The organism is Stutzerimonas stutzeri (assembly GCF_000935215.1).
In the GTDB taxonomy this organism is placed as follows: domain Bacteria; phylum Pseudomonadota; class Gammaproteobacteria; order Pseudomonadales; family Pseudomonadaceae; genus Stutzerimonas.
The window spans coordinates 1-41,417 of the sequence record NZ_JXXD01000023.1 but is presented as its reverse complement, the minus strand read 5'-3'; the positions used below and the strand labels follow the sequence as shown (position 1 = coordinate 41,417).

Here is a 41,417-nt window from a genome sequence, read left to right as displayed (position 1 = left end):
GACGGTGCTGTAGGTCGCCGGGGTCGGCGGCTGCTGGCGGGTCAGCTGCGCCAGCAACTGCGGGCCGGTCAGCGGGTTGCCGAGCAGCAGTACAACGCCCTTGCCGGCCTTGGCCACTTCGCTCATCGCAGCACGCAGGCTCCAGCGACCCGGCACGGTGACCAGCAGCAGATCACGCAGCGGCTCCATGTTGTGCACGCGCACCAGCGTGGGTTCTTCCGGGGAGATTTCACCGCGGGTCAGTGCCATGTGCACGGTGTCCTCGACGCCGTCGCGGTAGGTGACCAGGTTGAACTGACCCAGCTCGGTTTCCAGCGGCTGCTCGGAAACCCGCTCGACGGTGCGCTCGTGGATCATGCGGTAGTGGATCAGGTCGGCGATGGTGCCGATCTTCAGCCCGTGCTGCTCGGCGAACAGCTCAAGCTCCGGGCGGCGCGCCATGGTGCCGTCGTCGTTCATGATCTCGCAGATCACGCCGGATGGTTCGAAGCCCGCCATGCGCGCCAGATCACATGCCGCCTCGGTGTGACCGGCACGCGCCAGTACGCCGCCCGGTTGCGCCATCAACGGGAAGATGTGACCCGGGCTGACGATGTCCTCGGCTTTCGCTGCTCGCGCTACAGCTGCCTGCACGGTCCGCGCGCGGTCGGCCGCGGAAATGCCGGTGGTCACGCCTTCAGCCGCCTCGATGGAAACGGTGAATTTGGTGCCGAAACCGGAACCATTGCGCGGCGCCATCAGCGGCAGTTTGAGCAGCTCACAGCGCTCGCGGGTCATCGGCATGCAGATCAGGCCGCGGGCGAAGCGTGCCATGAAGTTGATGTGCTCGGCGGTGACGCATTCGGAGGCGACGATAATGTCGCCCTCGTTCTCGCGATCCTCGTCATCCATGAGGATGACCATCTTGCCGGCGCGGATGTCTTCGATCAGTTCTTCAGCGGTATTGAGCGCCATGGGGCGTCTCCTCAATTCTTCAGGTAGCCGTGCTCGGCGAGAAAACCTTCGGTGAGCCCCGAGGCCTTGGGTTCGGCGGCCTTGTCGCCCATCATCAGGCGCTCTAGGTAACGCGCCAGCAGGTCGACTTCCAGGTTCACCTGCCGCCCGGGGCGGTAGTCGGCCATGATGGTTTCGCCGAGGGTGTGCGGCACGATGGTCAGCTCGAATTCGGCGCCATTGACCGCATTGACCGTGAGGCTGGTGCCATCGACGGTGATCGAGCCCTTGAGCGCGATGTACTTGGCCAGCTCGCGTGGCGCGCGGATGCGGAACTGTACGGCGCGGGCGTTATCTTCACGCGCCACGACCTCGCCGACGCCGTCGACGTGACCGCTGACCAGGTGCCCGCCGAGGCGGCTGGTAGGCGTCAGGGCCTTCTCCAGATTGACCCGACTGCCGGCCTTGAGGTCGATAAAGGCGGTGCGCGCCAGGGTTTCGCGGCTGACGTCGGCCCAGAAGCCGTTGCCCGGCAGCTCCACCGCAGTCAGGCAGACGCCGTTGACGGCGATGCTGTCGCCCAGTTTGACGTCGCCCAGATCCAGCTTGCCGGTTTCGACCAGCACGCGTACGTCGCCGCCCTTGGGCGTGAGCGCACGGATGGTGCCGATGGCTTCGATTATTCCGGTGAACATGTGGCCTCCCGAGGAAGGCGGGTAAAACGCTGCATACGACGAACTCCTGTTTTTGAAAAACAGGGCGCTACGGATCGATAGGGATGCATGACGGGCGCACGGACGGCGTCCATCGGGATATCCCGCTCTCTCTCATCCGGACTATACCGTCGGCCCCGGAATCACACCGGGTCTGCTGACCTTGCCGAAGCAAGCGCTCGCGGGCTAGACGCGATTGAAAGCTACTGCGCGCAGAGCATGCTGCGTTGTGCTCCTCCTCGAAATGCTCATTTACCGCAGTAAACTCCGCTTTCTCGTCGAATCACGCCTTGCCTGCCCAGCGCTCGCTACGCTTTCATCCTTGTAACTGCGCCATTACCGCCGGTGGGGAATCGCACCCCGCCCTGAGAACGTTGGGCCGCTTGCGGCCCGGCAGCGTTTTTAACACAAATAGCGGCGCGGGGCAGCCCGTTATCGCCCGGTAGCAGCTATCTGAATGCAAGACGCAGGCTATCGGCGGCCACAGCCGGCACGGGTTGTCGATCAGCTGGCCGGACGTGCCACGATCTTCCAGTCGTCACCCACCGCACGGATGTCGACGATCTTCAGCTCGCGCGCCTCGCTCATGCGATCGAGCGGAAGCTCCAGCAGCGGCCGCGCCGAGGAGCCGAGAAACTTGGCGGCCATGAATATCTGGTATTCGTCGATCAAACCAAGACCGGCGAAGGCGCCGACCAGCCGCGGGCCGGCTTCGACCAGCACCTCGTTGGCACCACGCGCGCCCAGCTCACGCAACAATGCAGTTAGATCGACCCGCTCCTGGCCCAACACCAGCAACTCATGCCCCGCAGCAGCGAACGCACCCTCATGGCCAGCGACAGTGGTGGCGACCAGCGCCGGACCTGCCTGAAAGAACGGCGCATCCAGCGGCACGCGCAGCTGCCCATCGACCAGCACCCGCAGAGGCGGACGCTGCAGCGCCAGTGCCGTGGTTTCCGCATCCAGCCCCAGCTCATCGCCACGCACGGTCAGCCGTGCGGCGTCCATCAGCACGGTATCGGCGCCGGTCAGCACCACGCTGGAGCGGGCGCGCAAGCGCTGCACCTCGGCACGTGCGGCCGGGCCGGTGATCCACTGGCTTTCGCCGCTGGCCATCGCGGTGCGCCCGTCCAGGCTCATCGCGAGTTTGGCGCGAACGAACGGCAGGCCGCTTTCCATACGCTTGATAAAGCCGCAGTTGATCTCGCGCGCCTCGGCTTCCAGCACACCGCTGGCGACTTCGATGCCGGCGCTGCGCAGTAATTGCAGGCCACGCCCAGCGACCTGCGGGTTGGGGTCCTGCATGGCCGCTACTACGCGCCCGACGCCTGCCTTGACCAGCGCTTCGGCACAGGGCGGTGTACGCCCGTAGTGGCTGCAAGGTTCGAGGGTGACGTAAGCGGTGGCACCGCGGGCGCGCTCACCCGCCTGGCGCAGCGCATGGACTTCGGCATGTGGCTCGCCGGCGCGTACGTGCCAGCCTTCGCCAACCAGCTCGCCAGCGGCGACGATCACGCAACCGACCCGCGGGTTCGGATGGGTCGAATACAGGCCTTTTCGCGCCAGCTGCAGTGCGCGGGCCATCCAGGCGTGCCCGGTAGTCATTCGGGCTTCGCGGGTTCGCGGGACAGCCGCTCGATTTCCTCACGGAATTCGTTGAGGTCCTGGAAGCGGCGGTAGACCGAGGCGAAGCGGATATAGGCGACCTCGTCGAGCTTCTGCAGCTCGGCCATCACCAGTTCGCCGAGCACCCGCGACTTGATTTCGCGCTCGCCGGTGGCGCGCAGCTGATGCTTGATATGGGCGATGGCCGCTTCGAGACGCTCGACGCTGACCGGACGCTTTTCCAGCGCACGCTGCATGCCGGCGCGCAGTTTCTGCTCGTCGAACGGCTGTCGGCTGCCATCGGACTTGATCAGGCGCGGCATCACCAGCTCGGCGGTTTCGAAGGTGGTGAAACGCTCGCCACAGGCCAGACACTCGCGGCGGCGGCGCACCTGATCGCCTTCGGCAACCAGGCGGGAATCGATGACCTTGGTATCGTTGGCGGCACAGAAGGGACAATGCATGGGGCTGAAATCGGTCGTACGTCGGGACGGCCATGGTAGCGCATCCGACCCGCAAGACAAGGCGACGGCTTTGCTGCTATACAACCCGCAATCATCGTTCAGGAGGCTGTCCGTGCCGCCACGTTTTTTCGTTCTCCCTGCCTTCCTGACCTTGCTCGCCGGCTGCAGCAGCCAACCCAGCGAGCCGCCGACCGCGCCGGTCGAGCTGAGCACTGCCCCGCACTCCAAATTGCTCAACGAACTGAGCGGCAGCCTGATCGGCGCGCCGGCTGGCAGCGACGTCGAACTCGCCTTACTGGAAGTCGATCGCCGCGACCAGCCAGACCGCCTGCTGAGCAACGTGCAGCTCAAGGGCCGCGGCAGCGAATTGCCATTCATCCTGCAGTTCAACCCGGACACTTTCCGTCCAGGCCAGCGCGTGGAGCTGCGCGGCCGTGTCACGCGAGCGGGACAGCTGATCATGCGCCTGCCATCGCGCAGCATTGCCAGCCCCGCCAGCCAAGCGCTCGGCCCGCTACAGCTGGTCCCGGCGCCGTGACGGCACCGGCACCCTTACAAGCGGCATTGAACGATCTGCTGGGCGACGCACGCCTGGTTGCCGAGCCGCTGCCGGGCACCGATCTGCGACTCTGGCTGATCGACGCCGCCAACATGGATCGCGCCTTCAGCCCCGAGGAAACCCGGCGGATACTCGAAGCGCCGCCGTACTGGAGCTTTTGCTGGGCCAGCGGCCTGGTGCTGGCGCGCTGGCTGGCCGAACGGCCGGAATGGGTGCGCGGCAAGCGCGTGCTGGATTTCGGCGCGGGCTCGGGCGTCGCCGCCATCGCCGCCGCCAAGGCCGGCGCGGTCGAAGTGGTGGCCTGTGATCTCGATCCGCTGGCGCTCGCCGCCTGCCAGGCCAACGCCGCGCTGAACGAGGTCGAGCTACGCTATTCGCAGGACTTCTTCGGCGAGGCGGATCGCTTTGATCTGATCATCGTCGCCGATGTGCTCTACGACCGCGCCAATCTGCCGCTGCTGGATCACTTCCTCAGCCGAGGCCGGGAAGCGCTGGTGGCTGACTCACGGGTGCGCGACTTCGCTCATCCGCTGTATCGGCGCCTGGACGTGCTGGATGCCTGCACCTGGCCGGATCTGGCAGAGCCTGCGGAGTTCAGGCACGTGAGCCTCTATCACGCAGCAAGGAGCTGAAGAGTCTGAGCCAGGGTGAAAAACCGCGAAGCGTTTTCCACCAATCTGTGCCGCTGCGACTAGGGACCCGCCATGATCGACGACACCCTGCGCCTGTTCTTCGCCCTGCCCTGCCCGCCCGAGCAGGCGGCAGCCATCTGCGCTTGGCGTGAAGACCAGGCCCTCGACGGCAGAATAGTGCCGCAGGACAACCTGCATCTGACCCTGGCCTTTCTTGGCGCACAACCGAGAGAACACCTCGACGCCCTGCTGCAGATGGCTGCAACCGTGCACGCCGAAGCTTTCAGCCTGACCCTCGACCGCCTGACCACCATCGGCAAAGGTTTCATCTGCCTGCAGCCCGCCAGCACACCACCCGCACTGCTGCAGCTGGTCGAAGCACTGAGCGAACGACTGGCAGCGCTTGGCGTCGTGCTCGACTGCCGGCCATTCCTGCCGCACCTGACGCTGAGCCGCCAGGCCCGGAGCCGAGCGCAGCAACCGGCGCCGGACCTCACCTGGCATGTCGATCGCTTCGTGCTCTACCGTTCAGTCAATACGGCGGACGGCGTGCGCTACGACGAGCTGGGCAGCTGGCCACTTCTGCCATAACACCCCTTCAAAGCCGCCATGGCGCAGTCTCTCAACGCGGCACTTCGATCAGAAAACGAAACAGCGGGCCGTGCTGTTCCACTGCCAGGCAGTTGTAGCCCTTGGCCTTGGCGTCCTCGGGGATGCCATGCACCGACTGCGAACAATCGGTTACCACCTCGAGCAGCTGCCCCGGCTGCATGGTTTCCAGGGTTTCCAGCGTAGCGATGGCGTTGTACGGGCAATGCTCGCCACGCAGATCAAGCGAGAGATTCGGTTTGGCCTGGCTCACGGGCAGGGCTCCTTTTCGATTGGAAACGACGTGCATTGAGGTGCACCAGTAACATGGCGACGGCCAGGCCGGCGAAGGTCAGCAGCAAGCCACTGGCCGGGCCAAAGCTCTCCAGCAGATTGATCTTCGGATAGGGCAGTGCCAGCGAGGTGCCGAGTTCGTCCCAGTAGACCGCCACCAGAGTACCGCCGATAACGTTACCGACGCCGACCACCCAGAAATGCACCTGCCCTTCCATGGCGCGATACATCCAGCCGGTTTCGCAGCCGCCGGCAACGACGATACCGATACCAAACAGCACGCCACCGATGATTGCGTTCGGCCCCATCCAGAAAATCTTCGGGCTTGCCCCTAGCGCGATGGCACCGAAAGTACCGACGCAGGCCACAGCCATGCCCAGCAGGATGCCGTAGGCAGCGCGGGTTCGGCCGGTGGTCCAGAGATCGCGCGCGGCACTGGTAAAGCAGATCTGTGCGCGCTCGATCAGCCCGCCGAACAGGAGTCCGAACAGCACCGCCATGCCCAGCACCAGCGAGGCATCGAAACGCCAGGCAGCGAAGGCGACCGCAAGCACCGCGACCGCCGTGCCGATCCGGGCCTGCACCGTGGCCCGCCGCCGCGTGCCTTCCGCATCGCCGAACAGCGTACTGGCCTGGCTGCCGACCTTCAGCGGCGTGCGCAACCAGGGCAACAGGCAGATCTTCACGCCGATCCAGGCACCACCCACGGTAGCCAACATGAAAGCCCAGGCGTGCAGCGAGAACATCGGAATGCCGGTGAAGAAAGCCGCCAGGTTGCAACCCATCGCCAGGCGCGCGCCGAAGCCGGCGACCACCCCGCCGATCAGCCCCTGCAACAGGCGGCGCTTGCTGGTCGGCCAGCGCAGGCTGACGTTGTTTGCCCACAGCGCCGCACACAGTGCGCCAAGCAACATGCCGATGATCATCACGCCATCCACGCGATCGAGCGGCGTGCCGGACAAGCCGATCAGCTTGAAGTAACTCCACTCCTCGGGTGCGTAGCCGAACCAGGAAATGACGTGCCCACCCCAGCGAGTGAACTCGCCGGTGACGGCCCAGAAGGTGCCAGTTATGGCGAAGTAGTAAGCGGAAGCGACGCCCAGCGCGACAAGCGCGGGCAGCGGCGACCAGAAGCGCACGAGGTAGCGCTCCCGGAAGTCGGAGAGAACGGACATGTGAAGCTCCTTATGACGCGCGACTGCAAACGCCGCACCGGTCTAGGAAAAGGGTTGCGCCACGATGAGCCGGCAAAGAGCCGTGCCATCCGGCGGGCGCAACCATAGACCAATGGCCGCGGGCATGCGAGCCCTTGCTTCCCGTGGCGGGCGCCCCCACATACCATGCACGCCTTTCCTGTCATTCGTGCCCACGAGAATCCCGATGAGCCAGACGCCCTATATCTTCGATGTCACCACCGCCAGCTTCGAACAGCTGGTGCTCGAGAACTCGTTTCACAAGCCGGTACTGGTGGATTTCTGGGCCGAATGGTGCGCGCCGTGCAAGGCCCTGATGCCGTTACTGGCGAAGATCGCCGAGGAGTATCAGGGTGAGCTGCTGCTGGCCAAGGTCAACTGCGACATCGAACAGGAGGTCGTCGCCCGTTTCGGCATCCGCAGCCTGCCAACCGTGGTGTTGTTCAAGGATGGTCAACCAGTGGACGGTTTCGCCGGTGCGCAGCCCGAATCGGCGATTCGCGCCATGCTCGAGCCCCACGTGCAGGCTCCGGCGACGCCGCAGGGCAACCTGCTGGAAAGCGCGCAGGCCGCCTTCGCCGAAGGCCGTTTCGCCGAGGCCGAGGCGCAGCTGCAGCAGCTGCTGAGTGAAGACAACGAGAACGCTGCCGGGCTGATTCTTTATGCCCGCTGCCTGGCCGAGCGCGGAGAACTGGGCGAAGCGGAAACGGTGCTCAACGCGGTAAAAGGCGATGAGCACAAGCAGGTTCTGGCCGGCGCCCGTGCTCAGCTGACGTTTCTGCGCCAGGCCAACGACCTGCCGGAAGTCGCCACCTTGAAGAGTCGCCTGGCGCAGAATGGCGAGGACGATGAAGCGGCGTATCAGCTGGCCATCCAGCAACTGGCTCGCCAGCAATACGAGGCGGCGCTCGACGGCCTGCTCAAGCTGTTCGTGCGCAACCGCGGGTACGCCGATGGGCAGCCGCACAAGACGCTGCTACAGGTTTTCGATCTGCTGGGTAATGACCACCCGCTGGTGACGCTGTACCGCCGCAAGCTTTACCAGGCGATCTACTGATCGCGGGCAAACCTCCGGCGCGCCCATCAGGAAGGCGCGCCGACCCAGTGATAGCAAGCCGAGTCGGCGCCGTGCTCGACCTTCACCTCGTCACAGTGACGCAAGCGCACCAGCAGCCGCTTGGCCAGCAACGCATTGCCGGCGAGCGCTTCCAGTTCGGCGAGCAATTCCGGGCCGTCCAGTTTGCCGGCGCAGCGCAGTCGCTCCCGCGCACTGTGCCACAGGGCATCGCCAGGTGGCGTCGCAGGCGCCTGGACGCCACCCACCGCAGCCTCATCGGTGCCGACGCTACGGGTCAGGTTCATCCAGTCCTGGGCGTCCAGCTCGATTTCAAGATCGACCGGCCAATCTCCTATGCGTCCGCGGATTCGAATCATGCTGTCCCTCCAGAGCTATGCGTTCATCCTCACATGAAGGCAGCGGACTGGCCAGCCGCACGGCAAAGTTGTTATAACGTAACGAACCCCTTTCGATGGAGCCGACCATGCGCCACCTACTTTTTGCCGTGCCTATGCTTCTGCTGCCCCTGAGCTACAGCCAAGCACATGAAGACGATCATCACCATGAACACGAAGGCGCCACCAGCCTGGGTGCGCATGAGCATGGCGCGGCGCGCCTGAATGCGGCACTGGATGGCAATCAGCTGGAGCTGGAGCTGATCAGCCCGGCGATGAACCTGCTCGGTTTCGAGCACGCTGCTGCCAGCGCAGCAGATGAGGCGAAGATCGCCAGCGTACGCTCGCAACTGGAACAACCTCTGGCCCTGTTCGGCCTCCCGGCGGCGGCAGGTTGCAGCGTCAGTGAGCAGCAGTTTGCCGGCGAACTGCTCGGCTCGGCCCATGCGGGCTATCAGCGCGGCGATGATCACGAACACAAGCAGGAGGATAAGCACGACCACGACGACCACGAAGCCGGTGGCCACAGCGACATCGAAGCGCACTACCAACTCGACTGCAGCAACCCAGAGGCGCTGCGCGCACTGGATCTCACACGGCTGTTCGAAAGCTTTCCCGGCACGGAAAAGATTCAGGTACAACTGATCGGCCCGAGCGGCCAGCAGGGCACGGAACTGACGCCGGCCCGCGCGCAATTGCCCTTCTGAACCAGCACGGGACCCCGATGAGCGCTCCACTCCTCGCAATCGACAACCTCGGCTTCGCCTGGCCCCGCCAGGCCGAGCTGCTGGACATTCCCACGTTTCGCCTCGAACGCGGCGAAAGCCTGTTCCTCAAGGGCCCGTCGGGCAGCGGCAAGACCACCCTGCTCGGCCTGATCGGCGGTGTGCAAAAGGCCGGCCGCGGCAGTATCCGCCTGCTCGACCGCGACCTCGGCAGCCTGTCGGCCGGTGCCCGTGACCGCTTCCGCGTCGATCACACCGGCTACATCTTCCAGCAGTTCAACCTGCTGCCTTTTCTTTCGGTACGCGAGAACGTCGGCCTGCCCTGCCATTTTTCGCCGCTGCGTGCCGAACGTGCGCGCAAGCGCCACGGCAGTACGGATGCCGCGGCGGCGAGCCTGCTGGAGCATCTGGGACTGCCCCCGGGGATGTTCGAGCGTCGTGCCGATGCGCTCTCCATCGGCCAGCAGCAACGCGTCGCCGCTGCCCGCGCACTGATCGGCCAGCCGGAGCTGGTCATCGCCGACGAGCCGACCTCGGCGCTGGATGCGGATAGCCGCGAAGTCTTTCTGCAGCTGCTGTTCTCCGAGTGCCGCGCAGCCGGCGCGAGCCTGCTGTTCGTCAGCCATGACCAGAGCCTGGCGCCACTGTTCGACCGCAGCTTGTCGCTGGCCGAGCTCAATCGCGCGACGCGCGCAGTGGAGTGCTGAGCGATGTATCTCCTGCGCCTGGCCCTGGCGAGCCTGAACAATCGGCGCTTCACCGCCCTGCTGACCGTGTTCTCCATCGCCCTCTCGGTGTGCCTGCTGCTCGCCGTCGAACGGGTGCGCAACGAAACCCGCGCCAGCTTCGCCAGCACCATTAGCGGCACCGATCTGGTGGTCGGTGCGCGCTCCGGCTCGGTCAATCTGTTGCTGTACTCGGTCTTCCGCATCGGCAATGCGACCAACAACATCCGTTGGGACAGCTACCAGCGCTTCGCCGAACACCCGCGGGTCGCTTGGGCGATTCCGATTTCCCTGGGCGACTCCCATCGTGGCTATCGCGTAATGGGCACCAACACGGCCTATTTCGAGCATTACCGCTACGGCCGCAAACAGCCGCTGCAACTGGCCGAAGGCCGCGCCTTCGAAAGCGATCCTTTCGAGGTCGTGCTTGGCGCGGAAGTGGCCAGTGCACTGGGCTACAAACTCGACGACAGCATCGTCCTCGCCCATGGCGTAGCGCGTGTCAGCCTTGTACAGCACGATGACAAACCGTTCCGCGTGGTCGGCGTGCTGCAGCGCACCGGCACGCCGGTCGACCGTACCCTGCACATCAGCCTGGCCGGCATGGAAGCGCTGCATGTCGACTGGCAGAACGGCATGCCAGCCCGCGGCGCCGCGCGTATCGACGCCGAGCAAGCGCGGGCACTCGATCTCCAGCCGCAGCAGATCACTGCGGTCCTGCTCGGTCTGAACAGCAAGGTCGCCACCTTCACCCTGCAACGGGAAATCAACCAGTACCGCGGCGAGCCGCTGCTGGCGATCCTGCCCGGCGTCGCCCTTCAGGAGCTCTGGAGCCTGATGGGCACGGCCGAGAAGGCGCTGTTCGTGGTCTCGCTGTTCGTCGTGCTGACCGGCCTGATCGGCATGCTCACGGCGATCCTCACCAGCCTCAACGAGCGACGCCGGGAGATGGCGATCCTGCGCTCGGTGGGTGCTCGCCCCTGGCATATCGCCGCGCTATTGATCATCGAGGCGTTCGGCCTCGCCCTCGCGGGCACGCTGCTGGGGCTGGCCCTGCTGTATATCGGCATCGCGATCGCGCAGTCGCCGCTGCAGAGCCTCTACGGCCTTTATCTGCCGCTGGCCTGGCCGAGCGCCTATGAGTGGGGACTGCTCGGCGCTATTCTGCTGGCGGCACTGCTGATGGGCAGCGTGCCGGCCTGGCGGGCCTATCGCCAATCGCTGGCCGATGGCCTGTCGATTCGACTGTGAGGAACCCGATGTCGCGCCTGCTGCTTGCTCTGCTACTGGCCTGTGCAGTCTCTGCCCATGCCGATGACGTCCGCGATCTACAGTGGTCGGAGCTGATTCCCGAGGGCGCGCCGCCACCACCGCCGCCAATGGCCATGCATGACATGTCGCAGCTGGCCGATGCACTCGCTGCCGAGGCTGGGCCGGCTGCCGCACAACAGTCGCCGGCCGCGCCAGTGGTCGAAGCGCTCGATGGGCAGATGGTGAAGCTGCCGGGGTATATCGTGCCGCTGGACATGACCGAGGAAGGGCGCGTCATCGAATTCCTGCTGGTGCCCTACTTCGGCGCCTGCATTCATGTGCCCCCGCCGCCATCCAACCAGATCGTGCATGCCACCAGCGAGCTGGGCGTGCGGGTGGAAGCGCTATATGAACCCTTCTGGATCGAGGGGCCGCTGAGGGTGGAACACGCCAGCAGCGAGCTGGCGGAGGCTGGTTATCGCATGCAGGCACAGAAGATCTATCCCTACGAATTGCAGTAATCACCAGCCGGCAGGTTACGTTCTGCCAGCTCGATCAGTGCGCGCTGGCGATCTGCTTCTCACGCTCGAAACTGAGCTCACCTTCCGCCCACTCGCGCCATTCGCGCACGCGACGACGCTCGGCGCCGGCCCGCTCGGCCTGCTTCAACGCGTCAAGCCCGGCCTGCCAACGAGCCTGTTCCAGCTCGAGCTGCGCCACATTCATCCAGAACTTCGCGCTGCCGGTCTGAGTCGCCAGCTGGCGATAGATCTTCGCGGCCTCGGTGCGCTCGCGGGCCTGCCACCAGAGCATGCCCATGCGCTCCTGGCGACTGGCATTGCTCGGCAGCAAGCGTGACGCCAGCATACCTTCGAGCAGTTTGGCGCCTTGCCATGGCTGCCCAGCGGCACTAGCGAGAGCGACCAGGTTGTCCAGCTCCGCCTCACTGAAGCGCAAGCCCTTCGCGTGCGCAGTGCGCAGCGTCGCCAGCGCGCGATCTTCAGCGCCGGCCATCTGCTGCAGGCCGGCCAGCTGCCGCCAGGCCTTGACCTGATCGGGGTGGCGCAACAGCAGCTTTTGTTGCCAGCGTTCGGCAGCCTGATAGCGCTTGAGCTCGGCGTTGCCGGCAACCAGGAACTGCAGCCAGGTATCGCCCGCCTTCGGGTTCGCCTGCACATAACGCTCGGCCAGCGGCAGCGCCTTGGCATGCTGACCGAGGCCCTGGTAAGCCTGCACCAGCATCTGCAGCACTTCTTCGTTGCCCTGATTAGCCGATCCCAGCAGGCTGACCACCTTGGCGTAGCGACCCTCGACCAGGTTCAGCCGCGCAAGGTTCATCCGCTCGCCGGCCAGCAGCTCTTCGTCCAGCTTGCCGCTGGCCACTGCCTTGTCCAGCCATTCCAGCGCCTGGCGATTATTGCCTTCGGCCCAGGCCAGATAGCCGCGACTGCGCCAGAGCAACGCCTCTTCACCGCTACCGGCCTTGGCGCTGACGCCCTCCAGCGCCTTGCGCGCAGTGGCATAGTCGCCCTTGCTCTGCGCGGTCTGCGCTCGCTCGAGCGCCATGAACACCGCGGGGTCGATGGCCTGGGCGGCCTGGGCCGAAGCGGAGAGAAAAAGCGACAGCACGAGCAGCAAACGAAGCATCTCAGCGTTCTCCTTGCAGGCGGAAGTGCAGGGTTTTCACGGCTTCACGGGATACCGGTGCACCGTTTTCGGTACGCGGCGCGAAACGCCAGCGGGCCGCCGCGCGCCGGGCCTCGCGATCGAACACGTTACGAGGCGAGGCTTCCAGCACGCGGATGTTCTCCACCCGCCCCTGCGGGTTGATGGTGAACGCCAGTTTGATATGCCCTTCGATGCCCTGTTGCCGCGCACGGTAGGGATACTCCGGACGTACATCATTGAGCGGCATCACTTCCTGCTCCGGGCCGCCGGGCTTGCCCGCCGCTTCGACTGCCGCACTGGCCGGCGCTGGCGCCGCGGCCGGGGCACTCTGTGCCGCCGTCAGGCCGGACAGACTGGGCGCCGGAGCGGTGGCGACCGATACGCCTGCGTCGATGTTCGGCAGGTCGAGGTCGAGCTTGGGCAGATTGGCGTCTGGCGTCGCCATATTCGGCGTCGGTGGCGTCGGCGGTTGCGGCGTCTTCGGCTGCGGCGGCTGTGGCGCCTGCTGACGTGAGCGCGTGGCGGTGTCCTCGTTGCGCCCATCCATGCGCACGAAATTGGCAATCGCCAATGGATCTTCCTCAATCTTGCTGCGCGGGGGATTGACCATGCTCAGCATCAGGGCGAACAGCAGCAACGCCACCACACAGGCGGCGATGAAGGCCAGACTGAAACGGACCAGCCGCGGTTGCATCAGCGCGACCCCGTGCTGGCGGCCAGTGCAACGTCTTGCACGCCGGCCTGACGCGCCTGGTCCATGACCTGCACCACCAGGCCGGTGCGCGCATCCTGGTCAGCCTGGACGACCACCGCGCCCTCCGGCTGATCCACGCGCAGACGCTCGACATGCGCCCGCACACTGCGTACGTCAACCACCTGCTTGTCGATCCAGACCTGGCCATCGGCCGTGACGGCGATGAGGATATTGCCCTTGTCCTGGGTGCTGGCGGTGTCCGCCTGCGGGCGCTGGACTTCGACACCGGATTCCTTGATGAAGGAGCTGGTGACGATGAAGAAGATCAGCATGATGAAGACCACATCGAGCATCGGCGTGAGATCGATGCCGGTATCTTCTTCCTGCTGGTAATGATGACGGCGCATACGCATCCCGCTAATCCTCAGTCGTGACGCAGCTGGTCAGCCAGCCGGTCGAGAGACTGGCGCGCGATTCGCTCTAGGCGCGCCAGACTGAACAATCCTGTAATGGCCAGCACCATGCCGGCCATGGTCGGCAGGGTCGCCTGCCAGACACCCGCGGCCATGCCGCGTGGGTTGCCGGAGCCACTGAGCGCCAGCACGTCGAAAACCGCGATCATGCCGCTGACCGTACCGAGCAAGCCAAGCAGCGGATACATCGCCACCAGAGTCTTGCTCAGCCGTAGCGGTCCGGACAACTGCTGCTGAGCCTGCGCCAGCCAGGCCGAACGCACCGCACGCTGCCAGCTACCAGGCTCATCGGCCATCTGCGCCCAGGCCTGCCGACGCGATTCGACCCAGTGCGGGAAGACCCGCCGCATGAACCAGAGGCGCTCGAAGACCAGTGTCCAATACAGTACGCACAGGCCGGCCAGCGCCCACATCACCACGCCGCCGGCAGCCATGAAATCGAGCAGCGCGTGACCGCTGTCGATCAGACCCAGCCAGTGAGCGCGCAGATCAGTCACGGCGTGGCGCCCCCGACAGGTGCAGCGCGATGAGGCCGGCGCTCTGCTGCTCCAGCAACTGGATCAGCGCCTTGCTACGGCTGGCCAGCAGGCTGTGCAGGAACAGCAGCGGAATCGCCACCACCAGGCCCAGCACCGTGGTTACCAGCGCCTGGGAGATGCCGTCGGCCATCAGCCGCGAGTCGCCGCCACCGCTCTGGGTGATGGCCTGAAAAGTGATGATCATGCCGGTCACGGTCCCCAGCAGGCCGAGCAGCGGAGCAACGGCCGCCAGCAGCTTGAGCAGCGGCTGACCGCGCTCCAGCGGCGGGGTCTCCTGGAGGATCGCCTCGTCCAGCTTGAGCTCGAGGGTCTCCAGATCCGACAACTGTGGCTTCGGCCCCAGCACGCCGATGATGCGGCCGAGCGGATTGTCGTCGCGCGGCTGGTTCAGCTCGCGCATCTGGCTGCCCACCTTGCGACCGACGCCACCCAGATACACCATGCGCCAGATCGCCAGCAGCAGGCCGACGGCACCGAGCACCAGAATGACGCCACCCACCAGACCACCCTGCTTGACGCGATCCCACAGGTCCGGCTGGCGTTGCAGCTGGGCGATCAGCGTGCCGCGGCTCGGATCCACCGGCAATGTAGCCAGCGCATCGGAGCTGCTCAGATAGTCTTCGATCAAACCCTGACCGGACGGCTGGCGTGTCGGTACCAGCAGCTCGCCGGCATCGGCGTCGTAGCGCAGGAAGGCCTCGTCGGTGAATGCGGAAAAGCTGCCGACCCGCAGTACCGGCTGCTCGCTGCGCGCGCCATCGGTGCCCACCACCGGCAGCGGTACGCGCTCGACGCGGCCGCTGGCCGCCAGGTCTTCCAGCAGGGTCATCCAGAACGCATCGAGGTCATCGGCCGACGGCAGCGCGCGGCTTTCCGCCAGGCTACGCAGCTGGGTCAGGCGCTCGGGATACTGGGCGTTGAGCAGACTGTCCTGCCACTGGCCAGCGATGTCACCTGCACTCTGGCGCACGACGCCGAACAGCTCACCCAGATGGCCAACACGCTGCGCCAGGAGTTTTTCCTGCTCGGCCAGCTCGGCCTCCTGGCGATCGAAGTCGGCCTTCAGGCGCTCGGCCTCGACCTTCTGCTCGGCCAGTGCGGCACGGGCACGGGAAAGCAGTTGCTGCTGCTCGCCACGATCACGAACGAAGGCCTGCTCGCGGGCCTGCATGGCGCTGACCTCGGCGGCACGGTCGCTGCGAATGCGCTCGAGCAGCTGGTCGGGACTGAGCGTTTCTGCCGAATGAGCCGTGAGGGGCAACAGCACGACAAGAAGGAGGGAAAACAGACGGCTCATTGCGCGGCCTCCTCGGCCAGGGTCTTCACGGGCAATTGCAGGTAGGCCGGAGCCTGTTGCTGACGGGCGATGGCGATGGCCTGCGTAAGCGGTCGGCGGGCGCTGCCGTCGAGCACTTCCCAGGCGCGCGTCCGCGGATTCCACCAGCCGCTCTCGTGAGCATCGAGAGTCTGGTAATAGAGCATCACTCGACCGAGCCGCAGGAATTCGACGCTGCGTGACTCCGCGTCGCCCGGCAGCTCGCCACGCCAGGCTTCCAGCGTGCGACCGTAATCGCTTTCGATCTGATAGGCCTCGAGGATGCGCCGGTACTTTTCCGCCAGGCTGACGTCGGCGCGTGGCAGTAGGTCCTGCAGGCCGGCCAGACGGTCGGCACGCTCATCGGGGAGGAACGGCAGATCGGCCGCGATGAATTCCCCCAGCACCTCGACCATACGGCTCATCTGCGGCGTAACGGCTTCCTGGGTGCGCTCGATGCTGTCCAGCTGGCGCTGAAAGCCCACCAGCTCCTTGTTCTGCGCCGCGGTCAGCTCCTGCAACTGCTTGTTGTAGGCCTTCAGCGCTTCGGTCTGCTGCAAAGCACTGCGGTACTCGTTGAGCATCTCGCGAGTGGCGTCGTCGAGCTGGTCGATCCGCGCCTGCGAGGCCTTCGCCTCCGCAGACAAACGCTCGCTCTCATCCAGCGCAGCATCCAGCGGTGCCGCGGACAGCGACCCGGCATAAAGCTGAAGACAGCACGGCAGCACGGCAACCGCCAGCAGGCGGGGAAAGAAGGAAGGCATTGAAGGGTCCTTGCAGACGGTCGTTAACTCAAAAGAGAAACATTATCATCTGTGAGTTGACGCAAAGCAACCCGGGCGTTTCGTCGCAGTCGAGGCGGCGTTTTTCATTGAGCTGGATCAAAAAGCCCCAGCGCTCAGCACCTACCATGGCGCCCAATCGCATTCCAACAAACGGAGCATCATCATGCGCAAGACCCTGTTCACCGCTTCCGCGCTGGCCCTGGCGCTGGCCGCACCCTTCGCCCAGGCTTTCGAAGCCGGGGACATCATCGTTCGCGCTGGTGCTATTACCGTTGATCCGCACGAAGATAGCAGTGACATCAACCATGCCGTTCTCGGCGACGTCGCTGGCTCCAAAGCTACGCTGGACAGCAATACTCAGCTGGGCCTGAACTTCGCCTACATGGTCACCGACAAGGTGGGTATTGAACTGTTGGCCGCAACTCCTTTCAGTCACGACGTTGGCGTGAAGGGAATGCCAGGACCATATGCAGGCCTGAACGGCAAGCTGGGCAGCCTCAAGCACCTGCCGCCGACCCTCAGCGTTATCTACTACCCGCTGGACAAGACCTCAGCGTTCCAGCCTTATGTCGGTGCCGGCATCAACTACACTTGGTTCTTCGACACCGAACTGAGCAGCAGCGCCGAAGACAAAGGTTTTAGCGGACTGGACATGAAGGACTCTTGGGGCCTGGCCGCTCAAGTTGGCATGGACTATATGCTGACCGACAACATCATGCTGAACGCTCAGCTTCGCTATATCGACATCGACACGACCGGCACCACTTACTTGGCTGGCGACAAAGTCAAAGTCGACGTAGACGTCGACCCCTTCGTCTACATGGTCGGTCTCGGCTACAAGTTCTGACGTAACCGGCCCAGCCGGATCGCAGACAGACAAAAGGCGCCTAGGGCGCCTTTTGTGCTTTCAGAGTTTGCAACCTACAAACCCAACAGCTTCGCCAACCCTTCCCGCATGCCGGTCGGCGGTTCCGGCAGACGATAGCGCTGCACTAGCCGGGCATTATTCGCCCGCGAATGTCGAATATCCCCCGGCCGCGCGGCCTGATAGCTCACCTCGGGAAGCCCGCCCAACACGTCACCGATGGCCGCTAGCAGCTGATTCAGAGAAGTGGCCTGATTCAGCCCAACATTCACCGCGCCCTCCACTGCCTCGGGCGACTCCAGCGCCTGCACCAACACCTCGACCAGATCGGCAACGTAGAGAAAATCGCGCGTCTGCTCGCCATCGCCGAACACCGCAATCGGCAAACCCTTCTGCGCCCGCTCGGTGAAGATGCTGATCACACCGGAATACGGTGACGATGGATCCTGCCGCGGCCCGAAGATATTGAAGAAACGGAACACCACCGGCTCCAGACCATGCTGGCGCCGATAGAAATCCAGGTAGTGCTCGCTGGCTAGCTTGTCCGCGGCATAGGGTGTCAGGGGCGCCATCGGCGTCTCTTCGTCGATGGCTTGGCCTTCGCCATTGTTGCCATAGACCGCCGCACTCGAGGCGAACAGCACACGTTTCACACCCGCCTCGCGCATCGCCTCGCACAGATTCAGCGTGCCAATCAGGTTGCTCTGGTGCGTACGGAATGGATCATCCACCGACGCCTGCACCGACGCCACCGCGGCCAGATGCACCACCGCCCGACATCCCTGCACCGCACGACGCACGCAATCGGCATCGGCGACATCGCCGACTATCAGCTCGACGCGTGTATCTTGCGGCAGGTTTTCGCGCTTGCCGGTCGAGAGATTGTCCAGCACACGAACGGCATAGCCGCGCGCCAGCAACGCATCGACCAGGTTCGATCCAATGAACCCGGCACCGCCGGTGACCAGAATCGGGGCATCAGCCATGACGGTAGTAACGCTCCAACAGGTTCGGCAACCCGGTGCGCCAGGCGCGAGGCTTGATGCCGAAAGTGGTAAAAATCTTCTTGCAGGCGAGTACGCCGTGCTGCGGCTCGGCTGCGGCATCCGAACAGGCGGCATGCGCCACGGCCGTCAGATTCGCCGTTGTGACGTCGCGATACTTGCCGGCCTCGCCGAGCAACGCCTGGGCGACCAGCAACGGGGTGGAAGCCTCATGTCCGCCGTAGTGATAGGTACCCCACAGCGGAGCCTGGCAGTCGAGCTGCTTCAATACCGCAAGGATCACACGCGCGGCATCGTCGACAGGTGTCGGATTGCCGCGCCGGTCATCCGCCAGCAGTATCGCCTCGCTCTGCTCGAGTCGTTGCAGCACGCGCCCTAGAACACCGTCCCGACTGTCATCGAGCAACCAGCCAAAACGCAGCAGGACATGTCGCGGGCATAGCGAACGCACACTCTGCTCGATGCGCCAAAGCGCCCTGCCTCGTGCATCCAGCGGCGCCACTTCGTCCTTTTCGCTATAGGCCGTGGTTCGGGCACCGTCGAATACCCGGTAGCTCGATGGCTGCAACAGGACGAAATCATGGTGCTGACAGAGTTCGGCGAGCCGCTCGACCGCACGCTCCTGTGCGGCGAGCGCCGGCTCGTTGGGCTGTCCGCTCTGAAACCAGTCGTAATAGTAGGCAAGGTTGACCACGACATCCGGACGGTTGTCGTCGAGCAACTGGGTAAGACTGGCGGCGTCCCAGCCCTGAGCGGGCGGTCGCGGCGCGAGGAAGCCTATGTCTTCCTCGGCGCCGAGGCGGATGAGCGCCTGGCCCAGGGCATTGCCGCCGCCCAACAGCATCAGGCGCATTCGCATTCAGATAACTCTAAAAGGGGATGTCGTCGTCGAAGCTGTCGTAGTCCGGTGCCGGCTGCTGCCGCGCAGCGGGCTGCTGCGGCTGGGCCTGCTGACGCGGCGCCTGCTGCGGCTCACGCTGCTGCGGGCGAGCCTGACGCGGCGCATCGTCGGAACTGCCGCCACGGCCACCGAGCAGCTGCATGGTGCCGTTCATGTCGACGACTATTTCGGTGGTGTAGCGCTTGACGCCGTCCTTCTCCCACTCGCGGGTCTGCAGGCGTCCCTCGATGTAGCATTGCGAACCCTTGCGCAGGTATTCGCCGGCGATCTCGGCAACCTTGCCGAACAACACCACGCGATGCCACTCGGTACGCTCCTGAAGCTGGCCGGTCTGCTTGTCCTTCCAGCTATCGGTGGTTGCCAGCGTGATGTTGGTCACCGCATTGCCATTGGGCATGTAGCGGGTTTCCGGGTCGCCGCCGACATTGCCGATCAAGATGACTTTATTCACCCCTCTGGCCATGGGTAACTCCTCATTGGAACGTTGAATTGGATGGATTCACCGATGGCGGTTGTACCGCCAGCAAAGCCGATGACCGCGAATCTTACCTCAGCCACCCCTGACGGCCAACCGACGCACTTTCATGTTGCGCGGCACTATGCAGCCGCGAACAGGCGCCTCAGGCAACCAGGCGATCAAGAGCTTCACGATCCAGCTGCTGCGTATCGACCTTGATATAGGCCGCCGCCTCGTCGGCAACGATGAGCACGTCGCTAACACCGGCGACTTGTAGCAAGTCACGCCCAAGTCCTGCGTTGGCCAGCGCTCCGGCCGACAGTGGCAAGCGCAGGCTCGTTACATAAGGAGGTTCGCGCATGCTGAAGGCCACCACGAACCACAACGCGCAAAGTGCAGCGCAACCGGCGAACACCAGCGCCAGGCCACCCTGCTGATAGAGCATGCCGCCCAGCACGCCACCGAGACCGGCACCGAGAAACTGACTGGTGGAGTAGACGCCCATCGCGGTGCCCTTGCCGCCGGCCGGCGCGACCTTGCTGATCAACGAAGGCAGCGACGCTTCCAGCAGATTGAACGCGATGAAGAACCCCACCATGCCGACGACCAGCATCCACAAGCCATTTCCGAACCACCAGAAGAACAGCTCGCAGAGCAGCAACGCGGAGACCGCGCCCAACAGCACGCGGCGCATCTGGCGCTTCTTCTCGCCATAAATAATGAAGGGAATCATGCCGAAGAATCCGACCAGCAGTGCCGTGAGGTAGACCCACCAATGCTCTTCCTTGGGCAATGCGCCCTGCTCGACCAATGCCAGCGGCAGCGCGACGAAGCTGGCCATCAGGATCGCGTGCAGCGCCAGAATACTGAAATCCAGACGCAGCAGATCAGGATGGCGCAGCGTCAGGCCGAGTGCCTGCTTGGCGACGCCCGATTCGCGATGGCGCACATGCGCATGGGCCTTGGGCAGCGCCGCGACGATGACTCCGCCAAGCAACGCCATGCCGGCGGTTACCCAGAACAGCCCGGAGAGACCGAAGGCACGGGTCAGCAACGGCCCGACGATCATCGCGACAGCGAAGGAAAAACCGATGCTCACGCCGATCAGCGCCATTGCCTTGGTCCGATGCTGTTCGCGGGTCAGGTCCGAGAGCAGCGCCATCACTGCAGCGGAAATCGCCCCCGCCCCTTGCAGGATGCGCCCGGCGATGACGCCCCAGATGCTGTCGGACATCGCCGCGAGCGCCGCTCCAGCGGCGAAGATCAGCAGGCCGAAATAGATGATAGGCAAGCGACCAATACGATCGGAAAGAATACCGAAGGGAATTTGCAGCAGCGCCTGGGTCAAACCATAGGCACCTATCGCAAGACCGATCAGGGTCGGCGTAGCGCCTTCCAGGTCCATGCCGTAGGTTGCCAGCACGGGCAAAACCATGAACATGCCGAGCATGCGAAAAGCGAAAACCAGGGCCAGCCCGGAAGCTGCGCGTTTTTCGCTGGCGCTCATGCGCTCGCTGTAGGGGTCCTGCATGGAGGGTCTCGCTTGTATGAACCGGCGGCGATTCTAGCAGCCCTACCCTGTTCGGCACAGGCGCGCGGTTTTGCCGCGACTATCACCCCGGCCGTATACTTTCGGGTTTCCGCCCGCCACGCGAGGCTGTTTTGGACAAGATTCTGATTCGTGGGGCCCGCACCCACAACCTGAAGAACATCGACCTCACCCTGCCGCGCGACAAGCTGATCGTCATCACCGGCTTGTCCGGTTCTGGCAAATCATCGTTGGCATTCGACACTCTCTACGCAGAAGGCCAGCGCCGTTACGTCGAATCGCTTTCGGCGTATGCGCGCCAGTTCCTCTCGATGATGGAAAAGCCCGACGTCGACACCATCGAGGGGCTCTCCCCGGCGATCTCCATCGAGCAGAAATCGACCTCGCACAACCCGCGCTCCACCGTGGGCACCATCACCGAGATCTACGACTACCTGCGTCTGCTCTATGCGCGGGTCGGCACGCCGCGCTGTCCAGATCACGATGCCCCGTTGGAAGCGCAGACGGTCAGCCAGATGGTCGACCAGGTGCTGGCACTGCCCGAAGGCCGCAAGCTGATGCTGCTGGCCCCGGTCATCCGCGAACGCAAGGGCGAGCACCTGGCCGTGTTCGACGAACTGCGTGCTCAGGGTTTCGTGCGCGCCCGCGTCAACGGGCGGCTGTACGAGCTCGACGAGCTACCCAAGCTGGACAAGCAGAAGAAACACTCGATCGACGTGGTGGTGGATCGCTTCAAGGTTCGCGGCGACCTGCAGCAGCGCCTGGCCGAATCCTTCGAAACGGCGCTCAAGCTGGCCGATGGCATCGCCCTGGTCGCCTCCATGGAAGAGGACGACGACAGCGAGGAAATGATCTTCTCCGCACGCTTCGCCTGCCCGATCTGCGGCCACTCGATCAGCGAGCTTGAGCCCAAGCTGTTCTCCTTCAACAACCCAGCCGGCGCCTGCCCCACCTGTGACGGCCTGGGCGTGAAGCAGTTCTTCGACGCCAAGCGCCTGGTCAATGGGGAGCTGACCCTGGCCGAAGGCGCCATACGCGGCTGGGACCGGCGCAACGTTTACTATTTCCAGATGCTCGGCTCACTGGCCTCGCATTATGGCTTCAGCCTCGACGAGCCTTTCGACTCACTGGCCGCCGATCATCAGAAGTCCATCCTGCGCGGCAGCGGCCGTGAGAATGTCGAGTTCCGCTACCTCAACGACCGCGGCGATATCGTCAAGCGTTCGCACCCGTTCGAAGGCATCGTTCCCAACCTGGAACGCCGCTACCGCGAAACCGAATCCAATTCGGTTCGCGAAGAGCTCGCCAAATACCTGAGCACCCAGCCCTGCCCGGACTGCCGCGGCACGCGTCTGCGCCGCGAAGCACGCCACGTGTGGGTTGGCGACAAGACCCTGCCTGCGGTCACGGCCATGCCCATCGGCGACGCCACCGACTACTTCGGCGTCCTCTCGCTCAGCGGACGACGCGGCGAGATCGCCGACAAGATTCTCAAGGAGATCCGCGAACGCCTGCAGTTCCTGGTCAACGTCGGCCTGGATTATCTGACCCTGGATCGCAGCGCCGACACCCTGTCCGGCGGCGAAGCCCAGCGTATTCGCCTGGCCAGTCAGATCGGCGCCGGCCTGGTTGGGGTGATGTACATCCTCGACGAACCTTCGATCGGCCTGCATCAGCGCGACAACGAACGCTTGCTGGGCACCCTTCGCCACCTGCGCGACATCGGCAATACGGTGATCGTCGTGGAGCATGACGAGGATGCGATCCGTCTCGCCGACTACGTCGTAGACATCGGTCCAGGTGCCGGCATACATGGCGGCCGCATCGTCGCTGAAGGCACACCTGACGAGGTGATGGCGCACCCGGATTCGCTGACCGGCAAGTACCTCTCTGGCCGGGTGAAGATCAACTATCGGCCTGAGCGCACCCGCCGTGATCCGAAGATGCTGCTCAAGCTCAAGGGCGCGCGTGGCAACAACCTGCGCAACGTCGACCTGGAGATTCCGGTCGGCCTGCTCACCTGCATCACCGGTGTGTCGGGCTCGGGCAAATCAACGCTGATCAACAACACGCTGTTCCCGATCACGGCGACTGCACTCAATGGCGCGACCACGCTGGAAGTAGCCCCGCACGACAGCTTCGATGGGCTGCAGCATCTGGACAAGGTGGTGGACATCGATCAGAGCCCGATCGGCCGCACACCGCGCTCCAACCCGGCGACCTACACGGGGCTGTTCACGCCGATTCGCGAGCTGTTTGCCGGCGTGCCGGAAGCGCGCTCACGCGGCTACGGCCCGGGCCGCTTCTCTTTCAACGTCAAGGGCGGACGCTGTGAAGCCTGCCAGGGCGACGGCGTGATCAAGGTGGAAATGCACTTCCTGCCCGACATCTACGTGCCCTGCGACGTGTGCAAGGGCAAGCGCTACAACCGCGAAACGCTGGAGGTGAAGTACAAGGGCAAGAGCATCACCGAAGTGCTCGACATGACTATCGAGGAAGCCCGCGAGTTCTTCGATCCGGTGCCGGCCGTCGCGCGAAAACTGCAGACGCTGATGGATGTTGGGCTGTCCTACATCAAGCTGGGGCAGAGTGCGACGACCCTGTCTGGCGGTGAGGCGCAGCGCGTCAAGCTGTCCCGCGAGCTGTCCAAGCGTGACACGGGCAAGACGCTGTACATTCTTGATGAACCCACCACCGGCCTGCATTTCGCCGATATCCAGCAGCTGCTCGACGTACTGCACCGTCTGCGCGACCACGGCAATACGGTCGTGGTGATCGAGCACAACCTTGACGTCATCAAGACGGCCGACTGGCTGGTGGATCTCGGCCCGGAAGGCGGCTCGAAGGGTGGCCAGATAATCGCCTGCGGTACGCCGGAAGAGGTGGCAGGCATGGCCCAGTCTCATACCGGTCATTTCCTCAAACCGTTACTCGAGCGCGACCGCTCGGCGGGTTGATCATCGCGTCGGCAGCCGTTTCGGCAACAAGCGCAAGCGCAGCGGGGTCCACTACGGATCCCGCCGGGCAGTTGGGCGGGACACTCTCAGCCCGATAAGCAGAAATCCTGATGCGAATTGCGCTTGCTGCCTGCTTGCTTGGCGCCGGCCTGCTACCCGGTCTCGCCGCTGCTGCCCAACCCAACGGCCCTTGGATCACCAATGAGCAGAACGTCTCGCTGGAGGCGTTCATGAGCAACAACCAGCTGTACGATCAGCTCAACGCACTTTCACGACGCTTCCCGGATGCCCTGCGACTAGAACAGGCCGGCAGCAGCAACGAAGGCCGGCCAATCTGGCTGGCCAGGCTGGGTAATTCAGACAAACCAGCCGTGATGATCATCACCCAACAGCACGGAAACGAACCTCACGGCACCGAAGCGGCGGTCAATCTGATAAAACGCCTTGCCTCGGGCGGGGCCTTGTCCCGCCAGGTACTGGATAATCTGCAGGTGCTGATCGTGCCGAGGGTCAACCCGGACGGCGCCGAGCGTTTCAGTCGCGGCAACATGGATTTCAGCGCCCCGCAAACCAGCGCTGACTGCCTGCGCGCCGATGGCACCCTGAATCCTGCCAAGTTGGATCAGCACCTCGGCGCCAACGTGACCGCCTTCAACAATGCCGACGGCCAACGCCGATTTAGCTACGACATCAACCGCTACCACTGGACAGACTGGAGCAAGAGCACGCAGATACGCTGCAATCCAGGCCTGGCCAGTGAGTGGCACTTCAACCCAGGGCAGAACCCGGTGCCCGAAGCGGTTGCGGTACGCGGCATCTATGACCGTTACCGTCCCATCTGGCTGGTAGATGTGCATAATCAGAACCCTGCCGTGGTACTCGAGGATGTGGATCCTGAAGTGAACCGCCCGGGACGCCAGGTGACCGGCTCTATCACCTGGCCAACTCACCCGGATGTCGCCCCGGAAGCGGTAGCACTGTCGAAGCAGCTGGCAATCGTGATGAAGCAGCGCTCCACGCAGCTTGGCTTCATGGAAATCACCAACTACTACTATGAGCACCCCAGCGGCGATGTCCGCCGCGGCGGCGGCGACCCAGGCATTGCCCGAAACGCATACGGCCTGCTGGGGACCGAGCGACTGGCCGCCGGCGAAACAGGCCCATTTGGCGGCAGCGTGCTCATGGAATCGGCGGATTGAACAGTCGCGGCCAGAAGTCTGCCGGCATGCTGCGCAACAATGTGCGTGAAATGCTTGAGGCCGTACTTGTCGCAACTGCCGACGGCAGTCTGACGGCGATCGATCCGGCAGAGGCCGATCGCCTTCTGCCACCCGGACAGGAGAGCGATAAGCCGCTCAACAATCCCCACGAATAGCGCTGAAGAGACAAGAAAGCCCGCAGCACTCGCTGCGGGCTTCTCGATCTTGCGGATACCGCGAATCGCTTATGCCGGCACTTCCGACAACGGAATATCCAGGGCGGCGGCAATACCTGCTCCATAGGCCGGATCAGCCCTCAGGCAGTGGCTGATGTGGCGAATCTTGATATGACGCGCCACTCCCTGCATCGACCGAGCGGTATTTTCGAACAACCGCTGCTGTTCATCAGCCTTCATCAAGCGGAACAGGTTGCCCGGCTGAGTGAAGTAATCGGCGTCGTCGGCACGGTAGTCGTAACGATCCGCCGCCCCCTCGAGAGCCAGCGGTGGCTCGCTGAAGTCAGGCTGTTCCTGCCACTCGCCATAGGTATTCGGCTCGTAATGCAGACGACCGCCCTGATTGCCATCTACGCGCATGGCACCATCGCGATGGTAGCTGTGGACCGGGCAACGCGGAGCGTTGACCGGAATCTGATGGTGATTCACCCCCAGCCGGTAGCGTTGCGCATCCCCGTAGGAGAAAAGACGGCCCTGCAACATACGGTCTGGAGAGAAGCTGATGCCCGGAACGACATTCGCCGGCGTGAATGCCGCCTGCTCGACATCCTGGAAGTAGTTGTCGGGATTGCGGTTGAGTTCGTAATAGCCGACCTCGATCAATGGGTAGTCAGCATGCGGCCAGACCTTGGTGAGGTCGAACGGATGGTACGGCACCTTGGCGGCGTCGGCCTCCGGCATTATCTGCACATACATCGTCCAACGTGGATATTCGCCACGCTCGATGGCCTCGAACAGATCGCGCTGCGAACTCTCCCGGTCATTGGCAACGATGGCTGCAGCCTCGGCGTCGGTGAGATTCTTGATGCCCTGCTGGGTCCGAAAGTGAAACTTCACCCAGAAACGCTCGTTGTTCGGACTGATGAAGCTGTAGGTGTGCGAACCGAAACCGTGCATATGGCGGTACGACGCCGGAATGCCCCGATCACCCATGACATAGGTGATCTGGTGCAAGGCCTCAGGCAGCCCGGTCCAGAAGTCCCAGTTGTTGTTCGCGCTGCGCATGTTGGTGCGCGGATCGCGTTTTACTGCGTGGTTGAGGTCCGGAAACTTCAGCGGATCGCGGAAAAAGAACACCGGGGTGTTATTGCCCACCATGTCCCAGTTGCCTTGCTCGGTGTAGAACTTCAGTGCGTAACCACGAATGTCACGCTCGGCGTCGGCCGCGCCGCGCTCACCGGCGACGGTAGAGAAGCGGGCGAACAACGGGGTGCGCTTACCAACCTCGGAAAACAGCTTGGCTTTGGTGTAGCGGGTGATGTCATGGGTGACGACGAACTCGCCAAACGCGCCGGAACCTTTCGCGTGCATACGACGCTCCGGAATCACCTCGCGGTCGAAATGAGCGAGCTTCTCTAGAAACCATACGTCCTGAAGCAGCATGGGACCACGGCGGCCCGCAGTCATGGAGTTCTGGTTTTCGGATACCGGCGCACCGGCAACGGTTGTGAGCTTCGGCTTGTCAGTCATGGTTGCAGCTCCTTGGTATTCAATAGCTTCCAGGGTCTTGGTAAGTACCTGCTGGTTGAATGCCATCATAGGAAGCAAGCGCAACGGCGACTAATGATGAAGATCAACGCCCCTTATAGAGCCAGTCTCTCAGAATCCTTTGGGCATAAAAAAACCGAGCCAAAAGGCTCGGTTTTTAATTGCTGCTACCGATCTTACTCGGCGGCTTCCACTTCACCAGTGACCGGACGGTCAACCAGCTCGACGTAAGCCATAGGTGCGTTGTCACCAGCGCGGAAGCCGCACTTGAGGATACGCAGATAGCCGCCCTGACGGGTGGCGTAACGCTTGCCCAGATCGTTGAACAGCTTGCCTACGGCAGCCTTCGAACGCGTACGGTCGAAAGCCAGACGACGGTTGGCGACGCTGTCTTCCTTAGCCAGGGTGATCAGCGGCTCGGCAACGCGACGCAGCTCCTTGGCCTTGGGCAGGGTGGTCTTGATCAGTTCGTGCTCGAACAGCGACACCGCCATGTTTTGGAACATGGCCTTGCGGTGGGCGCTGGTGCGGCTCAGGTGACGGCCACTTTTACGATGACGCATGATTGAAATTCCTTACCAAACGTTCAGTTCGGTTACTGGGGGCGATCAGGCAGTGGCCTTATCGTCCTTCTTGAGACTTGCCGGCGGCCAGTTATCCAGACGCATACCGAGGGACAAACCACGCGAAGCCAGAACGTCCTTGATCTCAGTCAGGGACTTCTTGCCCAGATTCGGCGTCTTCAACAGCTCTACTTCGGTGCGCTGAATCAGATCACCAATGTAGTAGATGTTTTCCGCCTTCAGGCAGTTGGCCGAACGTACGGTCAGCTCCAGGTCATCAACCGGACGCAACAGGATCGGATCGATCTCGTCTTCCTGCTCGATTACAACCGGCTCGCTGTCGCCCTTGAGGTCGACGAACGCAGCCAGCTGCTGCTGCAGGATGGTCGCTGCACGACGGATCGCCTCTTCGGGATCCAGGGTGCCGTTGGTTTCCAGGTCAATGACCAGTTTGTCCAGGTTGGTGCGCTGCTCGACACGAGCATTCTCGACCACGTAAGCCACGCGACGAACCGGGCTGAAAGTGGCGTCGAGCTGCAGACGACCGATGCTACGGCTCTCGTCTTCATCGCTCTGACGCGCATCAGCAGGCTCGTAACCGCGGCCGCGAGCGACCTTGAGCTTCATGTTGAGCGAGCCGTTGGCCGCCAGATTGGCGATCAGGTGATCGCCATTGACGATTTCGACATCGTGATCCAGCTGGATATCGGCAGCGGTAACAGCGCCCGCGCCCTTCTTCACCAGGCTCAAGGTCACTTCATCACGGCCGTGCAGCTTGATGGCGATACCTTTGAGGTTGAGCAGGATTTCGATGACATCTTCCTGCACGCCCTCGATGGCGCTGTACTCGTGGAGCACACCGTCGATCTCGGCCTCGACCACAGCGCAGCCGGGCATGGAGGACAACAGAATACGACGCAGCGCGTTGCCAAGGGTGTGGCCAAAACCACGCTCGAGGGGCTCGAGAGTGATCTTGGCACGGGTCGGACTGACCACCTGCACATCGATATGGCGGGGGGTCAGGAACTCATTTACCGAACTCTGCATGGATACACCTATTTTCTAGCCCTTACTTGGAGTAGAGCTCGACAATCAGGTTTTCGTTGATGTCGGCGGACAGATCGCTGCGAGCCGGAACATTCTTGAAAACACCGGATTTCTTGTCGGCATCTACTTCGACCCATTCAACGCGACCGCGCTGAGCGCACAGTTCGAGGGCCTGGGCGATACGCAGCTGGTTACGGCACTTCTCACGAACAGCCACTACGTCACCGGCCTTGACCTGGTAAGACGGAATGTTCACGGTCTGACCGTTGACGCTGATTGACTTGTGCGAGACCAGCTGACGCGATTCGGCACGAGTAGAGCCGAAGCCCATGCGGTACACGACGTTGTCCAGACGGCACTCGAGCAGCTGCAGCAGATTCTCACCGGTAGCGCCCTTACGGCTGGCTGCTTCCTTGTAATAACCACTGAACTGACGCTCCAGCACACCGTAGATGCGGCGTACCTTCTGCTTTTCACGCAGCTGGGTGCCGTAATCGGACAGACGTCCGCGACGCTGACCGTGAACACCCGGCGGGGTTTCGATATTGCACTTGGATTCGAGCGCGCGCGCACCACTCTTCAGGAAGAGATCGGTGCCTTCACGACGAGACAGTTTGCACTTGGGACCAATATAACGAGCCATTCTTCACTGTCTCCTGATTACACGCGGCGCTTCTTCGGCGGACGGCACCCGTTATGCGGGATAGGCGTCACGTCGGTGATGCTGGCGATTTTATAACCACATGCGTTCAAAGCACGCACGGCGGACTCCCGACCCGGACCTGGGCCCTTGACGTTGACGTCGAGGTTCTTCAGGCCGTACTCCAGCGCAGCCTGGCCAGCGCGCTCTGCAGCGATCTGGGCAGCGAACGGAGTGCTCTTACGCGAGCCGCGGAAACCGGAACCACCCGAAGTAGCCCAGGACAACGCATTGCCCTGACGATCGGTGATGGTCACGATGGTGTTGTTGAAAGACGCGTGGATGTGGGCGATGCCATCAACCACTGTCTTTTTGACTTTTTTACGAGGACGAGCAGCAGGTTTTGCCATGACTAAATTCCTGTCGATTCGCTAACGCGATTACTTGCGGATCGGCTTGCGCGGGCCCTTACGGGTACGTGCGTTGGTCTTGGTACGCTGACCGCGAACCGGCAGACCACGACGATGACGCAGGCCGCGATAGCAGCCCAGGTCCATCAAGCGCTTGATTTTCATGTTGACTTCGCGACGCAGGTCGCCTTCAACGATGAACTTGCCGACTTCGCCACGCAGCAGTTCGACCTGCTCGTCGGAAAGATCCTTGATCTTCGCTGCCGGATTCACACCGGTAGCAGCACAGATTTCCTGTGCACGGGTGCGACCAACACCGTAGATGTAGGTCAGCGAGATAACAGTGTGCTTGTTATCCGGAATGTTGACGCCTGCAATACGGGCCATTCAGTGAAACTCCAATTGACAGCTACCTACGCCCCGGAAGCCAAGAAAAGGGCGCGAGATATTAACGCTGTAATAACAAATATTCAACCCGGCAGCGCACTAGCTGCCGGGTTATAACGCCTTACACAATCAGCCTTGGCGCTGCTTGTGACGCGGTTCTGCGCTACAGATCACGCGCACGACACCGTCGCGACGGATGATCTTGCAGTTACGGCACAGCTTTTTAACCGATGCACGAACTTTCATCACCAACTCCTAGAACCTTACGAGCCACCTCAGCGGAGCATTCCACTGCCGTAGCCCTTCAGGTTGGCTTTCTTCATCAGGGAATCGTACTGGTGCGACATGAGGTGTGACTGCACTTGGGACATGAAGTCCATTACAACCACGACCACGATCAGCAACGAGGTCCCACCAAGGTAGAACGGCACGTTGGCTGCGACCACAAGAAACTGTGGCAGCAGGCAGACAGCCGTCATGTACAGGGCGCCGAACATGGTCAAACGAGTCAACACGCCATCAATGTAGCGAGCCGACTGCTCACCAGGACGAATCCCGGGAATAAACGCGCCAGACTTCTTCAGGTTCTCTGCTACGTCTTTCGGATTGAACATCAATGCCGTATAGAAGAAGCAGAAGAAGATGATCCCGGCACTGAACAGCAGAATGTTCAACGGCTGCCCGGGCGCGATCGCCTGCGAAATGTCAGCCAACCAGCCCATGCTCTCTGACTGACCGAACCACTGCCCCAGCGAAGCCGGGAACAGCAGAATGCTGCTGGCAAAGATAGCCGGGATGACCCCTGCCATATTCACCTTCAACGGCAAGTGACTGGTCTGCGCGGCAAAGACCTTACGGCCCTGCTGACGCTTCGCGTAGTGAACCGCGATACGGCGCTGACCACGCTCGATAAACACCACGAAACCGATGATCGCTACAGCGAGCAGGCCGACAGCGAGCAGCGCGATGATATTGATATCGCCCTGGCGAGCAGACTCGAACGACTGACCGAGCGCACCCGGCAAGCCGGCGACGATACCTGCGAAGATCAACATCGAGATACCGTTGCCAACGCCACGCTCGGTGATCTGCTCACCCAGCCACATCATGAACATAGCACCAGACACGAACGTCGTGATGGCCACGAAGTAGAAGCCGAAATCGTTGCTGAACGCGACACCTTGCCCCGCCAACCCGACCGACATACCGATCGCCTGAACGATGGCCAGCACGAGCGTACCGTAACGCGTGTACTGACTGATCTTGCGACGACCGGCCTCACCTTCTTTCTTCAACTGCTCCAGCTGTGGGCTGACAGCGGTCATGAGCTGCATGATGATCGATGCCGAAATGTACGGCATGATCCCCAAAGCAAAAATACTCATGCGCTCCAGCGCACCACCGGAAAACATGTTGAACAAGCTAAGGATGGTCCCCTCGTTCTGACGGAACAGCTCGGCCAGCCGATCGGGATTTATCCCGGGAACAGGGATGTGTGCGCCAATCCGATAGACGATGATCGCCATGAACAGAAAGCGCAGACGAGCCCAGAGTTCGGACAGACCACCATTACTCAGCGCGGAGAGAGCACCTTGCTTAGCCATTTATTCCTCGAACTTGCCGCCAGCTGCTTCGATAGCCGCACGCGCACCTTTGGTGGCTGCGATACCCTTGAGAGTAACCGCACGACCAACCTCGCCCGACAGCATGATTTTCACGCGCTGTACGTTCTGGTTGATTACGTTGGCGTCTTTCAGGCTTTGCACGGTAACGACATCACCTTCCACCTTGGCCAACTCAGAGGTACGAACCTCAGCGCGATCCATGGCTTTCAGCGAAACGAAACCGAACTTCGGCAGACGACGATGCAGAGGCTGCTGACCACCCTCGAAACCGGGAGCGATCTTGCCGCCGGAACGAGAGGTCTGACCCTTGTGACCACGGCCACAGGTCTTGCCCAGGCCACTACCGATACCACGACCGGGACGCAGCTTTTCGCGACGGGCACCCGGCGCAGAACGCAGATCGTTCAGTTGCATGGCTTAGCCCTCCACACGGAGCATGTAATAAGCCTTGTTGATCATGCCGCGATTTTCAGGAGTATCCTGAACCTCGACGGTGTGACCAATGCGACGCAGGCCAAGACCCTTGACGCACAGCTTGTGATTGGGGATACGACCGCTGACACTCTTGATCAGCGTGACCTTGACGGTGTTAGCCATGATCAGGAAATCTCCTCGACGCTCTTGCCACGCTTGGCAGCAATCGACTCAGGCGACTGCATCGCCTTCAGACCCTTAAAGGTGGCGTGAACCACGTTGACCGGGTTGGTAGAGCCGTAGCACTTGGCCAGTACGTTCTGAACGCCAGCAACTTCCAGAATGGCGCGCATGGCACCACCGGCAATCACGCCGGTACCCTCGGAGGCAGGCTGCATGTAGACCTTGGACGCGCCATGCGCGGCCTTGGTGGCGTACTGCAGAGTAGTGCCATTCAGGTCGACCTGGATCATGTTGCGGCGAGCCGCCTCCATAGCCTTTTGAATAGCAGCCGGTACTTCACGGGACTTGCCACGACCGAAGCCGACACGACCCTTGCCATCACCGACCACAGTCAGCGCGGTGAAGGTGAAGATACGACCACCTTTTACAGTTTTTGCGACGCGGTTAACTTGAACCAGCTTCTCGATGTAGCCTTCGTCGCGCTTTTGCTCGTTATTTGCCATAACTTAGAACTCCAGCCCGCCTTCACGAGCAGCTTCAGCCAGTGCCTTGACACGACCGTGGTACTTGAAGCCAGAACGGTCGAACGCCACCTGAGTGACACCTGCGGCTTTCGCGCGCTCAGCGACCAGCTGACCGACTTTCTTGGCAGCGTCGACGTTGCCGGTGACGGCGTCACGCAGTTCTTTGTCCAGAGTCGAGGCGCTGGCCAGGACCTTGCCGCCGTCGGCCGAAAGGACCTGGGCGTAGATGTGCTGGGAAGAGCGGTACACGCAGAGGCGTACGGTTTCCAGCTCGCGCATCTTCAGGCGTGCCTTGCGAGCGCGACGCAGACGAGTTTCTTTCTTTACGCTCATTTGCTATGCCCTACTTCTTCTTAGCTTCTTTGCGACGGACTACTTCATCCGAGTACCGCACGCCTTTGCCCTTGTAAGGCTCAGGGCGACGGAAGTCGCGGATTTCAGCAGCCACCTGACCGACCAGTTGCTTGTCGACACCCTTGATCAGGATGTCGGTCTGGCTGGGGGTCTCAGCGGTAACGCCTTGCGGCAGTTCGTAATCCACCGGATGCGAGAAACCGAGAGCCAGGGACAGCACTTGACCTTTGGCTTGCGCCTTGTAACCAACACCAACCAGCTGAAGCTTGCGCTCGAAGCCTTGGCTGACGCCGATCACCATGTTGTTGACCAGCGCACGGGTAGTGCCGGCCATGGCGCGAGTTTGCTGATCGCCATTACGGCCAGCAAAACGCAGCTCACCAGACTCCTGGATGACCTCCACGGACGGATGAACATTCAGTTCGAGAGCGCCTTTTGCGCCCTTCACCGAAAGCTGCTGACCAGACATCTTGATTTCGACGCCAGCAGGCAGCTTGACGGGGTTCTTAGCAACGCGAGACATGCTTATCCCCCCTTAGAACACAGTGCAGAGCACTTCGCCGCCAACACCAGCAGCCCGAGCAGCCCGATCAGTCATCACACCCTTGTTGGTGGAGACAATCGACACACCCAAACCGCCACGTACTTTCGGCAACTGGTCAACGGATTTGTACTGGCGCAGGCCAGGACGACTTACGCGCTTGAGCTCTTCGATGACCGGACGGCCTTCGAAATACTTCAGCTCGATGGACAGTTGCGGCTTGGCGTCGCCACTGACCTGGTATCCCGCGATATAGCCTTCACCTTGAAGAACGTTGGCAACAGCCACCTTCAGAGTGGAAGACGGCATGCTTACGACGGACTTTTCGGCCATCTGGGCATTACGGATACGAGTTAGCATGTCCGCTAACGGGTCCTGCATACTCATGGGCTCTTAGCTCCTAATACAAAAAAATAAGCCTTGGACGGCTCGTGTCGCCAACAGGCAAACCCCACAAAAATGCAAGGCTCAGGCGAGCCGGGCATTCTAGAGAGTTGCCAGAAACGAATCAAGCCCCATGAGGGGCTTGAACGAAAAACAAACAGGACCCGCAGGGCCCTGGATGCTTCTATTACCAGCTGGCCTTAACCAGACCCGGCACGTCACCACGCATTGCCGCCTGACGCAGCATGTTGCGCGCGAGGCCGAACTTGCGGTAAACGCCGTGCGGACGACCAGTCAGACGGCAGCGGTTGCGCAGGCGCGAAGCGCTTGCGTCACGAGGCTGCTTCTGCAGTGCGACCTGAGCTTCCCAGCGCGCTTCCGGAGAGGACTCCGGACTTGCGATGATTGCTTTCAGTGCAGCACGCTTCTGGGCGAACTTGGCGACCGTTTGCTGACGCTTCAGCTCACGGTTCTTCATGCTTTGCTTAGCCATGTGCCTACTCCAATCAGTTACGGAACGGGAAGTTGAAAGCACGCAGCAGAGCGCGACCTTCTTCATCCGTCCGAGCAGTAGTGGTCAGAGTGATGTCCAGACCACGCAGGGCATCGATCTTGTCGTAATCGATTTCCGGGAAGATGATCTGCTCTTTGACGCCCATACTGTAGTTGCCGCGGCCATCGAAGGACTTGGCATTCAGGCCGCGGAAGTCACGCACGCGCGGCAGGGAGATCGAAAGCAGGCGATCCAGGAATTCATACATACGATCACTGCGCAGCGTGACCTTGACGCCGATCGGCCAGCCTTCGCGAACTTTGAAGCCTGCGATGGACTTGCGAGCGTGAGTCACTACAACCTTCTGGCCGGTGATCTTTTCCAGATCGGCAACAGCATTGTCGATGATCTTCTTGTCACCGATCGCTTCGCCGATACCCATGTTGAGGGTGATCTTGGTGATACGCGGAACTTCCATCACGTTGCCAAGCTTCAGTTCTTCCTTCAGCTTGGGCGCGATTTCCTTCCGATAAACTTCTTTTAGTCGTGCCATGGTTATCTACCTAGCAGTCTCAAGCGTCAACCGGCTTCTGGGTCGACTTGAAGACACGAATTTTCTTGCCCTCTTCAACCTTGAAGCCAACGCGGTCTGCCTTGTTGGTCTCACCGTTGAAAATGGCGACGTTAGAGACGTGCAAAGGCGCCTCCTTCTCGACGATACCGCCCTGAACGCCGGACATCGGGTTAGGCTTGGTATGGCGCTTCACGAGATTGATCCCGCCAACGACCAGACGGTCGTCCGCGAGGACCTTCAGCACCTTACCGCGCTTGCCCTTGTCTTTGCCGGCGATGACGATGATCTCGTCGTTGCGACGAATCTTTTGCATGCGGCTACTCCTTACAGCACTTCAGGGGCGAGCGAGACGATCTTCATGAACTTCTCGGTACGAAGTTCACGCGTCACCGGCCCAAAGATACGGGTGCCGATAGGCTCCTGCTTGTTGTTCAGCAGAACAGCAGCATTGCCATCGAAGCGAATGATGGAGCCATCGGGACGACGAACACCGTGACGAGTGCGAACCACAACAGCGGTCATCACCTGGCCTTTCTTGACCTTGCCACGAGGAATCGCTTCCTTGACGGTTACTTTGATAATGTCGCCGATGCCGGCGTAACGACGGTGAGAACCGCCGAGCACCTTGATACACATGACGCGACGAGCGCCACTGTTATCAGCCACATCGAGCATGGATTGAGTCTGAATCATATAATTTCTCCGACCCCTAGCCCTTAGACTTCGACGGCGCGTTCAACGACATCAACCAGCATCCAGGACTTGGTCTTTGCCAGCGGACGAGTCTCGCGGATGGTGACCTTGTCGCCGATACGGCACTGGTTGGTTTCGTCGTGGGCGTGCAGTTTGGTCGAACGCTTCACGTATTTACCGTAGATCGGGTGCTTGACGCGACGCTCGATCAGAACGGTGATGGTCTTGTCCATCTTGTCGCTGACGACGCGGCCGGTCAGCGTGCGGACGGTTTTCTGAGCTTCAGCCATGATCACTTACCTGCCTGCTGGTTGAGCACAGTCTTGACACGAGCGATGTCGCGCTTGACTTGCGAGAGCAGGTGAGACTGCCCCAACTGGCCAGTCGCTTTCTGCATACGCAGATTGAACTGGTCCCGCAGCAGCTCGAGCAGTTGCTCGTTCAGCTGCTCAACGGATTTTTCACGAAGTTCATTCGCTTTCATCACATCACCGTCCGCTTAACAAAGGAGGTGGCGAGCGGCAGCTTTGCAGCGGCCAGGGCGAAAGCCTCACGCGCCAGCTCTTCGGAAACACCCTCGATCTCGTAGAGCACCTTGCCCGGCTGAATCTGGGCTACCCAGTACTCGACGCTACCCTTACCTTTACCCATCCGGACTTCCAGAGGCTTCTTGGTTACAGGCTTGTCGGGGAACACGCGGATCCAGATCTTTCCGCCACGCTTTACGTGACGGGTGAGCGCACGACGTGCAGCCTCGATCTGACGCGCGGTCAGACGACCACGGGAAACAGACTTCAGCGCGAATTCGCCGAAGCTGACCTTGCTACCGCGCTGAGCCAGACCACGGTTGTGGCCGGTCATCTGCTTGCGGAATTTTGTACGCTTGGGTTGCAACATTTGGCGTACCCCTTACTTAGCAGCTTTTTTACGAGGAGCAGGCGCTTGAGGCTTGAGCTCTTCATGGCGACCACCAATTACTTCGCCCTTGAAGATCCACACCTTCACGCCGATCACACCGTAAGTGGTGTGCGCTTCGTAAGTGTTGTAATCGATATCGGCACGCAGGGTGTGCAGAGGCACACGACCTTCGCGATACCACTCGGTACGGGCAATTTCAGCCCCACCCAGACGACCACTGACCTGGATCTTGATGCCTTTGGCACCAATGCGCATGGCGTTCTGTACGGCGCGCTTCATGGCGCGACGGAACATCACGCGACGCTCCAGCTGCTGAGCTACGCTCTGTGCAACCAGCATTGCGTCGAGCTCCGGCTTGCGGATCTCTTCGATATTGATGTGCACCGGCACACCCATTTGCTTGGTCAGGTCCTGACGCAGCTTCTCAACATCCTCACCCTTCTTGCCGATCACAATGCCGGGACGAGCGGTGTGGATGGTGATGCGTGCGGTTTGAGCCGGGCGATGGATATCGATACGGCTTACGGACGCGCTTTTTAATTTGTCTTGGAGGTACTCACGCACGTTCAGATCTGCAAGCAGATAGTCTGCATACGTACGGCCGTCTGCGTACCAGACGGAGGTGTGCTCCTTGACGATTCCCAGGCGAATGCCAGTGGGATGTACTTTCTGACCCATCTGATCGACTCCGTTACTTGTCCGCAACCTTGACAGTGATATGGCAAGACCGCTTGACGATGCGATCAGCGCGGCCTTTGGCACGCGGCATGATGCGCTTAAGCGAACGCCCCTCGTTGACGAAGACCGTGGAGACTTTCAAGTCATCCACATCTGCGCCTTCGTTGTGCTCGGCGTTGGCAACGGCCGACTCCAGCACTTTCTTCATGATCTCGGCGGCTTTCTTGCTACTGAAAGCCAGGAGGTTGAGCGCTTCGCCCACCTTCTTCCCGCGGATCTGGTCGGCGACCAGGCGGGCTTTCTGGGCGGAGATGCGAGCGCCCGACAACTTAGCGGCTACTTCCATCTTTCCTTACCCCTTAGCGCTTGCCTTTCTTGTCCGCCACATGCCCGCGATATGTACGGGTTGCAGCGAACTCGCCGAGTTTGTGGCCGACCATGTCTTCGGACACGAGGACCGGCACATGTTGACGACCGTTATGTACAGCGATGGTCAGACCGACCATTTGCGGCAGGATCATCGAACGACGCGACCAGGTTTTAACTGGCTTACGATCGCTCTTTTCCACCGCCGCTTCGACCTTCTTCAGTAGGTGAAGATCGATAAAAGGACCTTTTTTCAGAGAACGCGGCACTGTCGTATCCCTCTAGTTACTTGCGACGACGGACAATCATGTTATCGGTGCGCTTGTTAGTGCGGGTCTTCGCGCCCTTAGTCGGGAAGCCCCATGGCGACACCGGATGACGACCACCGGAGGTACGACCTTCACCACCACCGTGCGGGTGATCGACCGGGTTCATCGCGACACCACGAACGGTAGGACGAATGCCCTTCCAGCGCTTAGCCCCTGCCTTGCCCAGCGAACGCAGGCTGTGCTCGGAGTTCGAGACCTCGCCCAGGGTCGCACGGCACTCGGCCAGCACCTTGCGCATCTCGCCGGAGCGCAGACGCAGCGTCACGTAGGAACCCTCGCGAGCAACCAGCTGAGCCGAAGCGCCAGCGGAGCGAGCGATCTGAGCACCCTTACCCGGCTTGAGCTCGACACCATGAACGGTAGAACCCAGCGGGATGTTGCGCAGCGGCAGGCTGTTGCCAGCCTTGATCGGAGCATTGATGCCCGAGACCAGCTGATCGCCAGCGCTTACACCCTTCGGCGCGATGATGTAGCGACGCTCACCGTCGGCATACTTCAGCAGCGCAATGTGCGCAGTACGGTTCGGGTCATATTCGATACGCTCGACGATGGCAGGAATGCCATCCTTGTTGCGACGAAAATCAACCAGACGGTAATGCTGCTTGTGACCACCGCCAATGTGGCGAGTGGTGATACGACCGTTGTTGTTACGGCCGCCAGTCTTCGACTTCTTCTCGAGCAGCGGTGCGTAAGGAGCGCCTTTGTGCAGCTCCTGATTGACCACCTTGACCACAAAACGGCGGCCCGCGGAAGTCGGTTTGCATTTAACGATTGCCATGATGCACCCCTTCCTTACTCAGCACTGCCGGAGAAATCGAGATCCTGGCCCGGCTGAAGCGCGATATACGCCTTCTTCCAGTCGTTGCGCTTGCCCAGACCGCGAGCGGTACGCTTGGTCTTGCCCTGAACGTTCAGGGTGTTGACGGCGGCGACCTTCACGTCGAACAGGCTCTCAACAGCCTTCTTGATTTCCAGCTTGGTTGCGTCGGTCGCAACCTTGAAAACGAATTGCTTCTTGCTGTCAGCCAGCACGGTAGCCTTCTCAGAGACGTGCGGACCAAGCAGGACTTTGAATACGCGTTCCTGGTTCATCCCAGCAGCTCCTCGAATTTCTTCACAGCCGACACGGTGATCAACACCTTGTCATAGGCGATCAGGCTGACCGGATCGGAACCCTGGACATCACGCACATCGACATGCGGCAGGTTGCGCGCAGCCAGGTACAGGTTCTGATCGACAGCATCGGAAACGATCAGCACATCGCTCAGGCCCATACCATTGAGCTTGCTAGCAAGCACTTTGGTTTTCGGCGCGTCGACGGCGAAATCTTCTACGACAACCAGACGCTCGGAGCGGACCAGCTCAGCAAGAATGGAACGCAGCGCAGCGCGATACATCTTCTTGTTCAGCTTCTGATCATGATTCTGCGGGCGAGCGGCGAAAGTTACGCCACCGCCACGCCAGATCGGGCCACGGCTGGTACCAGCACGAGCACGACCTGTGCCCTTCTGGCGCCACGGACGCTTGCCACCACCGGACACATCGGAGCGGGTTTTCTGCTGCTTGCTACCCTGACGACCGCCGGCCATGTAGGCGACGACTGCCTGGTGCACCAGCGTCTCGTTGAACTCACCACCAAAGGTGCGATCGGAGACTTCGATGGCCTGTGCGCCATTTACATTCAATTGCATGTGAACTCCCCCTTAACCGCGAGCCTTGGCGGCCGGACGCACGAGCACGTCACCACCAGTGGCACCGGGCACTGCGCCCTTCACCAAAAGCAGATTCCGCTCAGCATCGACACGCACGATTTCCAGAGACTGCACGGTTACGCGCTCGGCGCCCATGTGCCCGGACATCTTCTTGCCCTTGAATACACGACCTGGGGTCTGGCACTGACCGATAGAGCCCGGGACGCGGTGGGATACGGAGTTACCGTGGGTATTGTCCTGACCACGGAAGTTCCAGCGCTTGATGGTACCGGCGAAGCCTTTACCCTTGGACTGACCGGTGACATCCACCATCTGCCCAGCCTGGAAAATCTCAGCGTTGATCTGGTCACCAGCCTGGAACTCCTCGCCATCGAGGCGGAATTCCCAGACGCCACGACCAGCAGCAACATTCGCTTTAGCGAAGTGACCGGCCTGAGCCTTGGTAACACGGGACGCGCGACGCTCGCCGACAGTGACCTGCACTGCACGATAGCCATCGCTCTCTTCATTCTTGAACTGAGTGACGCGATTCGGCTCGATCTCGATGACCGTAACCGGAATAGAGACACCATCCTCGGTGAAAACGCGGGTCATACCGCATTTGCGACCGACTACACCAATAGTCATTTTGAAACCTCTTGAGTGTACGGGGCTTTCACCCGCTATGGCCGCCCATTTCAGAGCGTTACACGACTAAAACTCTCAGGTTTTAGCCGAGGCTGATCTGCACTTCCACACCAGCCGCAAGATCGAGCTTCATCAGCGCATCGACGGTTTTGTCGGTCGGCTGAACAATGTCCAGCACACGCTTGTGGGTTCGAATTTCATACTGATCGCGCGCGTCTTTATTGACGTGCGGGGAGACCAGCACAGTGAACCGCTCTTTGCGGGTTGGCAGCGGAATCGGACCACGCACCTGAGCACCAGTACGCTTCGCGGTTTCCACGATTTCCTGGGTTGATTGATCGATCAGGCGATGGTCAAAAGCCTTCAACCGAATACGGATTTGTTGGTTTTGCATTTTGACCTCAGACTCCAAGTAGCCACCCTACCAGGCGCAATACCCCCGGTAAAAGGAGGCGCAATTGTACGGATGCGCCCATAGGGTGTCAATAAATGATCAACAATAGAAAAAGGCCCCCGAGGGGGCCTTTTTCATCATCGTCAATTATTACTCGACGATCTTGGCAACCACGCCGGCACCAACGGTACGACCACCTTCGCGAATCGCGAAGCGCAGGCCGTCTTCCATGGCGATCGGCTTGATCAGGCTGACAACCATTTTCACGTTGTCGCCCGGCATTACCATCTCAACGCC

The 41,417-nt window shown here is 61.7% G+C and carries 59 protein-coding genes; 12 read left to right on the top strand and 47 right to left on the bottom strand.

Annotated elements, in window-relative coordinates; translation table 11 throughout:
• The 4 genes from ribBA to nrdR form a co-directional block, all read right to left on the bottom strand.
• Positions 1-954: bifunctional 3,4-dihydroxy-2-butanone-4-phosphate synthase/GTP cyclohydrolase II (gene ribBA / locus LO50_RS03570; RefSeq protein WP_044314127.1), on the bottom strand; the 954-nt coding region annotated here is incomplete at its 3' end.
• Between the two features lie 11 nt (positions 955-965).
• Positions 966-1,628, bottom strand: coding sequence for a riboflavin synthase (locus LO50_RS03565; protein WP_011912026.1), 663 nt, complete (start codon positions 1,626-1,628; stop codon positions 966-968).
• A gap of 522 nt (positions 1,629-2,150) precedes the next feature.
• A complete protein-coding gene (ribD, locus tag LO50_RS03560; protein WP_044314126.1) occupies positions 2,151-3,251 on the bottom strand; it encodes a bifunctional diaminohydroxyphosphoribosylaminopyrimidine deaminase/5-amino-6-(5-phosphoribosylamino)uracil reductase RibD in 1,101 nt (366 codons plus the stop codon).
• The gene (gene nrdR / locus LO50_RS03555) at positions 3,248-3,715 is read right to left on the bottom strand and encodes a transcriptional regulator NrdR (RefSeq protein ID WP_003281766.1); all 468 of its coding nucleotides are present in this window, start codon (positions 3,713-3,715) and stop codon (positions 3,248-3,250) included. The genes ribD and nrdR overlap by 4 nt, the downstream gene beginning before the upstream one ends.
• A 112-nt stretch (positions 3,716-3,827) precedes the next feature.
• On the opposite strand from nrdR, the gene LO50_RS03550 reads away from it, so the two are divergent.
• The 3 genes from LO50_RS03550 to thpR all read left to right on the top strand — a co-directional run bounded on the left by LO50_RS03550 (position 3,828) and on the right by thpR (position 5,497).
• Positions 3,828-4,253: a YbaY family lipoprotein gene (locus LO50_RS03550; RefSeq protein WP_023444679.1), complete on the top strand. Its 426-nt coding sequence runs from the start codon at positions 3,828-3,830 to the stop codon at positions 4,251-4,253.
• Positions 4,250-4,906, top strand: a complete 657-nt coding sequence (locus LO50_RS03545; RefSeq protein ID WP_044314125.1) for a class I SAM-dependent methyltransferase — start codon at positions 4,250-4,252, stop codon at positions 4,904-4,906. Before LO50_RS03550 ends, LO50_RS03545 begins: the two co-directional genes overlap by 4 nt.
• A gap of 72 nt (positions 4,907-4,978) precedes the next feature.
• The gene (gene thpR / locus LO50_RS03540; RefSeq protein ID WP_044314124.1) at positions 4,979-5,497 is read left to right on the top strand and encodes an RNA 2',3'-cyclic phosphodiesterase; all 519 of its coding nucleotides are present in this window, start codon (positions 4,979-4,981) and stop codon (positions 5,495-5,497) included.
• A 31-nt stretch (positions 5,498-5,528) separates the two neighbouring features.
• Here the strand turns inward: thpR and yedF are convergent, their stop codons facing one another.
• Entirely contained in the window at positions 5,529-5,768 is a 240-nt protein-coding gene (gene yedF / locus LO50_RS03535) for a sulfurtransferase-like selenium metabolism protein YedF (RefSeq protein ID WP_023444682.1), read from the bottom strand.
• Positions 5,737-6,963, bottom strand: coding sequence for a selenium metabolism membrane protein YedE/FdhT (yedE, locus tag LO50_RS03530; protein ID WP_044314123.1), 1,227 nt, complete (start codon positions 6,961-6,963; stop codon positions 5,737-5,739). The genes yedF and yedE overlap by 32 nt, the downstream gene beginning before the upstream one ends.
• A 205-nt stretch (positions 6,964-7,168) precedes the next feature.
• Here yedE and trxA point away from each other — a divergent pair, with 205 nt between their 5' ends.
• On the top strand, positions 7,169-8,038 hold the full coding sequence (gene trxA / locus LO50_RS03525) for a thioredoxin (protein ID WP_044314122.1): 870 nt from the start codon (positions 7,169-7,171) through the stop codon (positions 8,036-8,038).
• A 26-nt stretch (positions 8,039-8,064) separates the two neighbouring features.
• On the opposite strand, the gene LO50_RS03520 is transcribed toward trxA, so the two are convergent.
• Entirely contained in the window at positions 8,065-8,415 is a 351-nt protein-coding gene (locus LO50_RS03520; protein ID WP_044314121.1) for a hypothetical protein, read from the bottom strand.
• Between the two features lie 95 nt (positions 8,416-8,510).
• Here LO50_RS03520 and LO50_RS03515 point away from each other — a divergent pair, with 95 nt between their 5' ends.
• From LO50_RS03515 to LO50_RS03500, 4 genes are read left to right on the top strand one after another with little or no spacing between them, the layout of a single operon-like run.
• Complete coding sequence (locus LO50_RS03515) at positions 8,511-9,140, top strand: DUF2796 domain-containing protein (protein WP_014821578.1); 630 nt, start codon at positions 8,511-8,513, stop codon at positions 9,138-9,140.
• 17 nt (positions 9,141-9,157) lie between these two features.
• The gene (locus LO50_RS03510) at positions 9,158-9,865 is read left to right on the top strand and encodes an ABC transporter ATP-binding protein (protein WP_044314120.1); all 708 of its coding nucleotides are present in this window, start codon (positions 9,158-9,160) and stop codon (positions 9,863-9,865) included.
• 3 nt (positions 9,866-9,868) lie between these two features.
• Complete coding sequence (locus tag LO50_RS03505) at positions 9,869-11,134, top strand: ABC transporter permease (protein WP_044314119.1); 1,266 nt, start codon at positions 9,869-9,871, stop codon at positions 11,132-11,134.
• A gap of 8 nt (positions 11,135-11,142) precedes the next feature.
• Positions 11,143-11,655 (top strand): DUF3299 domain-containing protein, encoded by a 513-nt coding sequence (locus LO50_RS03500; protein ID WP_014821581.1) that lies wholly within the window; start codon positions 11,143-11,145, stop codon positions 11,653-11,655.
• Between the two features lie 34 nt (positions 11,656-11,689).
• On the opposite strand, the gene LO50_RS03495 is transcribed toward LO50_RS03500, so the two are convergent.
• Genes LO50_RS03495 through LO50_RS03470 form a run of 6 tightly spaced genes read right to left on the bottom strand, consistent with a single transcriptional unit; the run spans position 11,690 to position 16,587 of the window.
• Positions 11,690-12,781, bottom strand: coding sequence for a tetratricopeptide repeat protein (locus LO50_RS03495; RefSeq protein WP_044314118.1), 1,092 nt, complete (start codon positions 12,779-12,781; stop codon positions 11,690-11,692).
• 1 nt (position 12,782) lies between these two features.
• A complete protein-coding gene (locus LO50_RS03490) occupies positions 12,783-13,496 on the bottom strand; it encodes an energy transducer TonB (RefSeq protein ID WP_014821583.1) in 714 nt (237 codons plus the stop codon).
• The gene (locus LO50_RS03485; RefSeq protein WP_023444691.1) at positions 13,496-13,909 is read right to left on the bottom strand and encodes an ExbD/TolR family protein; all 414 of its coding nucleotides are present in this window, start codon (positions 13,907-13,909) and stop codon (positions 13,496-13,498) included. Before LO50_RS03485 ends, LO50_RS03490 begins: the two co-directional genes overlap by 1 nt.
• A gap of 11 nt (positions 13,910-13,920) precedes the next feature.
• On the bottom strand, positions 13,921-14,466 hold the full coding sequence (locus LO50_RS03480) for a MotA/TolQ/ExbB proton channel family protein (RefSeq protein WP_014821584.1): 546 nt from the start codon (positions 14,464-14,466) through the stop codon (positions 13,921-13,923).
• The gene (locus tag LO50_RS03475; protein ID WP_044314117.1) at positions 14,459-15,805 is read right to left on the bottom strand and encodes a MotA/TolQ/ExbB proton channel family protein; all 1,347 of its coding nucleotides are present in this window, start codon (positions 15,803-15,805) and stop codon (positions 14,459-14,461) included. The genes LO50_RS03480 and LO50_RS03475 overlap by 8 nt, the downstream gene beginning before the upstream one ends.
• A complete protein-coding gene (locus LO50_RS03470) occupies positions 15,802-16,587 on the bottom strand; it encodes a DUF3450 domain-containing protein (RefSeq protein ID WP_044314116.1) in 786 nt (261 codons plus the stop codon). Before LO50_RS03470 ends, LO50_RS03475 begins: the two co-directional genes overlap by 4 nt.
• 184 nt (positions 16,588-16,771) lie before the next feature.
• Between LO50_RS03470 and LO50_RS03465 the strand changes: the two genes are divergently transcribed.
• Positions 16,772-17,455, top strand: a complete 684-nt coding sequence (locus LO50_RS03465; protein WP_014821587.1) for an OmpW/AlkL family protein — start codon at positions 16,772-16,774, stop codon at positions 17,453-17,455.
• Between the two features lie 74 nt (positions 17,456-17,529).
• Here the strand turns inward: LO50_RS03465 and LO50_RS03460 are convergent, their stop codons facing one another.
• The 4 genes from LO50_RS03460 to LO50_RS03445 all read right to left on the bottom strand — a co-directional run bounded on the left by LO50_RS03460 (position 17,530) and on the right by LO50_RS03445 (position 21,366).
• The gene (locus LO50_RS03460) at positions 17,530-18,459 is read right to left on the bottom strand and encodes an NAD-dependent epimerase/dehydratase family protein (RefSeq protein ID WP_044314115.1); all 930 of its coding nucleotides are present in this window, start codon (positions 18,457-18,459) and stop codon (positions 17,530-17,532) included.
• Positions 18,452-19,336 (bottom strand): sugar nucleotide-binding protein, encoded by an 885-nt coding sequence (locus LO50_RS03455; protein WP_044314114.1) that lies wholly within the window; start codon positions 19,334-19,336, stop codon positions 18,452-18,454. The genes LO50_RS03460 and LO50_RS03455 overlap by 8 nt, the downstream gene beginning before the upstream one ends.
• A gap of 10 nt (positions 19,337-19,346) precedes the next feature.
• Positions 19,347-19,841: a single-stranded DNA-binding protein gene (locus LO50_RS03450; protein ID WP_003304048.1), complete on the bottom strand. Its 495-nt coding sequence runs from the start codon at positions 19,839-19,841 to the stop codon at positions 19,347-19,349.
• 157 nt (positions 19,842-19,998) lie between these two features.
• Positions 19,999-21,366: an MFS transporter gene (locus LO50_RS03445; protein ID WP_044314113.1), complete on the bottom strand. Its 1,368-nt coding sequence runs from the start codon at positions 21,364-21,366 to the stop codon at positions 19,999-20,001.
• 131 nt (positions 21,367-21,497) lie between these two features.
• On the opposite strand from LO50_RS03445, the gene uvrA reads away from it, so the two are divergent.
• The 3 genes from uvrA (at position 21,498) to LO50_RS25295 (ending at position 25,716) form a co-directional block, all read left to right on the top strand.
• Positions 21,498-24,341: an excinuclease ABC subunit UvrA gene (uvrA, locus tag LO50_RS03440; protein ID WP_042923776.1), complete on the top strand. Its 2,844-nt coding sequence runs from the start codon at positions 21,498-21,500 to the stop codon at positions 24,339-24,341.
• 110 nt (positions 24,342-24,451) lie between these two features.
• Positions 24,452-25,540, top strand: coding sequence for a M14 family zinc carboxypeptidase (locus LO50_RS03435; RefSeq protein ID WP_236690563.1), 1,089 nt, complete (start codon positions 24,452-24,454; stop codon positions 25,538-25,540).
• On the top strand, positions 25,537-25,716 hold the full coding sequence (locus tag LO50_RS25295; protein WP_236690562.1) for a hypothetical protein: 180 nt from the start codon (positions 25,537-25,539) through the stop codon (positions 25,714-25,716). Before LO50_RS03435 ends, LO50_RS25295 begins: the two co-directional genes overlap by 4 nt.
• A 69-nt stretch (positions 25,717-25,785) precedes the next feature.
• On the opposite strand, the gene LO50_RS03430 is transcribed toward LO50_RS25295, so the two are convergent.
• From LO50_RS03430 to LO50_RS24000, 30 genes are all read right to left on the bottom strand, one after another.
• Complete coding sequence (locus tag LO50_RS03430; RefSeq protein WP_044314112.1) at positions 25,786-27,246, bottom strand: catalase; 1,461 nt, start codon at positions 27,244-27,246, stop codon at positions 25,786-25,788.
• Positions 27,247-27,440: 194 nt separating this feature from the next.
• On the bottom strand, positions 27,441-27,827 hold the full coding sequence (gene rplQ, locus LO50_RS03425; RefSeq protein WP_003304056.1) for a 50S ribosomal protein L17: 387 nt from the start codon (positions 27,825-27,827) through the stop codon (positions 27,441-27,443).
• A gap of 45 nt (positions 27,828-27,872) precedes the next feature.
• Positions 27,873-28,874, bottom strand: a complete 1,002-nt coding sequence (locus tag LO50_RS03420) for a DNA-directed RNA polymerase subunit alpha (RefSeq protein WP_014821626.1) — start codon at positions 28,872-28,874, stop codon at positions 27,873-27,875.
• Between the two features lie 22 nt (positions 28,875-28,896).
• Positions 28,897-29,517: a 30S ribosomal protein S4 gene (gene rpsD / locus LO50_RS03415; protein ID WP_003293044.1), complete on the bottom strand. Its 621-nt coding sequence runs from the start codon at positions 29,515-29,517 to the stop codon at positions 28,897-28,899.
• Positions 29,518-29,534: 17 nt separating this feature from the next.
• Positions 29,535-29,924: a 30S ribosomal protein S11 gene (gene rpsK / locus LO50_RS03410; RefSeq protein WP_003281811.1), complete on the bottom strand. Its 390-nt coding sequence runs from the start codon at positions 29,922-29,924 to the stop codon at positions 29,535-29,537.
• A gap of 30 nt (positions 29,925-29,954) precedes the next feature.
• Positions 29,955-30,311, bottom strand: coding sequence for a 30S ribosomal protein S13 (gene rpsM / locus LO50_RS03405; protein WP_003289190.1), 357 nt, complete (start codon positions 30,309-30,311; stop codon positions 29,955-29,957).
• 129 nt (positions 30,312-30,440) lie between these two features.
• Entirely contained in the window at positions 30,441-30,557 is a 117-nt protein-coding gene (gene rpmJ, locus LO50_RS03400) for a 50S ribosomal protein L36 (RefSeq protein ID WP_003281814.1), read from the bottom strand.
• 29 nt (positions 30,558-30,586) lie between these two features.
• Positions 30,587-31,915 (bottom strand): preprotein translocase subunit SecY, encoded by a 1,329-nt coding sequence (secY, locus tag LO50_RS03395; RefSeq protein WP_003304058.1) that lies wholly within the window; start codon positions 31,913-31,915, stop codon positions 30,587-30,589.
• Positions 31,916-32,350, bottom strand: a complete 435-nt coding sequence (gene rplO, locus LO50_RS03390) for a 50S ribosomal protein L15 (RefSeq protein ID WP_014821627.1) — start codon at positions 32,348-32,350, stop codon at positions 31,916-31,918.
• A gap of 3 nt (positions 32,351-32,353) precedes the next feature.
• The gene (rpmD, locus tag LO50_RS03385; RefSeq protein ID WP_003281818.1) at positions 32,354-32,533 is read right to left on the bottom strand and encodes a 50S ribosomal protein L30; all 180 of its coding nucleotides are present in this window, start codon (positions 32,531-32,533) and stop codon (positions 32,354-32,356) included.
• A gap of 2 nt (positions 32,534-32,535) precedes the next feature.
• A complete protein-coding gene (gene rpsE, locus LO50_RS03380) occupies positions 32,536-33,036 on the bottom strand; it encodes a 30S ribosomal protein S5 (protein WP_003304059.1) in 501 nt (166 codons plus the stop codon).
• Positions 33,037-33,039: 3 nt separating this feature from the next.
• Complete coding sequence (gene rplR, locus LO50_RS03375; RefSeq protein WP_044314111.1) at positions 33,040-33,390, bottom strand: 50S ribosomal protein L18; 351 nt, start codon at positions 33,388-33,390, stop codon at positions 33,040-33,042.
• 10 nt (positions 33,391-33,400) lie between these two features.
• Positions 33,401-33,934, bottom strand: coding sequence for a 50S ribosomal protein L6 (rplF, locus tag LO50_RS03370; RefSeq protein WP_014821628.1), 534 nt, complete (start codon positions 33,932-33,934; stop codon positions 33,401-33,403).
• Positions 33,935-33,946: 12 nt separating this feature from the next.
• The gene (gene rpsH / locus LO50_RS03365; protein ID WP_003293036.1) at positions 33,947-34,339 is read right to left on the bottom strand and encodes a 30S ribosomal protein S8; all 393 of its coding nucleotides are present in this window, start codon (positions 34,337-34,339) and stop codon (positions 33,947-33,949) included.
• Between the two features lie 184 nt (positions 34,340-34,523).
• Positions 34,524-34,829: a 30S ribosomal protein S14 gene (rpsN, locus tag LO50_RS03360; protein WP_014821629.1), complete on the bottom strand. Its 306-nt coding sequence runs from the start codon at positions 34,827-34,829 to the stop codon at positions 34,524-34,526.
• A gap of 13 nt (positions 34,830-34,842) precedes the next feature.
• Complete coding sequence (gene rplE / locus LO50_RS03355; RefSeq protein ID WP_003304066.1) at positions 34,843-35,382, bottom strand: 50S ribosomal protein L5; 540 nt, start codon at positions 35,380-35,382, stop codon at positions 34,843-34,845.
• A gap of 19 nt (positions 35,383-35,401) precedes the next feature.
• Positions 35,402-35,716 (bottom strand): 50S ribosomal protein L24, encoded by a 315-nt coding sequence (rplX, locus tag LO50_RS03350; protein ID WP_003304067.1) that lies wholly within the window; start codon positions 35,714-35,716, stop codon positions 35,402-35,404.
• A gap of 11 nt (positions 35,717-35,727) precedes the next feature.
• Positions 35,728-36,096 (bottom strand): 50S ribosomal protein L14, encoded by a 369-nt coding sequence (gene rplN / locus LO50_RS03345; protein WP_003281831.1) that lies wholly within the window; start codon positions 36,094-36,096, stop codon positions 35,728-35,730.
• Between the two features lie 23 nt (positions 36,097-36,119).
• The gene (rpsQ, locus tag LO50_RS03340) at positions 36,120-36,386 is read right to left on the bottom strand and encodes a 30S ribosomal protein S17 (RefSeq protein WP_003293030.1); all 267 of its coding nucleotides are present in this window, start codon (positions 36,384-36,386) and stop codon (positions 36,120-36,122) included.
• 2 nt (positions 36,387-36,388) lie between these two features.
• On the bottom strand, positions 36,389-36,580 hold the full coding sequence (gene rpmC, locus LO50_RS03335) for a 50S ribosomal protein L29 (RefSeq protein WP_003281834.1): 192 nt from the start codon (positions 36,578-36,580) through the stop codon (positions 36,389-36,391).
• Complete coding sequence (gene rplP / locus LO50_RS03330; RefSeq protein WP_003281836.1) at positions 36,580-36,993, bottom strand: 50S ribosomal protein L16; 414 nt, start codon at positions 36,991-36,993, stop codon at positions 36,580-36,582. The genes rpmC and rplP overlap by 1 nt, the downstream gene beginning before the upstream one ends.
• Before the next feature lie 12 nt (positions 36,994-37,005).
• Positions 37,006-37,692, bottom strand: coding sequence for a 30S ribosomal protein S3 (gene rpsC, locus LO50_RS03325; RefSeq protein ID WP_003289210.1), 687 nt, complete (start codon positions 37,690-37,692; stop codon positions 37,006-37,008).
• Positions 37,693-37,705: 13 nt separating this feature from the next.
• Positions 37,706-38,038 (bottom strand): 50S ribosomal protein L22, encoded by a 333-nt coding sequence (rplV, locus tag LO50_RS03320; RefSeq protein ID WP_003103908.1) that lies wholly within the window; start codon positions 38,036-38,038, stop codon positions 37,706-37,708.
• Between the two features lie 13 nt (positions 38,039-38,051).
• Positions 38,052-38,327, bottom strand: a complete 276-nt coding sequence (gene rpsS, locus LO50_RS03315) for a 30S ribosomal protein S19 (protein WP_014821630.1) — start codon at positions 38,325-38,327, stop codon at positions 38,052-38,054.
• A 16-nt stretch (positions 38,328-38,343) separates the two neighbouring features.
• Positions 38,344-39,165, bottom strand: a complete 822-nt coding sequence (gene rplB, locus LO50_RS03310) for a 50S ribosomal protein L2 (protein WP_003281841.1) — start codon at positions 39,163-39,165, stop codon at positions 38,344-38,346.
• A 14-nt stretch (positions 39,166-39,179) separates the two neighbouring features.
• Complete coding sequence (gene rplW, locus LO50_RS03305; protein ID WP_003281842.1) at positions 39,180-39,479, bottom strand: 50S ribosomal protein L23; 300 nt, start codon at positions 39,477-39,479, stop codon at positions 39,180-39,182.
• Positions 39,476-40,078: a 50S ribosomal protein L4 gene (gene rplD / locus LO50_RS03300; protein WP_014821631.1), complete on the bottom strand. Its 603-nt coding sequence runs from the start codon at positions 40,076-40,078 to the stop codon at positions 39,476-39,478. Before rplD ends, rplW begins: the two co-directional genes overlap by 4 nt.
• 12 nt (positions 40,079-40,090) lie before the next feature.
• Entirely contained in the window at positions 40,091-40,726 is a 636-nt protein-coding gene (gene rplC / locus LO50_RS03295) for a 50S ribosomal protein L3 (protein WP_014821632.1), read from the bottom strand.
• 82 nt (positions 40,727-40,808) lie between these two features.
• Positions 40,809-41,120: a 30S ribosomal protein S10 gene (rpsJ, locus tag LO50_RS03290; RefSeq protein WP_003186070.1), complete on the bottom strand. Its 312-nt coding sequence runs from the start codon at positions 41,118-41,120 to the stop codon at positions 40,809-40,811.
• Between the two features lie 150 nt (positions 41,121-41,270).
• Positions 41,271-41,417: EF-Tu C-terminal domain-related protein (locus tag LO50_RS24000; protein ID WP_487006722.1), on the bottom strand; the 147-nt coding region annotated here is incomplete at its 5' end.

Bases quoted from the DNA above. Each gene is read 5' to 3' on its own strand.
- rplN (WP_003281831.1), bottom strand. From the start codon at position 36,096: ATGATTCAGACTCAATCCATGCTCGATGTGGCTGATAACAGTGGCGCT.
- rplX (WP_003304067.1), bottom strand. From the start codon at position 35,716: ATGCAAAAGATTCGTCGCAACGACGAGATCATCGTCATCGCCGGCAAA.
- rplD (WP_014821631.1), bottom strand. From the start codon at position 40,078: ATGCAATTGAATGTAAATGGCGCACAGGCCATCGAAGTCTCCGATCGC.
- trxA (WP_044314122.1), top strand. From the start codon at position 7,169: ATGAGCCAGACGCCCTATATCTTCGATGTCACCACCGCCAGCTTCGAA.
- thpR (WP_044314124.1), top strand. From the start codon at position 4,979: ATGATCGACGACACCCTGCGCCTGTTCTTCGCCCTGCCCTGCCCGCCC.
- rplP (WP_003281836.1), bottom strand. From the start codon at position 36,993: ATGTTGCAACCCAAGCGTACAAAATTCCGCAAGCAGATGACCGGCCAC.
- rplC (WP_014821632.1), bottom strand. From the start codon at position 40,726: ATGACTATTGGTGTAGTCGGTCGCAAATGCGGTATGACCCGCGTTTTC.
- LO50_RS03445 (WP_044314113.1), bottom strand. From the start codon at position 21,366: ATGCAGGACCCCTACAGCGAGCGCATGAGCGCCAGCGAAAAACGCGCA.
- rpsK (WP_003281811.1), bottom strand. From the start codon at position 29,924: ATGGCAAAACCTGCTGCTCGTCCTCGTAAAAAAGTCAAAAAGACAGTG.
- rplB (WP_003281841.1), bottom strand. From the start codon at position 39,165: ATGGCAATCGTTAAATGCAAACCGACTTCCGCGGGCCGCCGTTTTGTG.
- LO50_RS03420 (WP_014821626.1), bottom strand. From the start codon at position 28,874: ATGCAGAGTTCGGTAAATGAGTTCCTGACCCCCCGCCATATCGATGTG.
- rpmC (WP_003281834.1), bottom strand. From the start codon at position 36,580: ATGAAAGCGAATGAACTTCGTGAAAAATCCGTTGAGCAGCTGAACGAG.
- LO50_RS03500 (WP_014821581.1), top strand. From the start codon at position 11,143: ATGTCGCGCCTGCTGCTTGCTCTGCTACTGGCCTGTGCAGTCTCTGCC.
- LO50_RS03455 (WP_044314114.1), bottom strand. From the start codon at position 19,336: ATGCGAATGCGCCTGATGCTGTTGGGCGGCGGCAATGCCCTGGGCCAG.
- rpsH (WP_003293036.1), bottom strand. From the start codon at position 34,339: ATGAGTATGCAGGACCCGTTAGCGGACATGCTAACTCGTATCCGTAAT.
- LO50_RS03450 (WP_003304048.1), bottom strand. From the start codon at position 19,841: ATGGCCAGAGGGGTGAATAAAGTCATCTTGATCGGCAATGTCGGCGGC.
- LO50_RS03520 (WP_044314121.1), bottom strand. From the start codon at position 8,415: ATGATTCGAATCCGCGGACGCATAGGAGATTGGCCGGTCGATCTTGAA.
- LO50_RS03485 (WP_023444691.1), bottom strand. From the start codon at position 13,909: ATGCGTATGCGCCGTCATCATTACCAGCAGGAAGAAGATACCGGCATC.
- LO50_RS03495 (WP_044314118.1), bottom strand. From the start codon at position 12,781: ATGCTTCGTTTGCTGCTCGTGCTGTCGCTTTTTCTCTCCGCTTCGGCC.
- yedE (WP_044314123.1), bottom strand. From the start codon at position 6,963: ATGTCCGTTCTCTCCGACTTCCGGGAGCGCTACCTCGTGCGCTTCTGG.
- rplR (WP_044314111.1), bottom strand. From the start codon at position 33,390: ATGAGCGTAAAGAAAGAAACTCGTCTGCGTCGCGCTCGCAAGGCACGC.
- LO50_RS03515 (WP_014821578.1), top strand. From the start codon at position 8,511: ATGGAGCCGACCATGCGCCACCTACTTTTTGCCGTGCCTATGCTTCTG.
- secY (WP_003304058.1), bottom strand. From the start codon at position 31,915: ATGGCTAAGCAAGGTGCTCTCTCCGCGCTGAGTAATGGTGGTCTGTCC.
- rpsJ (WP_003186070.1), bottom strand. From the start codon at position 41,120: ATGCAAAACCAACAAATCCGTATTCGGTTGAAGGCTTTTGACCATCGC.
- LO50_RS03460 (WP_044314115.1), bottom strand. From the start codon at position 18,459: ATGGCTGATGCCCCGATTCTGGTCACCGGCGGTGCCGGGTTCATTGGA.
- nrdR (WP_003281766.1), bottom strand. From the start codon at position 3,715: ATGCATTGTCCCTTCTGTGCCGCCAACGATACCAAGGTCATCGATTCC.
- LO50_RS03475 (WP_044314117.1), bottom strand. From the start codon at position 15,805: ATGAGCCGTCTGTTTTCCCTCCTTCTTGTCGTGCTGTTGCCCCTCACG.
- LO50_RS03490 (WP_014821583.1), bottom strand. From the start codon at position 13,496: ATGCAACCGCGGCTGGTCCGTTTCAGTCTGGCCTTCATCGCCGCCTGT.
- rpmJ (WP_003281814.1), bottom strand. From the start codon at position 30,557: ATGAAAGTTCGTGCATCGGTTAAAAAGCTGTGCCGTAACTGCAAGATC.
- rpsN (WP_014821629.1), bottom strand. From the start codon at position 34,829: ATGGCTAAGCAAAGCATGAAGAACCGTGAGCTGAAGCGTCAGCAAACG.
- LO50_RS03465 (WP_014821587.1), top strand. From the start codon at position 16,772: ATGCGCAAGACCCTGTTCACCGCTTCCGCGCTGGCCCTGGCGCTGGCC.
- LO50_RS03505 (WP_044314119.1), top strand. From the start codon at position 9,869: ATGTATCTCCTGCGCCTGGCCCTGGCGAGCCTGAACAATCGGCGCTTC.
- rplE (WP_003304066.1), bottom strand. From the start codon at position 35,382: ATGGCACGACTAAAAGAAGTTTATCGGAAGGAAATCGCGCCCAAGCTG.
- LO50_RS03565 (WP_011912026.1), bottom strand. From the start codon at position 1,628: ATGTTCACCGGAATAATCGAAGCCATCGGCACCATCCGTGCGCTCACG.
- LO50_RS03470 (WP_044314116.1), bottom strand. From the start codon at position 16,587: ATGCCTTCCTTCTTTCCCCGCCTGCTGGCGGTTGCCGTGCTGCCGTGC.
- rpsD (WP_003293044.1), bottom strand. From the start codon at position 29,517: ATGGCTCGTTATATTGGTCCCAAGTGCAAACTGTCTCGTCGTGAAGGC.
- LO50_RS03430 (WP_044314112.1), bottom strand. From the start codon at position 27,246: ATGACTGACAAGCCGAAGCTCACAACCGTTGCCGGTGCGCCGGTATCC.
- rplO (WP_014821627.1), bottom strand. From the start codon at position 32,350: ATGCAACTGAACGATCTGCGTTCTGCGCCGGGTGCCCGTCGCGAAAAG.
- rplF (WP_014821628.1), bottom strand. From the start codon at position 33,934: ATGTCTCGCGTTGCTAAGAACCCCGTCAAGCTGCCTGCTGGCGTCGAA.
- LO50_RS03435 (WP_236690563.1), top strand. From the start codon at position 24,452: ATGCGAATTGCGCTTGCTGCCTGCTTGCTTGGCGCCGGCCTGCTACCC.
- LO50_RS03510 (WP_044314120.1), top strand. From the start codon at position 9,158: ATGAGCGCTCCACTCCTCGCAATCGACAACCTCGGCTTCGCCTGGCCC.
- rplW (WP_003281842.1), bottom strand. From the start codon at position 39,479: ATGAACCAGGAACGCGTATTCAAAGTCCTGCTTGGTCCGCACGTCTCT.
- rplV (WP_003103908.1), bottom strand. From the start codon at position 38,038: ATGGAAGTAGCCGCTAAGTTGTCGGGCGCTCGCATCTCCGCCCAGAAA.
- ribD (WP_044314126.1), bottom strand. From the start codon at position 3,251: ATGACTACCGGGCACGCCTGGATGGCCCGCGCACTGCAGCTGGCGCGA.
- rpsM (WP_003289190.1), bottom strand. From the start codon at position 30,311: ATGGCCCGTATTGCAGGCGTCAACATTCCGGATAACAAGCACACTGTT.
- rplQ (WP_003304056.1), bottom strand. From the start codon at position 27,827: ATGCGTCATCGTAAAAGTGGCCGTCACCTGAGCCGCACCAGCGCCCAC.
- rpmD (WP_003281818.1), bottom strand. From the start codon at position 32,533: ATGGCTAACACCGTCAAGGTCACGCTGATCAAGAGTGTCAGCGGTCGT.
- rpsE (WP_003304059.1), bottom strand. From the start codon at position 33,036: ATGGCAAATAACGAGCAAAAGCGCGACGAAGGCTACATCGAGAAGCTG.
- rpsQ (WP_003293030.1), bottom strand. From the start codon at position 36,386: ATGGCTGAAGCTCAGAAAACCGTCCGCACGCTGACCGGCCGCGTCGTC.
- rpsC (WP_003289210.1), bottom strand. From the start codon at position 37,692: ATGGGTCAGAAAGTACATCCCACTGGCATTCGCCTGGGAATCGTCAAG.